This window comes from Erwinia sp. MMLR14_017 (genome assembly GCF_033657285.1).
Classification (GTDB): domain Bacteria; phylum Pseudomonadota; class Gammaproteobacteria; order Enterobacterales; family Enterobacteriaceae; genus Erwinia.
The window spans coordinates 340,913-397,908 of sequence record NZ_JAWVWP010000004.1 but is presented as its reverse complement, the minus strand read 5'-3'; the positions used below and the strand labels follow the sequence as shown (position 1 = coordinate 397,908).

General features: G+C 53.3%; 57 protein-coding genes and 7 tRNA genes (2 of these 64 running past the window's edge). 48 read left to right on the top strand and 16 right to left on the bottom strand.

The annotated features are described in order from the left end of the window. On the bottom strand, positions 1-759 hold the start of the coding sequence (gene pgm, locus SD961_RS09555) for a phosphoglucomutase (alpha-D-glucose-1,6-bisphosphate-dependent) (RefSeq protein ID WP_318790130.1). 882 nt of this gene lie to the left of the window's left edge; only the first 759 of its 1,641 coding nucleotides appear in the window; the start codon lies at positions 757-759; its stop codon lies off the left edge, out of view. Between the two features lie 30 nt (positions 760-789). Then, positions 790-1,338: a replication initiation negative regulator SeqA gene (gene seqA, locus SD961_RS09550; protein ID WP_318790129.1), complete on the bottom strand. Its 549-nt coding sequence runs from the start codon at positions 1,336-1,338 to the stop codon at positions 790-792. Positions 1,339-1,585: 247 nt separating this feature from the next. Between seqA and ybfF the strand changes: the two genes are divergently transcribed. The 4 genes from ybfF (at position 1,586) to fur (ending at position 4,251) form a co-directional block, all read left to right on the top strand. Then, the gene (ybfF, locus tag SD961_RS09545) at positions 1,586-2,347 is read left to right on the top strand and encodes an esterase (RefSeq protein WP_318790128.1); all 762 of its coding nucleotides are present in this window, start codon (positions 1,586-1,588) and stop codon (positions 2,345-2,347) included. Positions 2,348-2,494: 147 nt separating this feature from the next. Further along, the gene (gene ybfE / locus SD961_RS09540; RefSeq protein ID WP_306206974.1) at positions 2,495-2,776 is read left to right on the top strand and encodes a LexA regulated protein; all 282 of its coding nucleotides are present in this window, start codon (positions 2,495-2,497) and stop codon (positions 2,774-2,776) included. Positions 2,777-2,937: 161 nt separating this feature from the next. Further along, positions 2,938-3,468, top strand: coding sequence for a flavodoxin FldA (gene fldA / locus SD961_RS09535; RefSeq protein ID WP_318790127.1), 531 nt, complete (start codon positions 2,938-2,940; stop codon positions 3,466-3,468). 339 nt (positions 3,469-3,807) lie between these two features. Next, complete coding sequence (gene fur, locus SD961_RS09530) at positions 3,808-4,251, top strand: ferric iron uptake transcriptional regulator (RefSeq protein WP_318790126.1); 444 nt, start codon at positions 3,808-3,810, stop codon at positions 4,249-4,251. A gap of 289 nt (positions 4,252-4,540) precedes the next feature. Here the strand turns inward: fur and glnS are convergent, their stop codons facing one another. After that, complete coding sequence (glnS, locus tag SD961_RS09525) at positions 4,541-6,208, bottom strand: glutamine--tRNA ligase (protein ID WP_318790125.1); 1,668 nt, start codon at positions 6,206-6,208, stop codon at positions 4,541-4,543. Between the two features lie 152 nt (positions 6,209-6,360). Then, a complete protein-coding gene (gene nagE / locus SD961_RS09520; protein WP_318790124.1) occupies positions 6,361-8,385 on the bottom strand; it encodes an N-acetylglucosamine-specific PTS transporter subunit IIBC in 2,025 nt (674 codons plus the stop codon). A 336-nt stretch (positions 8,386-8,721) separates the two neighbouring features. On the opposite strand from nagE, the gene nagB reads away from it, so the two are divergent. The 12 genes from nagB (at position 8,722) to SD961_RS09460 (ending at position 15,568) form a co-directional block, all read left to right on the top strand. Next, entirely contained in the window at positions 8,722-9,522 is an 801-nt protein-coding gene (nagB, locus tag SD961_RS09515; protein WP_318790123.1) for a glucosamine-6-phosphate deaminase, read from the top strand. Between the two features lie 29 nt (positions 9,523-9,551). Continuing rightward, entirely contained in the window at positions 9,552-10,700 is a 1,149-nt protein-coding gene (gene nagA, locus SD961_RS09510) for an N-acetylglucosamine-6-phosphate deacetylase (protein WP_318790122.1), read from the top strand. A 7-nt stretch (positions 10,701-10,707) separates the two neighbouring features. Beyond that, entirely contained in the window at positions 10,708-11,928 is a 1,221-nt protein-coding gene (nagC, locus tag SD961_RS09505) for a DNA-binding transcriptional regulator NagC (protein ID WP_318790121.1), read from the top strand. After that, positions 11,928-12,713, top strand: a complete 786-nt coding sequence (locus SD961_RS09500) for an HAD-IIA family hydrolase (protein WP_318790120.1) — start codon at positions 11,928-11,930, stop codon at positions 12,711-12,713. Before nagC ends, SD961_RS09500 begins: the two co-directional genes overlap by 1 nt. A 276-nt stretch (positions 12,714-12,989) precedes the next feature. After that, positions 12,990-14,657 carry an asparagine synthase B gene (gene asnB / locus SD961_RS09495; RefSeq protein WP_318790119.1) on the top strand — a complete coding sequence of 556 codons (1,668 nt, stop codon included), beginning with the start codon at positions 12,990-12,992 and terminating at the stop codon, positions 14,655-14,657. Between the two features lie 218 nt (positions 14,658-14,875). After that, positions 14,876-14,952, top strand: a tRNA-Met gene (locus SD961_RS09490). 8 nt (positions 14,953-14,960) lie between these two features. Next, positions 14,961-15,045, top strand: a tRNA-Leu gene (locus SD961_RS09485). 24 nt (positions 15,046-15,069) lie between these two features. Next, positions 15,070-15,144: transfer RNA gene (locus SD961_RS09480), tRNA-Gln, on the top strand. 37 nt (positions 15,145-15,181) lie between these two features. Next, a tRNA-Gln gene (locus SD961_RS09475) sits at positions 15,182-15,256 on the top strand. 38 nt (positions 15,257-15,294) lie between these two features. Further along, positions 15,295-15,371 (top strand) — tRNA-Met (locus SD961_RS09470). 7 nt (positions 15,372-15,378) lie between these two features. Next, positions 15,379-15,453, top strand: a tRNA-Gln gene (locus SD961_RS09465). A gap of 40 nt (positions 15,454-15,493) precedes the next feature. Further along, positions 15,494-15,568, top strand: a tRNA-Gln gene (locus SD961_RS09460). A gap of 232 nt (positions 15,569-15,800) precedes the next feature. Here the strand turns inward: SD961_RS09460 and ubiF are convergent. After that, positions 15,801-16,979: a 3-demethoxyubiquinol 3-hydroxylase gene (ubiF, locus tag SD961_RS09455; RefSeq protein ID WP_318790118.1), complete on the bottom strand. Its 1,179-nt coding sequence runs from the start codon at positions 16,977-16,979 to the stop codon at positions 15,801-15,803. 197 nt (positions 16,980-17,176) lie between these two features. Here ubiF and miaB point away from each other — a divergent pair, with 197 nt between their 5' ends. The 9 genes from miaB (at position 17,177) to SD961_RS09410 (ending at position 26,524) form a co-directional block, all read left to right on the top strand. Beyond that, a complete protein-coding gene (miaB, locus tag SD961_RS09450; protein WP_318790117.1) occupies positions 17,177-18,601 on the top strand; it encodes a tRNA (N6-isopentenyl adenosine(37)-C2)-methylthiotransferase MiaB in 1,425 nt (474 codons plus the stop codon). A 210-nt stretch (positions 18,602-18,811) separates the two neighbouring features. Next, a complete protein-coding gene (locus SD961_RS09445; RefSeq protein WP_318790116.1) occupies positions 18,812-19,873 on the top strand; it encodes a PhoH family protein in 1,062 nt (353 codons plus the stop codon). Beyond that, positions 19,870-20,343, top strand: coding sequence for an rRNA maturation RNase YbeY (ybeY, locus tag SD961_RS09440; RefSeq protein ID WP_318790115.1), 474 nt, complete (start codon positions 19,870-19,872; stop codon positions 20,341-20,343). Before SD961_RS09445 ends, ybeY begins: the two co-directional genes overlap by 4 nt. 87 nt (positions 20,344-20,430) lie before the next feature. Next, positions 20,431-21,309 carry a CNNM family magnesium/cobalt transport protein CorC gene (gene corC / locus SD961_RS09435; protein WP_306207003.1) on the top strand — a complete coding sequence of 293 codons (879 nt, stop codon included), beginning with the start codon at positions 20,431-20,433 and terminating at the stop codon, positions 21,307-21,309. A gap of 6 nt (positions 21,310-21,315) precedes the next feature. Continuing rightward, positions 21,316-22,851 (top strand): apolipoprotein N-acyltransferase, encoded by a 1,536-nt coding sequence (gene lnt / locus SD961_RS09430; RefSeq protein ID WP_318790114.1) that lies wholly within the window; start codon positions 21,316-21,318, stop codon positions 22,849-22,851. 431 nt (positions 22,852-23,282) lie between these two features. Then, positions 23,283-24,185 (top strand): amino acid ABC transporter substrate-binding protein, encoded by a 903-nt coding sequence (locus tag SD961_RS09425; RefSeq protein WP_318790113.1) that lies wholly within the window; start codon positions 23,283-23,285, stop codon positions 24,183-24,185. A gap of 195 nt (positions 24,186-24,380) precedes the next feature. Then, a complete protein-coding gene (locus SD961_RS09420; RefSeq protein WP_318790112.1) occupies positions 24,381-25,121 on the top strand; it encodes an amino acid ABC transporter permease in 741 nt (246 codons plus the stop codon). After that, positions 25,121-25,798 (top strand): glutamate/aspartate ABC transporter permease GltK, encoded by a 678-nt coding sequence (gltK, locus tag SD961_RS09415; RefSeq protein ID WP_306207011.1) that lies wholly within the window; start codon positions 25,121-25,123, stop codon positions 25,796-25,798. The genes SD961_RS09420 and gltK overlap by 1 nt, the downstream gene beginning before the upstream one ends. Next, positions 25,799-26,524, top strand: a complete 726-nt coding sequence (locus SD961_RS09410; protein WP_318790111.1) for an amino acid ABC transporter ATP-binding protein — start codon at positions 25,799-25,801, stop codon at positions 26,522-26,524. A gap of 35 nt (positions 26,525-26,559) precedes the next feature. On the opposite strand, the gene SD961_RS09405 is transcribed toward SD961_RS09410, so the two are convergent. Then, entirely contained in the window at positions 26,560-27,042 is a 483-nt protein-coding gene (locus SD961_RS09405) for a zinc ribbon-containing protein (RefSeq protein WP_318790110.1), read from the bottom strand. 213 nt (positions 27,043-27,255) lie between these two features. Here SD961_RS09405 and leuS point away from each other — a divergent pair, with 213 nt between their 5' ends. From leuS to lipA, 13 genes are all read left to right on the top strand, one after another. Continuing rightward, complete coding sequence (leuS, locus tag SD961_RS09400) at positions 27,256-29,838, top strand: leucine--tRNA ligase (RefSeq protein WP_318790109.1); 2,583 nt, start codon at positions 27,256-27,258, stop codon at positions 29,836-29,838. A gap of 14 nt (positions 29,839-29,852) precedes the next feature. After that, positions 29,853-30,449, top strand: a complete 597-nt coding sequence (lptE, locus tag SD961_RS09395) for an LPS assembly lipoprotein LptE (RefSeq protein WP_318790108.1) — start codon at positions 29,853-29,855, stop codon at positions 30,447-30,449. Next, entirely contained in the window at positions 30,446-31,477 is a 1,032-nt protein-coding gene (holA, locus tag SD961_RS09390) for a DNA polymerase III subunit delta (RefSeq protein ID WP_318790107.1), read from the top strand. Before lptE ends, holA begins: the two co-directional genes overlap by 4 nt. Continuing rightward, positions 31,470-32,126: a nicotinate-nucleotide adenylyltransferase gene (gene nadD, locus SD961_RS09385; protein ID WP_318790106.1), complete on the top strand. Its 657-nt coding sequence runs from the start codon at positions 31,470-31,472 to the stop codon at positions 32,124-32,126. The genes holA and nadD overlap by 8 nt, the downstream gene beginning before the upstream one ends. A gap of 116 nt (positions 32,127-32,242) precedes the next feature. Continuing rightward, positions 32,243-32,560 carry a ribosome silencing factor gene (gene rsfS / locus SD961_RS09380; RefSeq protein ID WP_318790105.1) on the top strand — a complete coding sequence of 106 codons (318 nt, stop codon included), beginning with the start codon at positions 32,243-32,245 and terminating at the stop codon, positions 32,558-32,560. A 3-nt stretch (positions 32,561-32,563) separates the two neighbouring features. Further along, positions 32,564-33,034, top strand: coding sequence for a 23S rRNA (pseudouridine(1915)-N(3))-methyltransferase RlmH (gene rlmH / locus SD961_RS09375; RefSeq protein WP_318790104.1), 471 nt, complete (start codon positions 32,564-32,566; stop codon positions 33,032-33,034). A 34-nt stretch (positions 33,035-33,068) separates the two neighbouring features. Further along, the gene (gene mrdA / locus SD961_RS09370; protein WP_318790103.1) at positions 33,069-34,973 is read left to right on the top strand and encodes a peptidoglycan DD-transpeptidase MrdA; all 1,905 of its coding nucleotides are present in this window, start codon (positions 33,069-33,071) and stop codon (positions 34,971-34,973) included. Positions 34,974-34,975: 2 nt separating this feature from the next. Then, positions 34,976-36,088, top strand: a complete 1,113-nt coding sequence (gene mrdB / locus SD961_RS09365; RefSeq protein ID WP_318790102.1) for a peptidoglycan glycosyltransferase MrdB — start codon at positions 34,976-34,978, stop codon at positions 36,086-36,088. Between the two features lie 11 nt (positions 36,089-36,099). Then, positions 36,100-37,230 (top strand): endolytic peptidoglycan transglycosylase RlpA, encoded by a 1,131-nt coding sequence (gene rlpA / locus SD961_RS09360; protein WP_318790101.1) that lies wholly within the window; start codon positions 36,100-36,102, stop codon positions 37,228-37,230. A gap of 129 nt (positions 37,231-37,359) precedes the next feature. Continuing rightward, positions 37,360-38,568, top strand: coding sequence for a D-alanyl-D-alanine carboxypeptidase DacA (gene dacA, locus SD961_RS09355; RefSeq protein WP_318790100.1), 1,209 nt, complete (start codon positions 37,360-37,362; stop codon positions 38,566-38,568). A gap of 129 nt (positions 38,569-38,697) precedes the next feature. After that, the gene (ybeD, locus tag SD961_RS09350) at positions 38,698-38,961 is read left to right on the top strand and encodes a DUF493 family protein YbeD (RefSeq protein WP_013201269.1); all 264 of its coding nucleotides are present in this window, start codon (positions 38,698-38,700) and stop codon (positions 38,959-38,961) included. 78 nt (positions 38,962-39,039) lie between these two features. After that, on the top strand, positions 39,040-39,699 hold the full coding sequence (gene lipB, locus SD961_RS09345) for a lipoyl(octanoyl) transferase LipB (protein WP_318790099.1): 660 nt from the start codon (positions 39,040-39,042) through the stop codon (positions 39,697-39,699). Between the two features lie 159 nt (positions 39,700-39,858). Continuing rightward, positions 39,859-40,824, top strand: coding sequence for a lipoyl synthase (gene lipA / locus SD961_RS09340; protein ID WP_318790098.1), 966 nt, complete (start codon positions 39,859-39,861; stop codon positions 40,822-40,824). A gap of 101 nt (positions 40,825-40,925) precedes the next feature. On the opposite strand, the gene tatE is transcribed toward lipA, so the two are convergent. From tatE to SD961_RS09310, 6 genes are all read right to left on the bottom strand, one after another. Further along, complete coding sequence (gene tatE, locus SD961_RS09335) at positions 40,926-41,132, bottom strand: twin-arginine translocase subunit TatE (RefSeq protein WP_318790097.1); 207 nt, start codon at positions 41,130-41,132, stop codon at positions 40,926-40,928. A 120-nt stretch (positions 41,133-41,252) separates the two neighbouring features. Beyond that, positions 41,253-42,023 carry an amino acid ABC transporter ATP-binding protein gene (locus SD961_RS09330; protein WP_318790096.1) on the bottom strand — a complete coding sequence of 257 codons (771 nt, stop codon included), beginning with the start codon at positions 42,021-42,023 and terminating at the stop codon, positions 41,253-41,255. Then, positions 42,020-42,991 (bottom strand): amino acid ABC transporter permease, encoded by a 972-nt coding sequence (locus tag SD961_RS09325; protein ID WP_318790095.1) that lies wholly within the window; start codon positions 42,989-42,991, stop codon positions 42,020-42,022. Before SD961_RS09325 ends, SD961_RS09330 begins: the two co-directional genes overlap by 4 nt. After that, a complete protein-coding gene (locus SD961_RS09320; protein WP_318790094.1) occupies positions 42,988-43,875 on the bottom strand; it encodes an ABC transporter substrate-binding protein in 888 nt (295 codons plus the stop codon). Before SD961_RS09320 ends, SD961_RS09325 begins: the two co-directional genes overlap by 4 nt. A gap of 26 nt (positions 43,876-43,901) precedes the next feature. Further along, the gene (locus tag SD961_RS09315; protein WP_318790093.1) at positions 43,902-44,690 is read right to left on the bottom strand and encodes a deaminated glutathione amidase; all 789 of its coding nucleotides are present in this window, start codon (positions 44,688-44,690) and stop codon (positions 43,902-43,904) included. 2 nt (positions 44,691-44,692) lie between these two features. After that, positions 44,693-45,649: a nitrate ABC transporter substrate-binding protein gene (locus SD961_RS09310; protein ID WP_318790092.1), complete on the bottom strand. Its 957-nt coding sequence runs from the start codon at positions 45,647-45,649 to the stop codon at positions 44,693-44,695. A 136-nt stretch (positions 45,650-45,785) separates the two neighbouring features. On the opposite strand from SD961_RS09310, the gene SD961_RS09305 reads away from it, so the two are divergent. Further along, positions 45,786-47,144 carry a PLP-dependent aminotransferase family protein gene (locus tag SD961_RS09305; RefSeq protein ID WP_318790091.1) on the top strand — a complete coding sequence of 453 codons (1,359 nt, stop codon included), beginning with the start codon at positions 45,786-45,788 and terminating at the stop codon, positions 47,142-47,144. Here the strand turns inward: SD961_RS09305 and SD961_RS09300 are convergent. The 3 genes from SD961_RS09300 to pagP all read right to left on the bottom strand — a co-directional run bounded on the left by SD961_RS09300 (position 47,125) and on the right by pagP (position 48,897). After that, entirely contained in the window at positions 47,125-47,553 is a 429-nt protein-coding gene (locus SD961_RS09300; RefSeq protein WP_318790090.1) for a GNAT family N-acetyltransferase, read from the bottom strand. The genes SD961_RS09305 and SD961_RS09300 overlap by 20 nt on opposite strands. A gap of 410 nt (positions 47,554-47,963) precedes the next feature. Further along, positions 47,964-48,173 (bottom strand): transcription antiterminator/RNA stability regulator CspE, encoded by a 210-nt coding sequence (gene cspE / locus SD961_RS09295; RefSeq protein ID WP_004156612.1) that lies wholly within the window; start codon positions 48,171-48,173, stop codon positions 47,964-47,966. 151 nt (positions 48,174-48,324) lie between these two features. Beyond that, positions 48,325-48,897 carry a lipid IV(A) palmitoyltransferase PagP gene (gene pagP / locus SD961_RS09290; RefSeq protein WP_412916667.1) on the bottom strand — a complete coding sequence of 191 codons (573 nt, stop codon included), beginning with the start codon at positions 48,895-48,897 and terminating at the stop codon, positions 48,325-48,327. Positions 48,898-49,975: 1,078 nt separating this feature from the next. Here pagP and SD961_RS09285 point away from each other — a divergent pair. Then, positions 49,976-50,221 carry a hypothetical protein gene (locus SD961_RS09285; RefSeq protein ID WP_318790089.1) on the top strand — a complete coding sequence of 82 codons (246 nt, stop codon included), beginning with the start codon at positions 49,976-49,978 and terminating at the stop codon, positions 50,219-50,221. Between the two features lie 137 nt (positions 50,222-50,358). Here the strand turns inward: SD961_RS09285 and SD961_RS09280 are convergent, their stop codons facing one another. Then, positions 50,359-51,189 carry a hypothetical protein gene (locus tag SD961_RS09280; protein WP_318790088.1) on the bottom strand — a complete coding sequence of 277 codons (831 nt, stop codon included), beginning with the start codon at positions 51,187-51,189 and terminating at the stop codon, positions 50,359-50,361. A 435-nt stretch (positions 51,190-51,624) separates the two neighbouring features. On the opposite strand from SD961_RS09280, the gene SD961_RS09275 reads away from it, so the two are divergent. From SD961_RS09275 to sctC, 8 genes are all read left to right on the top strand, one after another. Next, positions 51,625-52,545, top strand: a complete 921-nt coding sequence (locus SD961_RS09275) for a sigma 54-interacting transcriptional regulator (RefSeq protein ID WP_318790087.1) — start codon at positions 51,625-51,627, stop codon at positions 52,543-52,545. Positions 52,546-52,756: 211 nt separating this feature from the next. Next, positions 52,757-53,128 carry an EscI/YscI/HrpB family type III secretion system inner rod protein gene (locus SD961_RS09270; RefSeq protein ID WP_318790086.1) on the top strand — a complete coding sequence of 124 codons (372 nt, stop codon included), beginning with the start codon at positions 52,757-52,759 and terminating at the stop codon, positions 53,126-53,128. A gap of 5 nt (positions 53,129-53,133) precedes the next feature. Further along, positions 53,134-53,919: a type III secretion system inner membrane ring lipoprotein SctJ gene (gene sctJ / locus SD961_RS09265; RefSeq protein WP_318790085.1), complete on the top strand. Its 786-nt coding sequence runs from the start codon at positions 53,134-53,136 to the stop codon at positions 53,917-53,919. Positions 53,920-53,922: 3 nt separating this feature from the next. Continuing rightward, the gene (locus SD961_RS09260) at positions 53,923-54,531 is read left to right on the top strand and encodes a hypothetical protein (protein WP_318790084.1); all 609 of its coding nucleotides are present in this window, start codon (positions 53,923-53,925) and stop codon (positions 54,529-54,531) included. Continuing rightward, positions 54,497-55,114 carry a type III secretion system stator protein SctL gene (gene sctL / locus SD961_RS09255; RefSeq protein WP_318790083.1) on the top strand — a complete coding sequence of 206 codons (618 nt, stop codon included), beginning with the start codon at positions 54,497-54,499 and terminating at the stop codon, positions 55,112-55,114. Before SD961_RS09260 ends, sctL begins: the two co-directional genes overlap by 35 nt. Positions 55,115-55,219: 105 nt before the next feature. Beyond that, the gene (locus SD961_RS09250; RefSeq protein WP_318790082.1) at positions 55,220-55,447 is read left to right on the top strand and encodes an HrpF protein; all 228 of its coding nucleotides are present in this window, start codon (positions 55,220-55,222) and stop codon (positions 55,445-55,447) included. Further along, positions 55,434-55,829, top strand: a complete 396-nt coding sequence (locus SD961_RS09245) for a type III secretion system chaperone (protein ID WP_318790081.1) — start codon at positions 55,434-55,436, stop codon at positions 55,827-55,829. The genes SD961_RS09250 and SD961_RS09245 overlap by 14 nt, the downstream gene beginning before the upstream one ends. A gap of 70 nt (positions 55,830-55,899) precedes the next feature. After that, positions 55,900-56,996, top strand: the 5' portion of a protein-coding gene (gene sctC / locus SD961_RS09240) for a type III secretion system outer membrane ring subunit SctC (RefSeq protein WP_412916672.1). Its footprint extends 967 nt past the window's final position; only the first 1,097 of its 2,064 coding nucleotides appear in the window; it begins with the start codon at positions 55,900-55,902; its stop codon lies beyond the right edge, outside the window.

Genomic DNA, 56,996 nt, shown 5'->3' with positions numbered 1-56,996 from the left:
CAGGTTATAAAACTCAGCGATACGTTGCCAGTAGGCAATACCGGAGCCGCCCAGCGGATCCACACCGATTTTCAGACCTGCTTTCTGAATGGCAGGAATATCAACAATCTGTGCCAGGCCTTCAATGTAGGGCTGGATCAAATCCTTTTCCTGCAGATGGCCACTTTCCCAGGCTTTGTCCAGCGCGATGCGCTTAACACCTTTCAGGCCATCCTGAATCAACGCATTAGCACGGTCTTCCACCACTTTCGTGACGTTGGTATCGGCCGGTCCACCGTTTGGCGGATTGTATTTGATACCACCATCTTCCGGGGGATTATGTGAAGGGGTGATGACAATCCCGTCGGCCTGCGCGCCACCCGCTTTGTTGTGCTCAAGAATAGCGTTTGAAATCGCAGGGGTCGGCGTATAGCCGTTGTCCAACTGTACGATGACATCCACGCCGTTAGCGGCCAGCACTTCCAGTACGGAAATAATGGCTGGCTCAGAGAGCGCGTGGGTATCTTTGCCTACGTAGCAAGGACCGGTGATGCCGTTCTTTTTGCGCTCTTCAGCAATTGCCTGAGCAATGGCCAGAATGTGCGTCTCGTTGAAGCTCTGACGCCCTGCACTGCCGCGATGGCCAGATGTGCCGAATTTCACCGCATGCTCTGCATTACCCAGATCGGGCTGCAGGACATAATATTGTGACGTTAATTGTGCAACGTTAATCAAATCACTCTGCTGGGCTGGTTGCCCGGCACGGGGGTGATTGGCCATTGGCGATTCTCCCTGACGCTTCTTAATCAGTTAGAGGGTACCGCAAACCTTGTCAGCGAGTTCCGCAGGGAACTGCATTGACTGCATGATATGTTCAATCATGCTCCGTTTGCGATCTGTGTTGGTGTTGGTTATCACCCAATACGGCGTGCCGGGAATATGTTGCGGCTTGGTATGGGTGCCATTCTGTACCAGCGTTTGTTGATTGCCTGCAAAGTAGACGCGCGTCCGGCCAAGTAAAGACTCGGTTGCGGCGGCAAATGCTTTGGGATCCAGATTATATAAAGTCGACAGAATCAGCATAAACCGGTTAACCGCTTTCTTCTGTTCTGCATATTCATCAGACAGCAGCAGCTCACGCACAGCGCGAACGCGATCCTGTGGGCGAGAATCCGCTTTCACTGACGCGGTCTCTTTCGTCCCCTCCACAGCGGCAGGCGCTACGGGTGCTGCAGGAGCACTCTGACCGGCAGTAAATTTAAGCATACGGCGCAAAATGTCAGAGGCGCTTTCACCAATATGCTGAGTGTGGCTGGCGATATAACGGTAGAGCTCTTCGTCGACTTCAATAGTTTTCATCTTGATCCAGTACAATTATTGCTGATAAGAGCCGGTTTGCACGGTATGAAAAAAGCCCTGCATGACCATCCAGCTCTAACACGAGGATTATAAAGTTAAATCCTGCCGGGGAGTAGCGCCAGCCCCTGATAGCGGTAAAAGTCAGAATATGCCGCAAAAACTCTGGCGGGCGGCATCTGGCCGTCACGGCAGGAAAAAGTAAATCTATGATACCCTAACCCTTGGTTTCAACAGTAAGAACTTTGTTATGAAATTGAATATCCGCTTGCAATCTGAACAATCCGCCCGGTCAGCATCGCCGGTGGTGTTGATCCATGGTCTGTTTGGCAGTCTTGATAATCTTGCAGTATTGGCAAGAGCGCTAAGGGATGAGCATCCGCTGGTTCAGCTTGATTTACGTAACCACGGCTTATCGGGGCGAGACAGCGAAATGACTTATCAGGCTATGGCAGAGGATGTGCTGGAAACCCTGGATGCCGAAGGGATCGATCGCTTTATCGTTATCGGCCATTCAATGGGCGGCAAGGTGGCGATGCTGCTGACTGCGCTCGCGCCTGAGCGGGTTGAAAAGCTGGTGGTGATTGATATGGCGCCCGTAGCCTATCCTGACCGGCATCATGACGCCATTTTTGCCGCACTCATGGCCGTCACCGCCGCCAACCTCACCTCCCGTTCAGATGCTGCCGCGCTTATGCGAGAGACAATAGAAGAAGGCGTTATTCAGTTTCTGCTAAAATCTTTCCATCAGGGAGAGTGGCGGTTCAACCTTCCGGTTCTCTGGAAGAACTACGATCGGATTATTGGCTGGCAGCCGCTGCCGCCATGGTCACATCCGGCGTTGTTTATTCGGGGTGAGCTTTCCCCCTACCTGGCTGATGCGCATCGTGAAGCACTGCTGGCGCAATTTCCTGACGCGCGGGCGCATGTTGTTGCCGGCGCTGGTCACTGGGTGCATGCTGAGAAACCTGATGCCGTTTTACGCGCAATCCGTCGTTTTCTTGCGCGGTGAAAACAAATCTATCCCGTTGAGCCTAAATCATTGTCGTCATGACTTTTACTGGGGTATGATGGCGCGCTTAAATTTTGTCGCAGCACGAATTTCAGCCGTCATCAGGCCTGAACCATCAGAACTCCAGCCTTTCAGTATCACGATTCTATGGCAAAAGAAAACACGGACCGCACCACGATCGATCTGTTCGCAGATGACCGTCGTCCGGGGCGACCAAAAACAAATCCGCTGACGCGTGATGAGCAACTGCGTATCAATAAACGCAATCAGCTCAAGCGGGATAAAGTGCGCGGGTTAAAGCGTGTGGAGCTGAAAATGAACAGCGACGCCGTGGATGCCCTGAACCAGCTTGCCGAGCAGCGAAATATCAGCCGCGGCGAACTGATAGAAGAGATGGTGATGGCGATGTTAGCCAGCCAGAAGCGTTGAAAAAGGGGTAAATCCGGCTCTTCAACCTCTTGCTGATGAAGCACAAAGCGACAAAAGCTGGCGGATTACTCATTTATCCCCCCTGTGCTGTCTGCTATCATTGCCATTAACTGCAGTAAAGTCGTTACCCTAAAATTTAGTTTCAAGAGGTTATTAAGCGCATGGCACTCGTAGGCATTTTCTTTGGCAGCGATACGGGCAATACGGAAAATATTGCAAAAATGATCCAAAAGCAGCTCGGTAACGAGGTGGCTGAGGTTCATGATATCGCTAAAAGCAGCAAAGAAGACCTTGAAGCCTTTGATATCTTGCTGCTGGGTATCCCAACCTGGTACTACGGCGAAGCCCAGTGCGACTGGGATGACTTCTTCCCTACCCTGGAAGAGATCGATTTCAATGGCAAACTGGTTGCGCTTTTTGGCTGTGGCGATCAGGAAGATTACGCAGAGTATTTCTGCGATGCGATGGGCACCATTCGCGATATCATTGAACCGAAAGGCGCCGTTATCGTGGGTCACTGGCCAACTGAAGGTTATCATTTTGAAGCGTCTAAAGGGCTTGCTGATGATACGCATTTCCTGGGCCTGGCTATTGATGAAGATCGTCAGCCGGAACTGACCCGCGAACGCACTGAAAAATGGGTAAAACAGATTTACGATGAGCTCCAGCTGCAGGAAATTCTGGAAGCTTAAGGAGAACGGCCTGATGTGGGAGTTAACTCACATCAGGCCTGTAATTTTTCCTATAGAAGTAATAGGCACAATTTCGTAACTTTCATCTGCAAAACTGTAGAATATCGCCATCGGTCACCCCGCTTACTGCGTGTTTATTAAAAACATGGCAAAGCGAAATGTAAACCCAGTGCCTGCTTTCCGGACGTAAAGACATCTTCATTACCTCCCTTTACAGATTCGCAACGCCCGAGGTGTTCATTTCGAAGCGTGAGTACTATAATGAGGCGTTTTGCGTCGACCGATGTTCAGGGCTTTTCAGCCGCACAGTGACAAGCAAAGTAACAGGACAATATCCGCATGACTGACAATAACACCGCATTAAAGAAGGCCGGCCTGAAAGTCACGCTTCCGCGACTGAAAATTCTGGAAGTGCTTCAGGAACCTGAAGGCCATCACGTCAGTGCGGAAGATTTGTACAAGCGCCTGATTGATATGGGCGAAGAGATTGGTCTGGCGACGGTTTACCGCGTTCTGAACCAGTTTGATGACGCGGGGATCGTTACCCGTCACAATTTCGAGGGTGGCAAATCCGTTTTCGAACTGACTCAGCAACATCACCACGACCACCTTATCTGCCTGGACTGTGGCAAAGTGATCGAATTCAGAGATGAATCGATCGAGTCCCGCCAGCGTGATATCGCCACGCGCCACGGTATTAAGCTCAGTAACCACAGTTTGTACCTTTATGGTCACTGTTCTACTGGCGACTGCCGCGAAGACGAAACGCTGCACGACAAATAATCTGCATTCCTGAAAAAACCGGTGATTTTCACCGGTTTTTTTTTGCCTGAAACAGTAAAACTGCCCTTGTGAAAAGGCTGGATCAGTCAGAGCGATTTTGCACGACTAAAGCCTTTGCCAGCGGAAAATTTCGTCCGCATCATGGATTTCCCGGCTGTTGACTGGCGCCAGCTTTCGCTGATTCCCCCTGATTTATTACACCGACTGCTAATAAAGAGTGTTAAACCCCTGATAAAGCGCAAAAAAAACGCAGCCCTGAGGCTGCGTCGATTTCAGAAAACCGGAAGCGCTACTCTCCCGCTTTCGTCCAGGTGTCACGCAGGCCAACCGTGCGGTTAAACACCAGGTTAGCAGCAGATGAGTATCGGCTGTCAGCACAGAAGTAACCTTCGCGCTCAAACTGATACGGGCTGCTGGCTGCTGCCTGCTGCAATCCTGGCTCCACAAAGCCCTGACGAATAACCAGCGATTCAGGGTTGATAGTTGTCAGGAAATCTTCTGCCGCACCCGGATTTGGCACGCTGAACAGACGGTCATAGAGGCGAAACTCTGCCGGTAAGGCATGAACAGCAGAGACCCAGTGAATGACCCCTTTCACTTTACGGCCATCGGCCGGATCTTTACTCAACGTCTCTGTATCGCAGGTGCAGAACAGGCAGGTAATATTACCCTCTTCATCCTTCGCCACGCGTTCCGCTTTGATCACGTAGGCGTTACGCAGACGCACTTCTTTACCCAGCACCAGACGCTTGTACTGCTTATTCGCTTCCTCGCGGAAGTCAGCACGATCGATATAAATTTCACGGCTGAACGGCACTTCACGCGTCCCCATCTCCGGCTTGTTCGGATGATTAGGCATGGTGATGATCTCTTCATGATTAGCGGGCAGATTTTCAATCACCAGCTTCACCGGATCCATCACCGCCATCGCGCGCGGGGCGTTCTCGTTCAGATCGTCACGAATACAGGACTCCAGAGAGGCCATTTCCACGATGTTATCCTGTTTGGTCACGCCAATACGGCGGCAGAACTCGCGAATGGAACCGGCTGTGTAACCGCGACGACGCAGGCCGGAAACGGTCAGCATACGTGGATCGTCCCACCCCTCTACAACCTTCTCTGTTACCAGCAGGTTCAGCTTACGCTTGGACATAATGGCGTATTCAAGATTCAGACGGGAAAATTCGTACTGACGCGGATGGGTTGGAATGGTGATGTTATCAAGCACCCAGTCATACAGACGGCGGTTATCCTGGAACTCCAGGGTACAGAGTGAGTGGGTGATCCCTTCCAGCGCATCGGAAATGCAGTGGGTAAAATCATACATCGGATAGATGCACCACTTGTTGCCGGTCTGATGATGCTCAGCAAACTTGATGCGGTAGAGAACCGGATCGCGCATGACGATAAAGCTGGAGGCCATATCGATCTTTGCACGCAGGCAGGCGGTGCCTTCAGCAAAGCCACCGCTGCGCATTTTTTCAAACAGCGCCAGGTTCTCTTCTACTGAACGGTCGCGGAAAGGACTGTTTTTGCCCGGCGCTGTAAGGGTGCCGCGATATTCACGGATCTGCTCAGGACTCAGCTCGTCAACATAGGCCAGGCCCTTGTTGATCAGCTCAACCGCATAGTGATGTAGCTGATCGAAATAATCAGAGGAGTAACGAACGTTGCCCGTCCACTCAAAGCCCAGCCACTGCACGTCATGCTTGATAGACTCTACATATTCCAGATCTTCTTTGACCGGGTTAGTGTCATCAAAACGCAGGTTGCACTGCCCCTGATAGTCTTGTGCAATACCAAAGTTGAGGCAGATAGATTTGGCGTGGCCAATGTGCAGATAACCATTTGGTTCCGGCGGGAAGCGGGTATGCACGCTGTCATGCTTGCCGGTCGCCAGATCTTCGTCGATGATCTGACGAATAAAGTTAGTTGGGCGGGCTTCTGCCTCACTCATCTTAATTTCCTCAGTAATGCTATCAAATTAGTACGTGAAATAACGGAGTATGATCCACAAAGCCGGGAAGGGAAACAACCGTTTGTTGGGGGAATACGATAAAAAAAGGGTGGGAATTGCTTCCCACCCTGTCATTGTAACGCAATCAGAGGTTAGCCGTTAATTTCATACAGTCGGCTTTCGCCAGCAACAACCGTTTCACCTGCTACCAGCGTGATGCCGGTATAATCTTCAATGTTGCTGACCACAACAGGGCTGATCATTGAGCGGGCGTTAGCATTCAGGAAGGCCAGATCCATTTCCAGAACCGGTTGTCCGACAGTAACCTTTGTCCCCTCTTCCACAAGACGGGTGAAGCCTTTACCGCCCAGCGCCACGGTATCCAGTCCCATGTGCACCACCACTTCAACGCCTTTCTCTGTTTCCAGACAGAAAGCGTGATTAGTGTTGAAGATTTTCACCACGGTTCCCGCCGCAGGAGAGACCACCGTACTGCTCGAAGGTTTGATCGCCAGGCCATCACCTACTGCTTTACTGGCAAAAGCTTCATCCGGAACCTGCTCCAGCGCCACCACTTCACCACTTACTGGCGCAACCAGCGTCGCAATAATCCCTTTAGCCACAGCAGGCACCGCCTGAGGCGCAACGGGTGCGACCGGCGCAGCAGAGGTACTTGCCGCAGCGACAGCGCCTTTGCTCAACACCGTTTTCATGGCTGAAGCAATGGTCTCAGCGCGGGTGCCGACAATAATCTGTACGCTCTGCTTGTTCAGACGGATCACGCCTGATGCGCCCAGTCGTTTGGCTACAGATTCGTTGACCGCGCTGCTGTCTTTTACGTTAAGACGGAGACGCGTAATACAGGCATCAATGTGGGTCAGGTTCTCTGAACCGCCAATAGCGCCAATATAACGACGGGCCAGCGATTCGGTTTCCGTTTCTTTGTTTCCGGAGTGATCAACGTTAACGTCGTAGCCATCAGATTCATCCCCGTCCACCGACAGCTCGCGGCCCGGCGTCATCAGGTTGAATTTTTTGATGGTAAAACGGAACACCACGTAATAGATAGCAAAGAACACAACACCCTGCGGGATCAACATATACCAGTGAGTTGCCAGCGGATTTCGCGTTGACAGCACCATATCCACCAGCCCGGCGCTAAAGCCAAATCCGGCAATCCAGTGCATGCTTGCGGCAATAAAGACCGAGACGCCGGTTAAAGCAGCATGGATCACATACAGCACTGGAGCCACGAACATAAAGGAGAACTCAAGCGGTTCAGTGATCCCGGTAAAGAAGGAAGCAAAAGCAGCAGCCAACATAATACCGCCCACTTTAGCGCGGTTTTCCGGACGCGCGCAGTGGAAGATAGCCAGCGCCGCACCCGGCAGACCAAACATCATAATCGGAAAGAAGCCAGCCTGGTAACGGCCGGTGATACCCACAATACCCTTACCGTTCTGGATAGACTCTGCGCCGCCCAGGAAATTAGGAATATCGTTGATACCCGCGACGTCAAACCAGAACACGGAATTCAGCGCGTGATGCAGACCCACAGGGATCAGTAAGCGGTTAAAGAAGGCGTAAACACCAGCGCCCGCAGATCCCAGCTTCTGAATACTTTCACCAAAGCTCACCAGTCCGCCGAAAATCAGAGGCCAGATGTACATCAGAATAAAGGCAATCAGGATCATCAGGAACGAAACCAGGATAGGCACCAGGCGACGACCACTGAAGAAGGAGAGCGCTTTAGGCAGCTCAACATGACTGAAGCGGTTATAGACTTCGGCTGAGATTATCCCCACCAGAATGCCCACAAACTGATTGTTGATCTTCCCGAAGGCAGCCGGCACCTGGTCGACGGGAATTTTCTGAATCATCGAGACCGCGGCTGGCGAACAGAGCGTGGTTACCACCAGGAAGCCCACAAAGCCGGTCAGCGCTGCTGCGCCGTCTTTGTCTTTTGACATGCCGTAGGCCACACCAATGGCGAAAAGCACCGACATATTTTCGATAATTGCCGAGCCGGACTTAATAAACAGGGCGGCCAATGCATTACCGGCGCCCCATGCATCAGGGTCCAGCCAATAACCGATCCCCATCAAAATGGCGGCGGCGGGCAGCGTTGCTACCGGCACCATCAGCGCCCTACCTACTTTTTGTAAATAACTTAACATTACCTTTCCCCCTATGAGACCCGTTATGGCGCCAGTAGTCGTTTTCTGTTTTTATCACGACTGGTTGGTTTCGAATGACAGTAAAACCACGCACGGAGTGTAAAAAGAAATTAATTCGCTTCGCAAATTAAAACCCTCCTGTTTGTGACTTTTATCACCAAAATAGCGACTATTGTTCGCCTGCTGCTGGCTATCAACGCAAACTTATTTTATGATCCGAATTATCAACACGGATTTATCCCTCGCGGATAGCGGTCCTGACGCGTTACGCTTTAGTAAATTAACGCCACAGAGACCGTGGAACTCCTTTTTAACTTTGCTTATATGAGGTGATACATGAGACTGATTCCCCTGGCTACGCCGACCCAAGTCGGAAAATGGGCCGCCCGCCATATCGTCAACCGCATTAACGCCTTTAACCCTACCGCCGATCGTCCCTTTGTTCTTGGCTTGCCCACCGGTGGCACGCCACTGGAAGCTTACAAGCACCTTATCGATATGCATAAAGCAGGCCAGGTTAGCTTCAAACATGTGGTCACTTTTAACATGGACGAATATGTCGGGCTGCCAAAAGAGCATCCGGAAAGTTACCACAGTTTTATGTACCGTAATTTTTTCAATCACGTTGATATTCAAACTGAAAATATCAATCTTCTGAATGGCAACGCCCCGGATATTGACGCAGAATGTCGCCAGTATGAAGAGAAGATTCGCTCTTACGGCAAAATTCATCTGTTTATGGGAGGCGTAGGCAACGATGGGCATATCGCCTTTAACGAACCCGCTTCTTCGCTGGCTTCCCGTACCCGCATTAAAACCCTGACTCATGATACCCGCGTGGCAAATTCCCGCTTCTTTGATGGCGATGTGGATCAGGTGCCGAAATATGCGCTGACCGTCGGTGTGGGCACTCTGCTTGATGCTGAAGAGGTGATGATTCTGGTGACGGGTCATGTGAAAGCACAGGCTTTACAGGCCGCCGTAGAAGGCAATGTGAATCATATGTGGACCATCAGCTGTCTGCAGCTTCATGCCAAATCCGTCGTGGTCTGTGACGAACCCGCCACCATGGAACTGAAGGTCAAAACTGTTAAATATTTCCGCGAGATGGAAGCGGAAAACATGAAAAATCTGTAAGCCATATCGGTAACAGCCGGGAGAAATTTATGTACGCTTTAACCCACGGCCGCATCTACACCGGCCACGAAGTTCTTGATAATCATGCTGTGGTCATTGCTGACGGCCTGATTGAGCGCGTCTGCGCCCTGAGCGATCTTCCTGCCGGCGTCACTACACGTGACGTGGGTGGCGCACTCATTGCTCCCGGATTCATTGACCTACAGCTTAACGGCTGCGGCGGTGTGCAGTTCAACGACGATATTGCGGCGCTGAGCGTAGAGACGCTGAATACCATGCAGCACGCCAATGAGAAATCGGGCTGTACCAGCTTCCTGCCGACGCTTATCACCAGCACCGATGAGATGATGCACCGCGCCGTAGAGGTGATGCGCGCTTATCTGGCGCAAAATGCCAATACCGCCTTAGGGCTGCACCTTGAAGGCCCGTGGTTAAGCCCCCGTAAGCCTGGTACCCATAATCCGGCCTTAATTCGTACCCCGGATCAGGCGCTGGTTGATTTTCTCTGCGAGAATGCGGATGTCATTGCAAAAATCACCCTTGCTCCTGAGCAGGTGGATGCCGCTGTGATTCGTCAGTTGAGCGATGCGGGCATTATCATTTCTGCCGGCCATTCTCATGCCACCCATGATGAAGCCCGCCGGGGTATTGCGGCTGGCGTAAGCTTTGCTACGCATTTATACAATGCGATGCCGACTATCACCGGACGTGAGCCTGGCCTGATTGGTGCGCTGTTTGATTCGCCAGAAGTTTACTGCGGCATCATTGCTGACGGCTTACATGTTCACTACGCTAACATCCGCAATGCCAAACGCATTAAAGGTGAAAAGCTGATTCTGGTAACGGATGCCACCGCCCCTGCGGGCGCCCAGATTGACCAGTTCATTTTCGCAGGAAAAACAATATACTATCGCGATGGGCTCTGCGTTGATGAGAAGGGTACGCTCAGTGGTTCGGCACTGACTATGATTGAAGCTGTGGCAAACAGTGTTGAACATGTTGGTATCTCACTGGATGAATCGCTTCGCATGGCAACGCTTTACCCCGCGCGGGCTATGGGTGTAGAGAAAAAGTTAGGTTCTGTCGAAGCGGGTAAAGTGGCAAACCTGACGCTATTCACCCGTGGCTATAAAATAATCCAGACTATCGTTAATGGTGACGAAGTCTTAAGCGAGTAGAATCTGAATGACCACTGGCGGCCAGGCTCAAATAGGAAATGTCGATTTAGTTAAGCAACTCAACAGCGCAGCCGTTTACCGGCTTATTGACCAGCAAGGTCCAATTTCGCGCATACAGATTGCAGAACACAGCCAGCTAGCCCCCGCCAGCGTTACCAAGATTACTCGTCAGCTGATTGAACGCGGCCTGATCAAAGAAGTGGATCAGCAGGCCTCTACCGGAGGCCGCCGCGCTATCTCTATCGTCACCGAAACCCGCGGTTTTCATACTATCGGCGTGCGTCTCGGGCGCAGCGATGCCACATTAACGCTGTTCGATTTAAGCGGAAAGTCGCTTGCCCAGGAAGATTACGCCCTGCCTGAACGCACCCAGGAAACCCTGGAAAACGCCCTGTTTAACGCCATTGCCAGCTTTAGCGAACTGCATCAGCGCAAGGTGCGGGAGCTGATTGCCATCTCGGTGATCCTGCCCGGTCTGGTTGACCCGAATAGTGGCATCATCCGCTATATGCCCCATATTCATGTGCACCACTGGCCATTGGTCGCCAACCTGGAAAAACGTTTCAACGTGACCAGTTTTGTTGGACACGATATTCGCAGCCTGGCGCTTGCAGAGCACTATTTCGGTGCATCGCGCGACTGCGCAGATTCCATTCTGGTGCGCGTACACCGGGGTACCGGCGCAGGCATCATCGCCAACGGCCATATTTTCCTCGGCAGTAACGGCAACGTGGGTGAGCTGGGGCATATTCAGGTCGACCCTTTGGGTGAGCGCTGCCACTGCGGCAACTTTGGCTGCCTGGAAACCATCGCCGCAAACGGCGCTATCGAGAACCGGGTTCGCCATCTCCTTACGCAGGGCTACCCCAGCTCGCTGACCCTTGATGAGTGCCATATGCATCAGATCTGCAAAGCGGCTAATCGCGGCGATGCGCTGGCAGTGGAAGTCATTGATTACGTCGGCCGCCATCTGGGCAAGGCCGTTGCCATTGCCATCAACCTTTTTAATCCGCAAAAAGTTGTCATTGCCGGTGAGATCACCGAAGCGGATAAAGTATTACTGGCTGCCATAGAGGGCTGTATCAATACTCAGGTTCTGAAAGCTTTCCGCAAAAATCTCCCGGTGGTACGCTCAGAAATCGATCATCGTTCTGCAATTGGTGCTTTCGCACTGGCGAAACGTGCCATGCTTAACGGCATTTTATTACAACATTTACTGGAAGGTTAATGAGCGCTTTGACCCTGACGGACAGTGAAACTGCCACAATCAAGAATGTAATTTGCGATATTGATGGCGTATTGATGCATGACAATACCGCCGTACCGGGTGCTAATGAGTTCCTGCAGCGTATCCTTGAAAAAGGGATGCCGCTGGTGCTTCTCACCAACTACCCTTCTCAAACCTCGCTCGATCTTGCCAACCGTTTTGCTTCAGCAGGAATTGATCTCCCCGACAGCGTGTTTTATACCTCGGCGATGGCGACAGCGGATTTTCTGCGCCGTCAGGAAGGGAAAAAGGCCTACGTGGTGGGCGAAGGCGCGCTGATCCATGAGCTCTATAAAGCTGGCTTTACCATCACGGATATCAATCCGGACTTCGTTATCGTGGGCGAAACCCGCTCCTTTAACTGGGACATGATGCATAAAGCGGCCTTCTTTGTGGCGAATGGCGCGCGCTTTATTGCCACCAACCCTGACACACATGCCAGGGGTTTTGTTCCCGCCTGTGGTGCGCTCTGTGCCGGCATAGAGAAAATTTCTGGCCGCCAGCCCTTTTACGTGGGCAAGCCCAGTCCGTGGATTATGCGTGCTGCGCTGAACAAAATGCAGGCTCATTCCGAAGAGACGGTGATTGTGGGGGATAACCTGCGTACCGATATTCTGGCCGGCTTCCAGGCAGGCCTGGAAACCATTCTGGTCTTATCTGGCGTCTCCACGCTCAGCGATGTGGATGCTATGCCGTTCCGGCCAAGCTGGATCTACCCCTCTGTAGCCGACATCGATATCATCTGACTGAGTGACCCGACCTTAGCGTCGGGTTTTTATTATCTGCATTCTGCTCATAATTTAACCGATTTTAGCGCAATATTATCGATTCGCTAATAATCACCCTGTCCTTTTGAATATCCATCAAAGATTGACGCGCAGCAACAGACTATTTTTCAGAGAAAGGCTAAAATGCTTGCTCATCGCCTCTGGATAGAGCATTTTCTTATGTATCGGGCGCACGGTCGCCCTCCTTATTAACAAAGATCATCACTGTTCAGGGATGTTGTAGGAGAGTTAGCTATGTGTTCTATTTTTGGCGTTTTGGATCTCAAAAGCGATGCTGTCGAACTGCGTAAGAAAGCGCTGGAGCTTTCCCGTCTGATGCGTCACCGCGGCCCGGACTGGTCTGGCGTCTATGCCGATGACCATGCAATCCTGTCGCACGAGCGTCTCTCCATCGTTGACGTGAACAACGGCGCACAGCCTCTCTACAACGCAGACCATACGCATGTTTTAGCGGTGAACGGCGAAATCTATAATCACCAGGCGCTACGTGCAGAGTTAAGCGATCGTTACGCATTTCAGACCGAATCAGACTGTGAAGTGATCCTGGCGCTCTATCAGGAAAAAGGGGTCGATTTTCTCGACGACCTGCAGGGTATGTTTGCCTTTATCCTCTATGACAGCGTGAAGAAAAGCTGGCTGATTGGTCGTGACCATATTGGTATTATTCCCCTCTATATGGGCAACGATGAGCATGGCAACCTGTTTGTCGCTTCAGAAATGAAAGCGCTGGTGCCGGTGTGCAAATCGATTAAAGAGTTCCCTCCGGGAAGCTACATGTCCAGCACCGATGGTGAAATCCACCGTTACTGGCAGCGTGACTGGTTCAGCTATGAGGCCGTTGAGCATAACAAAACGGATGCCGTAGCCCTGAAAGATGCGCTGGAAGAGGCGGTGAAAAGCCACCTGATGTCCGATGTACCTTATGGCGTTCTGCTCTCCGGCGGCCTGGATTCCTCTATTATTTCTGCCGTGACCAAAAAATATGCCGCCAAACGTATTGAAGATCAGGACAAGAGCGAGGCGTGGTGGCCACAGCTGCACTCGTTTGCGGTAGGTCTGGAAGGGTCACCTGATTTGAAGGCAGCGAAATCCGTTGCTGAGCACCTGGGCACCGTGCACCACGAGATCCATTTCACCGTGCAGGAAGGTCTGGATGCTATCCGTGACGTTATCTATCACATTGAGACTTACGATGTGACGACCATTCGCGCTTCCACGCCGATGTACCTGATGTCACGCAAGATCAAAGCGATGGGCATTAAAATGGTGCTCTCAGGCGAAGGCGCTGATGAAGTCTTTGGCGGTTACCTCTACTTCCATAAAGCACCTGACGCGAAAGAGTTCCACGAAGAAAACGTGCGTAAGCTGCTGGCCCTGCATATGTTTGACTGTGCACGTGCTAATAAAGCGATGTCAGCCTGGGGCGTTGAAGCTCGCGTCCCCTTCCTGGATAAAAAATTCCTCGACGTGGCGATGCGCATCAACCCGGCAGACAAAATGTGCGGCAGCAACGGCAAAATGGAAAAACATATCCTGCGTGAATGTTTCTCCTCCTACCTGCCGGAAAGCGTGGCATGGCGTCAGAAAGAGCAATTCTCTGACGGCGTGGGCTACAGCTGGATTGATACGCTGAAAGAGGTGGCGGCGAAGCAGGTCACTGACCAGCAGCTGCAAACGGCTCATTTCCGCTTCCCGTATAACACCCCAGGTTCGAAAGAGGGATACCTCTACCGCGAAATCTTTGAAGAGCTGTTCCCGCTGCCAAGCGCGGCAGAATGCGTACCTGGCGGCCCTTCCGTGGCTTGCTCTTCGGCAAAAGCTATCGAATGGGACGAAGCGTTCAAAACCATGGACGACCCTTCCGGACGCGCGGTAGGCGTTCACCAGTCTGCCTATAAGTAATCCGTACCTTCAGGTAAATAAACGGGCCTTTACTGGCCCGTCATTATGTTGAAATTTGTGGATTACCTTCAGGATTTGTTGCTTTATTCGCCAGGCTGGTTATAAGCCAGACAAACAAAACGTTTCAGGTCAAAAACGGGAAAAAACTTGTTGACGCTTCCAGGTCAACTCCGCATAATGCGCCCCGCAACGCCGATGAAGGTAACGCGCAAAAAGATGGCTACGTAGCTCAGCTGGTTAGAGCACAGCACTCATAATGCTGGGGTCACAGGTTCGATTCCCGTCGTAGCCACCATCTTTTTTGCGGGAGTGGCGAAATTGGTAGACGCACCAGATTTAGGTTCTGGCGCCGCAAGGTGTGCGAGTTCAAGTCTCGCCTCCCGCACCATTTCCGTAAACGGCTTTGCACGGATGGGGTATCGCCAAGCGGTAAGGCACCGGTTTTTGATACCGGCATTCCCTGGTTCGAATCCAGGTACCCCAGCCAGTTTTTTCTGATGGTTATTGTGCTTTGAAACGGACATTGGGATATCGCCAAGCGGTAAGGCACCGGTTTTTGATACCGGCATTCCCTGGTTCGAATCCAGGTATCCCAGCCAGTCAGGGAAAGGTTTTAACGTTGTAAGCAGTAAAATTAGGCTACTTAGCTCAGCTGGTTAGAGCACAGCACTCATAATGCTGGGGTCACAGGTTCGATTCCCGTAGTAGCCACCAATTTTATTGGGGTGTCGCCAAGCGGTAAGGCACTGGTTTCTGATACCAGCATTCCGGGGTTCGAATCCCTGCACCCCAGCCATAAAAAAGACGATTTGCAGCGCAGATCGCAACACCATAATTGGGGTGTCGCCAAGCGGTAAGGCACTGGTTTCTGATACCAGCATTCCGGGGTTCGAATCCCTGCACCCCAGCCAATAAGTAAAGAAGCCCGCTTTTGCGGGCTTTTTTGCGTCTGGCGTCTGGCGTCTGGCGTGTTGCTGCTTCATGCGGGCCTGCCGTCGCTGACTTCCTGCTTCTGGCGGCGTTGCTGCGGCTGGCTAGCCTGCTGTACTGACTTGCTGCCTCTCTCCGTCTACTGCGGCCCGCTATGACCTTTTTTGTCAGATTACTGGTACTTTCTCTGCTGAAGCAGAACTTACTCCGGGACTACAAGCCCAACGCGTATTTCAACGCCTGGCGTTTTAACACGCCGGATCGCTCTGCCACCATCAGCCCAAGATTACGTATAATCCGTAACGGTTTTACCGGCGTACTGAAGGCAAAGTAGAACAGATCCATGCCGCTTTGCATCAGCAGGTTATCCTTCAGCCGTTTGCGCTGATAGCGCTTCAGTACGCCTTCAGAGGCCCACTCTTCCGCCCGATCGCGTGAGGCCACGAGTGTATCAATCAGAGCATCCACGTCACGGTAGCCCAGATTGACGCCCTGCCCTGCCAGAGGATTAATGGTGTGCGCCGCATCGCCCACCAGCGCCAGACCCGGCAACACATAGCGAGTGGCATGACGGCGCACCAGCGGGAAGGAGCCGGCTGACACCGGGGTGACATGCCCCAGCCTCGCGGGGAAATGTGCTGAAATTTCCTGACTGAGCTGCGTCATGGACATCCCCTGAAGCTGGCGAATGCGGGATGGGCTGTCATACCAGACCAGCGAGGCCCAGCGATCGAAAAGCGGGAGAAATGCCCTTGGGCCATCCGGCGTAAATTGCTGCCAGGTGCAGTCGCCCGCCTCCTGTTCACAACGCACGCTAATCAACATACAGGATTGGGCGTAGTTCCAGCCGCGGATCCCCATTCCTGCCAGTTGCCGTACTTTAGAATTCGCGCCATCGGCCCCTACCACCAGCCTCGCCGTATGGCTGTCGCCATTGTTCAGTGTCAGCTGCCAGCCCCCATTGCAGGACGACAGCGTTTCGAGCGAGGCAGGAGAAAGTAACGTCACCTTCTGCTGCTGAAGACGTTGCCAGAGTGCGCGCTGTAGCACGCTGTTCTCAACCATATAACCCAGTTCAGGCAAGCCAAGCGACTGCGCATCAAAACCAACCTGAGCACTACGCCACTCCCAGGTTTCCAGCTTACGGTAAGGCGTGCTGCGCATAGCCTGTACCAGCGGCCACACCTCTAACTGCTTCAACAACGCTACCGAAGCGGCGCCGATGGCGGAGATCCTGATATCAGGATTGCTGGCCGGGTCAAATTCAACGGGTTCCTGCTGCTCTAACACTGCAACGTTGAATCCCTGCGTAGTAAGGCCGCTGGCGAGCGCCGCGCCTACCATTCCGCCGCCTACAATAACGACATCCCATTTTTGCGTTGTGCTGGTCATTAAATTTTTCCTGTCCTGAAAGCGATCCGGGCGCCCTACACCTACCCTTGTCAGGGCTAATTCTGTTACCCTTAGTGTACCGGATTTTTGGGGGCCGATTGGCATAACCAGCAGAAAAGCCAGCGCGTTGTTCACAACGCCCGCCCAGCCTGACGATATGCCCCCGCACACCCTCCAGTATGATTAATGGCAAGCAGATGACAAAAAAACTCCTGATCAAAACCTGGGGCTGCCAGATGAATGAGTATGACTCATCCAAAATGGCGGACCTGTTAAACAGCACCCACGGCTATACCCTGACTGAGATTGCTGAAGAGGCAGACGTGCTGCTGCTCAACACCTGTTCAATCCGAGAAAAAGCTCAGGAAAAAGTGTTCAGTCAGCTTGGCCGCTGGAAAGTGCTGAAAGCCAAAAATCCCGATATCATTATTGGCGTGGGCGGCTGCGTGGCGTCACAAGAAGGGGAGCTTATTCGCCAGCGTGCGCCCTGCGTGGATATTGTTTTCGGGCCACAAACCCTGCACCGCCTTCCGGAGATGATCAACAGCGTGCGGGGATCAAAAAGCCCGGTAGTAGATATCAGCTTCCCGGAAATTGAGAAGTTTGACCGCCTGCCGGAACCGCGTGCCGATGGCCCGACCGCGTTTGTCTCTATCATGGAGGGCTGCAACAAATACTGTACGTTCTGCGTGGTACCCTACACCCGTGGCGAAGAGATCAGTCGGCCAAGTGATGATATCCTGTTTGAGATTGCGCAACTGGCCTCTCAGGGCGTACGTGAAGTTAATCTGCTGGGCCAGAACGTTAATGCCTGGCGTGGCGAAACCTATGAAGGCGGCATCGGCTCCTTTGCCGAGCTGCTTCGCCTGGTGGCCGCCATTGACGGCATTGACCGCATCCGCTTTACCACCAGTCATCCCATTGAATTTACTGACGATATTATTGATGTCTATCGGGATACGCCTGAACTGGTCAGTTTCCTGCACTTACCGATTCAAAGCGGTTCCGACCGCATCCTGACGATGATGAAGCGTGCCCATACGGCACTTGAATATAAAGCGATTATTCGTAAGCTGCTGGCCGCAAGACCCACTATGCAGATGAGTTCAGACTTTATCATCGGTTTCCCTGGCGAAACGCAGCACGATTTTGAACAAACCATGAAGCTGATTGGCGAAGTCAATTACGACACCAGCTTCAGCTTTATCTATTCTGCCCGCCCTGGTACACCCGCAGCCGATCTGCCGGATGATGTCAGCGATGAAGAGAAGAAACAGCGTTTGTGGATCCTGCAGGATCGCATCAATCAGCAGGTGATGGCCTGGAGCCGAAGCAAACTGGGCACCGTACAGCGTATTCTCGTCGAGGGTACATCGCGTAAAAATGTGATGGAGCTGACGGGACGTACAGAGTGTAACCGCGTGGTCAATTTTGAAGGCACGCCAGAGATGATTGGTAAATTCGTCGATGTTGAAATCGTCGATGTCTACACTAACTCGCTGCGCGGCGTTGTGGTACGGACAGAAGAGCAGATGGCGCTTCGTGCGGCAGAGACGCCAGCCTCGGTGATTGCGCGCACCCGCAAAGAGAATGAGTCTGGCGTGGGTATTTTCCAACCCTGAACCCCCGAATAATTGCGGCGCGTCTCGCAAAAGCGCCGCCTCAAACATTGGGTTACCCTTGCTTTCTGGAAAGGGTGCCCAAATATTTCCTTCAGCGCTTGCGCCTTTGGCCTGCGCCATAAATACTTTGCTTATGGTTCGCCTGCAAAGGCCGCCCACAATCTCTGAATTGCCATCCTCAACTGGCCCCGAGCGACCCAAAGGATTAGTTTGAATATTGAAACACGCGAAATCACGTTAGAGCCTACTGACAACACTCGTCTGTTGAGCCTTTGCGGCCCCTTTGATGACAACATCAAGCAGCTGGAGCGCCGCCTGGGAATAGAGATCAACCGACGCGATAACGCTTTCAAGCTGGTAGGGAAAGCGCTGATAGTGGATGCGGCCGCCCGCATCCTGCGGGATCTGTATGTGGATACTGCGCCCGTGCGCGGACATATTCCGGACATCGATCCCGAGCAGATTCATCTGGCCATAAAAGAGAGCCGCGTGCTGGAGCAGAGTGCAGACAGCGTGCCGGAGTATGGTAAAGCGGTAAATATCAAAACCAAGCGGGGCGTCATTAAACCCCGTACGCCGAATCAGGCACAATATGTCGCTAACGTGCTCGACCACGACATCACCTTTGGCGTCGGGCCTGCTGGTACGGGTAAAACTTACCTTGCCGTCGCCGCTGCTGTCGATGCGCTGGAGCGTCAGGAAGTTCGTCGTATTTTACTGACGCGCCCGGCGGTTGAAGCCGGTGAAAAACTAGGCTTCCTGCCAGGGGATCTGAGTCAGAAAGTCGACCCTTATCTGCGCCCCTTGTATGACGCGCTGTTTGAGATGCTGGGCTTTGAGCGCGTGGAAAAGCTTATCGAGCGCAACGTGATTGAGGTGGCGCCGCTCGCTTATATGCGTGGTCGCACCCTGAATGATGCCTTTATCATTCTGGATGAGAGCCAGAACACCACCATCGAGCAGATGAAGATGTTTCTGACCCGTATTGGCTTTAACTCCAAGGCGGTGATTACGGGCGACGTCACGCAGATTGACCTTCCCCGCAATCTGAAATCTGGCCTGCGTCATGCCATTGAAGTGCTCTCTGACGTAGAAGAGATCAGCTTTAACTTCTTCCACAGCGAAGATGTTGTCCGTCATCCGGTGGTGGCGCGCGTCGTCATCGCTTATGAAGCGTGGGAGGCGGCCGATCAAAAACGGCGTGATGCTCAGGCTGAAGAACGTAAACGTGAAGCGTTGGCCCTGCAACAGGCCGCGCAGGAGCAAAAATGAGCACCGTGATCCTGGATTTACAACTCGCCTGCGAAAAAACAGAGGGCTTACCGGCAGAATCTGATTTTCGTCGCTGGCTGGAAGCGGTGCTGCCGCAGTTCCAGGAAGAGAGTGAAGTCACTGTCCGCGTGGTGGATGAAGCTGAAAGCCATGAGCTGAACCATACCTATCGCGGCAAAGATAAACCCACCAACGTGCTCTCTTTTCCGTTCGAAGCCCCGCCGGGCATCGAGCTTCCACTGCTGGGCGACCTGATTATCTGTCGCCAGGTAGTAGAGAAAGAGGCCGCAGAGCAGGAGAAGCCCCTGCTGGCCCACTGGGCGCATATGGTGGTGCATGGCAGCCTGCATTTGCTGGGCTATGACCATATCGAAGATGACGAAGCCGAAGAGATGGAATCGATCGAGACCGAGATAATGCTTGCTCTTGGTTATGACGACCCGTACATTTCGGAGAAAGAGTTACCGTAAGCGGGCCGCTGGCCTGACATTTCCCTGGCTGCGTAACCGCAGGCAGGGATCCCTTCACACAACAAGAGTGACAGAAACAAAAACGCCATGAGCGATGACCATTCACAAAACAATGACAGTCCCAGTAGTAAAAAGGGATTTTTCACCCTTATCCTCAACCAGCTGTTTCACGGTGAGCCTAAAAACCGCGACGACCTGCTGGAACTGATCCGCGATTCTGAACAAAACGATCTGATTGACCCGGATACCCGCGACATGCTTGAAGGGGTGATGGATATCGCCGAGCAGCGCGTGCGTGACATCATGATCCCCCGTTCGCAGATGATCACCCTGAAGCGTAACCAGTCACTGGAAGAGTGCCTGGACGTCATCATTGAGTCTGCCCACTCCCGTTATCCGGTTATCAGCGAAGATAAAGACCATGTTGAAGGCATTCTGATGGCTAAAGATCTGCTGCCCTTTATGAGCAGCGGATCTTCACCCTTTAGTATGGAAAAAGTGCTGCGTCCGGCGGTAGTGGTACCGGAAAGCAAGCGCGTTGACCGTATGCTGAAAGAGTTCCGCTCACAGCGCTATCATATGGCCATTGTGATCGATGAATTTGGCGGGGTCTCAGGCCTGGTCACCATTGAAGATATTCTGGAGCTGATTGTTGGCGAAATAGAAGATGAATATGACGATGAAGAAGATCGTGATATCCGCCAGCTGAGCCGTCACACCTATACTATTCGCGCCCTTACCCCGATTGAGGACTTTAATGAGGTCTTTGAAACCAACTTCAGCGATGAAGAGGTTGATACTATCGGCGGTCTGGTGATGCAGGCGTTTGGTCATCTGCCTGCACGTGGTGAGAGCATTGAGATTGAGGGCTATCAGTTCAAGGTCGCCATGGCCGACAGCCGTCGAATCATTCAGGTTCACGTCAGAATTCCGGAAAACTCGCCGCAACCGATTTTGGAAGAATAATTCGCAATGGCTATTGCCTCATTATACCAGCGTCAGCGGGTTCGCCTGCTTTTAGCGCTGATAACGGGTGCCCTTGGCACCCTTTCGTTTTCCCCTTACGACTTCTGGCCCGCCGCCCTGGTTTCTCTGGCAGGTTTGCTGTCGCTGACGCTTGATCGTTCCACCCGCCAGGCAACCGCTATTGGTTTTGTCTGGGGTATGGGGCTGTTTGGCAGCGGCATCAACTGGGTTTATGTCAGCATCGCAACCTTTGGCGGCATGCCTGGGCCGGTTAACGTCCTGCTGGTGGTACTGCTTGCCGCCTGGCTCTCCTTGTTTACCCTGCTGTTTGCCGCGCTGCTTAATCGGCTTTTCCCCGCAACCTCGCTGGTAAGACTGGTGATCGCCGCGCCTGTGCTGTGGCAAATCACCGAATTTCTGCGCGGCTGGGTCCTGACCGGCTTCCCCTGGTTACAGTTTGGCTACAGCCAGATTGATGGGCCGCTTAAAGGGCTGGGTCCGCTGGCTGGCGTGGAGGGGATCACCTTTGTGCTGATGATGGTGGCTGGGCTGGCTGTCTATGCGGCGATCAAACGTCACTGGGTGGCCGGGATTGTTGCGCTGGCCCTGCTGCTGCTGCCGTGGCCGCTGCGCCAGTTAAGCTGGTATCAGGCGATGCCGGACCGCGAGGTGAACGTTGCGATGGTGCAGGGAAATATTCCCCAGTCGCTGAAGTGGGACCCCGAACAGTTAATCAACACGCTGAAGACCTATACCTCTCTCAGCCGTCCTTACGTTGGCAAAGCGCCGATCATTATCTGGCCGGAATCCGCTATTCCCGATCTTGAGTCTAATCAGCAGCCCTTCCTGAAATCGATTGATGCAGAACTGCGCGCCAGTGGCAGCAGCCTGATTACCGGAATTGTCGACTCGCGGCTGGAAGATAACCGCTACCATGATTACAACTCGATTATCGTGCTCGGTGGCGAAAAGCCTTATGACTACAGCAGCTCAAACCGTTACCAGAAAAACCATCTGGTTCCGTTTGGCGAGTTCGTACCTTTGGAAACTCTGCTGCGCCCGCTGGCACCCTTCTTCGATTTACCGATGTCATCCTTCAGTCGTGGCGCCTATATCCAGCCGCAGCTGACAGTGGCGGGCTATAATCTTACGGCTGCGATTTGCTATGAAATTGTGCTGGGCCAGCAGGTGCGGGACAATTTCCGTCCGGACACAGATTTCCTGCTGACCATCTCTAACGACGCCTGGTTTGGTCATTCTATCGGCCCGTGGCAGCACTTTCAGATGGCACGGATGCGAGCGCTGGAGCTGGGCAGACCGTTGCTGCGTGATACTAATAACGGTGTAACCGCAGTGATCAATGCCGATGGCGATGCTGAAGAGATGATCCCCCAGTTCGTGGCTGGCGTGCTCTCCACTAAAATGACGCCTACGCAGGGGCTTACGCCTTATGCCCGCTTCGGCAACTGGCCAGTCTGGATCATTACCCTGCTGTTTGGGCTGGCGGCGGTGATAATGACGCTCCGTTTGCGGCGTAAATAGTGCCGTTATCTGTAAATATCTCGCGCTGAACCCTTCCGGTTCAGCGTTTTTTTTGGAACCCTTTCCCTGCCAACCGCCACTAAGCACATCTTCCCTCTAAGCTTTATCAAACGCTTTATCGAAAATTTTTGGCACGATGATTGCAAAAGATTACGGCGAAATCGCTGAACAGTTTACACCGCGCCACGGATAAAGCGCCTTCGCACCATTGAGGCACAATCAACGCCCCAGGGCGGAGCATTGTTTAAAAATTGCCTCTCTTTGGTGCGGCATGCTTCGCAGAATAGAAACTTTCTTGTTTCATTGCGTTAACATTCGGCTATGTTAGGGCTGTTCAGAGTGCGATGACGTCTCAGGATAATAAAGAAAAGCAGCAGGACAAAACTACAACCGGCGCAACAAATTGACGCCACTCAACGAAGGAGTTGGAGATGAAATTACGGAAATTGGGGCTGTGCCTGGCACTGGCTGGTCTTGCATCCGGTATCGCCCACGCAGAAGATGCACCACAATCATCCACGTTGGACAAAATTGCTAAGAATGGCGTTATTGTCGTGGGGCATCGTGAGTCTTCTGTTCCTTTCTCTTACTACGATAATCAGCAAAAAGTAGTCGGCTATTCTCAGGACTATTCCAATGCCATTGTGGCTGCGATCAAAGCCAAACTGAATAAGCCCGATCTGCAGGTCAAAATGCTGCCGATCACCTCGCAGAACCGTATTCCGCTGCTGCAGAACGGCACCTACGATTTTGAGTGTGGCTCCACGACTAATAATCTGGAACGTCAGAAGCAGGCTGCCTTCTCCGACACCATTTTTGTTATCGGCACTCGTTTGCTGGTGAAAAAAGGCAGCCCAATTAAAGATTTTGCGGATCTGAAAGGCAAAACCGTGGTGGTAACCTCAGGCACCACCTCTGAAATCCTGCTGAATAAGCTGAACGACGACAAGAAAATGGAGATGCGTATCATCAGCGCCAAAGATCACGGTGACTCCTTCCGTACGCTGGAAAGCGGTCGCGCCGTGGCCTTTATGATGGACGATGCTCTGCTGGCTGGTGAACGAGCCAAAGCGAAAAAGCCAGCTAACTGGGAAATCGTCGGTACGCCGCAGTCGAAAGAAGCGTATGGCTGTATGTTGCGTAAAGACGATGCCGGCTTCAAGCAGCTGATGGATGAGACCATTGCTAAAGCCCAGACTTCGGGCGAAGCGGAGAAATGGTTTGGTAAGTGGTTCAGCCAGCCTATTCCACCTAAAAACCTCAACATGAACTTTGCGCTGTCGGACGACATGAAAGCAACATTCAAGACGCCAAATGATAAGGCACTGAACTAATAATGAAAATAAGGGCAACCCCCGGTTGCCCTCTGATTGTTGAAATCAGGCCCGGACAGACAACAGCCTGACTTATCCCGCGTAAAGCGGGAAGGCGGCGAAGGTGCGAAGTGGTCGTTCCCCATAACGCACGGCAGGGCCTCTCATCAATCTTCAGGGTAGCGTCGCTACCCTTTTTTTCTCCCGGAGTGATTTATGTCAATCGATTGGAACTGGGGCATTTTTCTGCAAGAAGCCCCTTTCGGAAACACCACCTATCTGGGTTGGCTGTGGTCTGGCTTTCAGGTCACCATCGCCGTATCCGTGTGCGCGTGGATTATCGCCCTTTTAGTCGGATCGCTGTTTGGTATTCTGCGCACCGTCCCCAACCGTCTGCTCTCCACCCTGGGTACCTGTTACGTCGAGCTGTTTCGTAACGTACCGCTGATTGTGCAGTTCTTTATCTGGTATCTGGTGGTGCCGGAATTGCTGCCGGAAAATGTTGGCATGTGGTTTAAATCTGAGCTGGACCCCAATATTCAGTTCTTTACCTGCTCGGTACTCTGTCTGGGTCTGTTTACCGCCGCACGCGTTTGCGAACAGGTGCGCGCCGCGATTCAGTCGCTGCCCTCAGGCCAGAAGAATGCGGGACTTGCAATGGGCCTGACGCTGCCGCAGACCTACCGCTATGTGCTGCTGCCAAACGCCTATCGCGTGATTGTGCCGCCGATGACTTCAGAGATGCTGAACCTGGTCAAGAACTCAGCTATCGCCTCCACTATTGGTCTGGTCGATATGGCCGCACAGGCCGGGAAGCTGCTGGACTACTCTGCTCACGCCTACGAATCATTTACCGCCATCACCGTCGCCTATATCGGCATCAACATCGTCATTATGCTGTTGATGAGTCTGGTGGAGCGTAAAGTGCGCCTGCCCGGCGGCATGGGAGGAAAATAATGTACGAATTTGACTGGAGCACCATAGCTCCCAACCTTCCCTACTTGCTCAACGGCATGGTGGTCACCCTTAAAATCACCATCACAGCGATTGTGTTTGGCATTATCTGGGGAACCCTGCTGGCGGTGATGCGCCTGTCGAGCTTTAAGCCCATCAGCTGGTTTGCCAGACTCTACGTCAACCTGTTCCGCTCTGTGCCGCTGGTGATGGTACTGTTGTGGTTCTATCTGGTGGTACCGAGCTTTTTGCAGCAGGTGCTTGGTCTGTCGCCTAAAACCGATATTCGCCTGATTTCTGCCATGGTGGCATTCTCCCTGTTTGAAGCAGCCTATTATTCCGAAATCATCCGTGCCGGCATCCTGAGTATCGCTCGTGGGCAGGGTAACGCCGCGCTGGCGCTGGGCATGACCCACTGGCAGTCAATGAAACTTATCATTCTGCCTCAGGCCTTCCGCGCCATGGTGCCGCTTTTGCTGACGCAGGGTATTGTTCTGTTCCAGGATACCTCATTGGTTTACGTACTCAGCCTTGCTGACTTCTTCCGTACCGCCGACACTATCGGCATCAACAACGGTACCGAAATTGAAATGGTGCTGTTTGCCGGTGCGGTTTACTTTGTTATCAGCCTTAGCGCTTCGCTGTTGGTCAGCTATTTAAAAAGAAAAAGGACGGCTTAAATGATTACCCTGAAAAACGTTTCTAAGTGGTATGGTCACTTTCAGGTGCTGACCGACTGCACAACCGAAGTAAAGAAAGGCGAAGTGGTGGTGGTGTGCGGCCCTTCCGGGTCGGGCAAGTCGACATTGATCAAAACCGTTAACGGGCTGGAGCCGATCCAGGAAGGCAAAATTGAAGTGAACGGCACCGGCGTGAACGATAAAGGCACTAACCTGGCTCAGCTGCGTTCGAAAGTCGGCATGGTATTCCAGCACTTTGAGCTGTTCCCACATCTGACTATTGTCGAAAACCTGACCATTGCGCAGGTGAAAGTACTGAAGCGAAATAAAGAAGAAGCGCGTCAGAAAGGCCTGAAGCTGCTGGAGCGCGTGGGTCTGTCTGCCCATGCCAATAAACATCCCGGCCAGCTCTCCGGCGGCCAGCAGCAGCGTGTGGCGATTGCCCGAGCGCTCTGCATGGACCCGATAGCCATGCTGTTTGATGAGCCAACCTCAGCCCTTGATCCGGAAATGATCAACGAAGTGCTGGACGTAATGGTGGAACTGGCCAATGAAGGCATGACCATGATGGTAGTGACGCACGAGATGGGCTTTGCCCGTAAAGTGGCTAACCGGGTTATCTTTATGGATGAGGGGAAAATTGTGGAAGATTCAGCAAAAGATGACTTCTTCAACAATCCGCAGTCCGACCGCGCAAAAGATTTTCTCGCCAAAATTCTGCATTAAACCCTGTTTCGGGGCGGAAACCTCCGCCCCGGCTTTTACGGTTCAAAAGGCTGTCGCTGGAACTGATCGTTGCCGCACTTTGGACAGCGCGTCAGCGTTTCCGGCGTATAGATTGCTCGCGTAAATTGACACTGCTCGCAGACCAGATTGCCCAGCCCTACTACTTCCCCACTCTGGTAGACGCCGTGGTGATTGAGATCCTGAAACACTTCGCGCCATTCAAGCTGGCTTTTATCAGTGATATCGGCCAACTCCTTCCAGACGCTTTCGCGGATGACCCGCATAAACACGCTGTCGTTGGTATCATCCTGATTTTCCGTATAGCTGCGGGCAAACTCTTCCAAATCTCTGCGTACCGCGCGGGTGACGTCATCAATCTGACTGCGGGTCAGCTCGCCCCGATTATTCATTCGTTGCCTGGCACTCTCTACCAGCGCATCGATATCATGCTCCCCCCGATTGATCCTCTCCGTCAGTGAAGAAACCAGTTCACGATAGTACTGAGCAACCTTGTTCATTTTTTCTCCTGAACGTACCAATATGTTACGTCTCTAAGTCTAGCCTCATTCCTCTTTTTGCCACCAGGCGTTGGCGAAATTTGCCTGTGATATTCCAGCTTACAGAGAAATGGTGCTTGTCAGGGCGGTTACTGTTGTTGCGCCGGGGCCGAATCAGCTATGCTATGCGGATCTGAACGAACTCATAAAGTTTACAAAGGACCACTGGCTGCCATGCAAGAGCAATACCGCCCGGAAGAGATAGAATCCCATGTTCAACAGCACTGGGATGAGAAGCAAACGTTCAAAGTGACCGAAGAGGAAGGTAAAGAGAAGTACTACTGCCTCTCCATGCTGCCCTATCCTTCTGGCCGCCTACATATGGGCCACGTTCGTAACTACACCATCGGTGATGTGATTTCCCGCTACCAGCGTATGCTGGGCAAAAACGTTCTTCAGCCTATCGGCTGGGATGCCTTTGGCCTGCCGGCTGAAGGCGCGGCGGTGAAAAACAACACCGCGCCTGCGCCATGGACCTACGACAACATTGCCTATATGAAGAACCAGCTCAAATTGCTGGGCTTCGGCTATGACTGGAGCCGGGAACTGGCGACCTGTCAGCCTGAGTACTATCGCTGGGAACAGTGGTTCTTCACCAAACTGTATGAGAAAGGCCTGGTCTATAAAAAGACGTCGGCGGTGAACTGGTGCCCGAACGATCAGACCGTGCTGGCAAACGAGCAGGTTATTGATGGCTGCTGCTGGCGCTGCGACACCAAAGTCGAACGCAAAGAGATCCCACAGTGGTTCGTTAAAATCACCGCTTACGCCGATGAGCTGCTCAACGATCTGGACACGCTGGAGAGCTGGCCTGAGCAGGTTAAAACCATGCAGCGTAACTGGATTGGCCGTTCAGAAGGGGTAGAGATCACCTTCGACGTGGCGGAGAGCAGCGAAAAGCTCAGCGTCTATACCACCCGTCCCGATACCTTTATGGGCGTGACTTACCTGGCCGTGGCAGCGGGTCATCCGCTGGCGGCTCAGGCGTCGGCCTCCAACCCTGCGCTGGCAGACTTTATTGCCGAATGCCGTAATACCAAAGTTGCTGAAGCAGAAATGGCGACAATGGAGAAGAAAGGCATGGCGACCGGCATGTTTGCCATTCACCCTCTCTCTGGTGAAAAGCTGCCGGTGTGGGTGGCCAACTTTGTGTTGATGGAATATGGCACCGGCGCGGTTATGGCCGTGCCTGGTCACGACCAACGCGACTGGGAATTCGCCACCAAATACAATCTCGCCATCAAGCCGGTGATCCTCAACGCAGACGGCAGCGAGCCGGTGCTGAGCGAATCTGCGATGACCGAAAAAGGCACTCTGTTTAACTCTGGCGAGTTTGACGGCCTCTCTTTTGAAGAGGGCTTTAATGCCATTGCGGAGCGCCTGGCCGCTAAAGGCGTTGGCGAGCGTAAGGTCAACTATCGTTTGCGCGACTGGGGCGTTTCCCGCCAGCGTTACTGGGGTGCGCCTATCCCGATGGTGACGCTGGAAGATGGCACCGTGATGCCTACGCCAGAAGATCAGCTGCCGGTTATCCTGCCGGAAGATGTGGTGATGGATGGCATCACCAGTCCGATTAAAGCCGATCCCGAATGGGCGAAAACGACCGTTAACGGTCAGCCAGCCCTGCGTGAAACGGATACTTTTGACACCTTTATGGAGTCTTCCTGGTATTACGCGCGTTACACCTGCCCGGATTACGATAAAGGCATGCTGGACCCGGCGGCAGCCAACTACTGGCTGCCGGTAGATCAGTATGTGGGCGGCATCGAACACGCCATCATGCACCTGCTCTACTTCCGCTTCTTCCATAAGCTGCTGCGCGATGCTGGTCTGGTTAACTCTGATGAGCCAGCTAAACGCCTGCTGTGTCAGGGCATGGTGCTGGCCGATGCGTTCTACTATCTGGGCGTTAACGGCGAACGCAACTGGGTCTCGCCGGTTGATGTCACCGTTGAGCGCGACGAGAAAGGCCGCATTGTTAAAGCCACCGACGCAGCGGGACACGAGCTGGTTTACGCGGGCATGAGCAAAATGTCGAAGTCGAAAAACAACGGCATCGACCCGCAGGTCATGGTGGAGCGCTACGGTGCGGATACCGTGCGTCTGTTTATGATGTTTGCTTCGCCTGCTGAAATGACGCTGGAGTGGCAGGAGTCGGGCGTGGAAGGGGCCAACCGCTTCCTGAAACGCGTCTGGAGACTCGCCTTCGAGCACAGCGAGAAAGGGCCGACAGCCCCACTGGATATCGCCAGCCTGAACGACGAGCAGAAATCGCTGCGTCGTGAGCTGCACAAAACCATCGCCAAAGTCTCCGATGATATCGGCCGCCGTCAGACCTTCAACACCGCCATCGCGGCGATTATGGAGCTGATGAACAAGCTGGCCCGTGCGCCGCAGGAGAGCGAGCAGGATCGCGCGCTGATGCAGGAAGCGCTGCTGGCTGTGGTCCGCCTGCTTTATCCGTTCACCCCGCATGCCTGCTTCACCCTGTGGCAGGCGCTGAAGGGTGAAGGCGATGTGGACAACGCGCCGTGGCCGCAGGCTGATGAAGCAGCGATGGTGGAAGATTCTCTGCTGGTGGTGGTGCAGGTTAATGGTAAAGTACGTGGCAAAATTACCGTTCCGGCTGATGCCACGCAGGAACAGGTTCAGGCTCGTGCCGCGCAGGAGCATCTGGTCGCCAAGTATCTTAATGGCGTCACCATTCGTAAAGTGATTTACGTACCGGGCAAATTGCTTAACCTGGTCGTGGGTTGATGTCAGGAGGAATTGTGCGACATCCGATTTTGTCTGTGATGCTGGGTCTTGCGGTGTTAATCACCGCAGGTTGTGGTTTCCACCTGCGCGGTACCACCTCGGTGCCGGCAGAAATGAAAACCATGGTGCTGGATACGTCTGATCCCTACGGCCCGCTGACGCGTGCCGTGCGTGAAGAGCTGCGCCTGAATAACGTCACCGTGCTGGACGATCCCGGTCTGCGGACAGATATTCCTTCACTCCGCCTGCAGGGAGCGACTCAGGGCCGTGATACCGCCTCTATTTTCCAGGATGGTAAAACGGCAGAGTATTCTCTGATGATGACGGTTCGTGCGCAGGTACTGATCCCAAATAAAGGGATCTATCCAATCAGCGCAACGGTCTACCGTTCGTTCTTTGACAACCCGCTGGCCGCGCTGGCGAAAGACTCAGAGCAGAACATCATTTACAGCGAAATGCGTACTCAGGCTGCGCAGCAACTGGTGCGTAAGCTTCTGACCGTGCACGCCGCAGAGAAAGACGCTTCCATCAACACGCTGGACAGCGCACCGGCAGCCATCGAGCAGACCTCGCCAGACTCAATGCTGCCAGACGACTCTTACAGCAGATGATCAGGATCTATCCTGAGCAATTAAGCGCGCAGCTCCATGAGGGGCTGCGCGCTTGTTATATTCTGGCGGGTAACGAACCTCTGTTACTACAGGAATCGCAGGATGCGGTGCGTGCTGCTGCCCAGCAGCAGGGCTTTACCGAACATTTCAGCGTGGCTGTGGATGCCCAAACGGACTGGGACGCTATCTATTCAACCTGTCAGGCGTTGAGCCTGTTTGCCAGCCGTCAGACTTTGCTGCTGACGCTGCCAGATAATGGCCCCAATGCCGCCATGGCTGAACACCTTGTCACTCTCTCATCCCTGCTTCATGCGGATATTTTGCTGCTGCTGCGCGTGGCGAAACTCACTAAAGCCCAGGAAAACAGCGCCTGGTTTAAGGCGCTGAGCACCCATGCCGTGCTGGTGCCATGCCAGACGCCTGAACAGGCTCAGCTGCCCCGTTGGGTCGCTACTCGGGCAAAAATTCTTAAGCTGAACGTGGATGATGCCGCCATTCAGCTGCTCTGTTACTGCTATGAAGGGAATCTGCTGGCGCTGGCTCAGGCGCTGGAACGCCTTTCCCTGCTCTGGCCGGATGGCAAGCTGACGCTGCCGCGCGTTGAACAGGCCGTCAACGAGGCGGCCCACTTCACGCCGTTTCACTGGGTTGACGCCCTGCTGGCGGGAAAAAGCAAGCGGGCGCAGCATATCCTTCGCCAGATGCAGGCGGAAGAAGGCGAACCGGTCATTCTGTTACGGACGGTGCAAAGAGAGTTAATGCTGCTGCTGACACTGCAGCGGCAGATGGCAGCCACGCCAATACGCACGCTGTTTGATCAGCATCGCGTCTGGCAAAATCGCCGGCCGCTGTTCACCGAAGCGCTACAGCGCCTCTCCGCCAGGCAGCTCACGCAGGCCATTCATTTACTGACGCGTATTGAACTCACCCTGAAACAGGATTATGGTCAGTCAGTCTGGTCAGAGCTTGAGACGCTCTCATTAGTGCTCTGTCAGCGCGGCTTCCCGGAGACCTTTTGCGATGTCTGAAAATCAGCAGCTACAGGCGCTGTTTGGCGGGACGTTTGACCCGATTCATTATGGTCATTTAAAGCCGGTTGAAGCGCTTGCCGGTCAGGTTGGCCTGAAAAAAGTCACGTTGTTACCGAATAACGTGCCGCCCCACCGACCTCAGCCTGAAGCCAGCCCTGAACAGCGCGTTGAAATGGTCAGACTGGCGATAGCGGGCAACGCTCTTTTTGATCTTGATCGACGAGAGATGCAGCGCGATACGCCCTCCTGGACGATTGAGACGCTGGCGGAACTCCGCGCCGAACGAGGCGCTGAGCAGCCTCTGGCATTTATTATCGGCCAGGACTCGCTGCTCTCTCTGTATAAGTGGCACCGTTGGGAAGAGATTTTGACGTTATGCCACCTGCTGGTATGCCGCCGTCCAGGGTATGCCATTAATATGGAGACGCCAGATTTACAGCGCTGGCTGGACGAGCATCAGGCGGTCTCTGCTACATCGCTGCATCAGAAGCCCTGCGGAGAGATTTTTCTGGCAGAGACACCGCTGATTTCTCTCTCTGCTACTGAGATCCGCTCCCGCCTTCATCAGGGGCTATCCTGCGACGATCTTCTGCCTTCTGCTGTTTCAGCCTATATCTCTGACGCGGGTTTATATCGCAAGCTCTGACCACGTGGTATACTTCGCCGCTCATTTTTTCCAGTAAATCTGGAGAGACCTTATTTTGGTTGTCGTCGCCCCAGGTGAACGATAACCGCTCCGACTAAAACCCAAGGGGGAACCTTTTGCAAGGTCAAGCACTCCAAGACTTCGTCATTGATAAAATCGACGATTTAAAAGGCCAGGATATTGTTGCTGTCGATGTTCAGGGCAAATCCAGTATTACCGACTGCATGATTATCTGCACCGGTACTTCAACGCGTCACGTAGCATCGATAGCCGATCACGTGGTACAGGAAACCCGTGCAGCAGGAATGAAGCCGTCAGGCATCTCCGGCAAAGCGACCGCAGACTGGGTGGTTGTGGATCTGGGCGATGTGATTGTCCACGTGATGCAGGAAGAGAGCCGCGAACTCTACGAACTCGAAAAGCTCTGGAGCTAAGCGGTGAAATTGCAGCTGGTCGCCGTCGGCACCAAAATGCCGGATTGGGTGCAAACCGGATTTCTCGAATACCTGCGTCGCTTTCCTAAAGATATGCCGCTGGAACTGACGGAGGTTCCTGCGGGCAAGCGTGGCAAAAATGCCGATATCAAACGCATTCTTGAAAAAGAGGGCGAGCTGATGCTGGCCGCAACCGGCAAAGGCAATCGTATCGTTACGCTGGATATTCCGGGTCAGCCCTGGGAAACGCCGCAGCTTGCCACCCAGCTTGAACGCTGGAAGCAGGATGGCCGCGACGTCAGCCTGCTGATTGGTGGGCCGGAAGGGCTTTCACCCGCCTGTAAGGCGGCAGCCGAGCAGAGCTGGTCTCTCTCCTCGCTGACCCTGCCCCATCCGCTGGTTCGCGTGTTGGTTGCGGAGAGCCTGTATCGCGCATGGAGCATTACGGCAAATCATCCTTATCATCGGGAATAGGCAATAAGATCAACCGGATACACAAAAGCAGCGGATGAAATTACAACGTAACTCTTTTCGTGACTACACCGCCGAACAGACACTCTTTGTTCGCCGTGCGCTGATCGCTTTTTTTGGCATAATTGTGCTTTCCGGTATCCTGGTGGTTAATCTCTATCACCTGCAGATCGTTCGCTACACCGATTACAGCACCCGTTCTAATGAAAACCGCATAAAACTGGTGCCCGTTGCGCCCAGCCGCGGCATTATTTTTGATCGTAACGGTCTTCCGCTGGCTCTTAACAGAACCATTTACCAGATTGAGCTGGTGCCGGAAAAAGTCGATAACCTGGAACAAACCCTGCAGGCGCTGCGCCCCATTGTCGATTTAAGTGATGAAGACCTTGTCGCCTTTGAAAAAGAGCGTAAACGCTCGCGCCGCTTTACCTCTATTCCCGTTAAGACCGGCCTGAACGATGTGCAGGTCGCCCGTTTCGCGGTTAATCAATATGCTTTCCCCGGCGTGGAAGTCAAAGGCTATCAACGCCGCTACTATCCCTATAACTCTGCGCTGACGCACGTGCTGGGCTACGTTTCTAAAATCAACGATCGTGACGTAGAACGCCTCGATAAAGAGGGGAAATGGCCCAACTATGCGGCAACCCATGATATTGGCAAGCTGGGCATCGAGCGCTATTACGAAGATATGCTGCATGGCAAAACCGGGTACGAAGAAGTTGAGGTCAACAACCGTGGCCGCGTGATCCGTCAACTGCATGAACAGTCTCCACAGGCTGGTCAGGACATCTATCTGACCATCGACCTCAAGCTGCAGCAATATATTGAAACGCTGCTGGCGGGCAGCCGCGCTGCGGTGGTGGTTACCGACCCGCGCAACGGCGATATTCTGGCAATGGTGTCGATGCCCAGCTATGACCCCAATCTGTTCGTCGATGGTATCAGCAGCAAAGATTACAATATGCTGCTGAACGATCCGAACCGTCCGTTAATAAACCGTGCCACACAGGGCGCCTACCCTCCCGCCTCGACGGTTAAGCCTTACATTGCCGTCTCTGCCCTGACGGCTGGGGTCATTAATAAAAATACCAGCCTGTTCGATCCGGGTTGGTGGCAACTGCCAGGTTCTGAAAAGCGCTTTCGCGACTGGAAGCACTGGGGCCATGGCCGCCTGAACGTCACTAAATCGCTGGAAGAGTCTGCGGACACCTTTTTCTATCAGGTCGCCTATGACATGGGCATCGACCGCCTGGGCGAATGGATGAACAAGTTCGGCTATGGCCATCTGTCGGGCATTGACCTGGTGGAAGAGACGCCGGGCAATATGCCAACCCGTGAATGGAAAATGAAGCGCTTTAAAAAACCCTGGTATCAGGGTGACACCATACCGGTGGGTATCGGGCAGGGCTACTGGACGGCTACGCCGGTACAGATGAACAAAGCGATGATGACGCTGATTAATGACGGCGTGGTAAAAACGCCGCACCTGATGCAGTCCAGCACCGTGAACAATGTTCGCGTGCCCTACCGTCAACCAGAGAACCCGCCGATTGCGGATATTCATTCCGGCTTCTGGGAGATCGCTAAAGATGGCATGTATGGCGTGGCAAACCGCCCTAACGGTACGGCGAGGAAAAGCTTCTCCGACGCGCCCTACAAAATTGCCGCCAAATCCGGTACGGCACAGGTTTACGGCCTGAAAGCCAACGAGACCTACAATGCGCATAAAATCGCTGAACATCTGCGGGATCACAAGTTAATGACCGCCTTTGCGCCTTATGACAAGCCTCGCGTGGCTGTCACCATGATTCTGGAAAACGGCGGCGCTGGTCCGGCCGTCGGCACCATCATGCGTCAGATCCTCGACCATATTATGCTTGGGGATAACAATACCAACCTGCCTGACGCCGCGCCTGTGCCGTCAGGTTATGAGGGTGAATAGTCGTGAACGATCGTCACCAAAAACGCACCATCTGGACGCGGATCCACGTTGATCCCACCTTCTTTATTCTGATTTTTGCCCTGCTGGTCTACAGCGCGCTGGTTATCTGGAGCGCCAGTGGCCAGGACCCTGGCATGATGGAGCGCAAAATCGGGCAGATTGCGATGGGTATCGTTATCATGCTGGTGATGGCGCAGATCCCGCCTCGCGTTTATGAAGGCTGGGCGCCCTATCTCTATATCCTCTGTGTGATCCTGCTGATTGCCGTGGATGCCTTCGGCCATATCAGTAAGGGGGCGCAGCGCTGGCTCGACCTGGGCGTTGTCCGCTTCCAGCCCTCGGAGATTGCCAAAATTGCGGTGCCATTAATGGTGGCGCGATTTATCAACCGTGATGTCTGTCCGCCAACGCTGAAAAACACTGCAATTGCCCTGGTGCTGATCTTTATGCCGACGCTGCTGGTTGCGGCGCAGCCAGACCTGGGAACCTCTATCCTGATTGCCGCCTCCGGCCTGTTTGTGCTGTTCCTCTCCGGTATGAGCTGGAAGCTGATAGGCGTTGCCGTGCTGATGGTCGCCGCCTTCGTGCCGATCCTCTGGTTCTTCCTGATGCATGATTACCAGCGCGACCGCGTGATGATGCTGCTCGATCCTGAAAGCGATCCGCTGGGCGCGGGCTACCACATTATCCAGTCTAAAATTGCTATCGGCTCGGGCGGACTGCGGGGTAAAGGATGGCTGCATGGCACCCAGTCTCAGCTGGAGTTTCTTCCCGAGCGTCACACCGACTTTATTTTTGCGGTACTGGCTGAAGAGTTGGGATTAGTCGGCGTACTGGTACTACTGGTGCTCTATATTCTGGTGATTATGCGGGGCCTGATGATGGCCGCCCGTGCGCAAACCACCTTTGGTCGCGTTATGGCCGGTGGCCTGATGCTGATCTTCTTTGTGTATGTTTTCGTTAATATTGGTATGGTAAGTGGCATTCTGCCGGTAGTAGGGGTTCCGCTGCCGCTGGTCAGCTATGGCGGCTCGGCTCTGATAGTCCTGATGGCCGGATTTGGCATCATTATGTCTATTCACACCCACCGAAAACTGTTGTCGAAAAGCGTTTAAGAGGCGTAAACATGCGTAAGGATTGGCTTTGGATTGCTCTGGCATCGGCACTGCTGGCTGCCTGTACCACTACCGAACAACAGGCACCCGTGCCACAGCAACCGGCCTATAATGGCCCGGTGGTGGAGATTGGTGGCGTGGAGCCGCGTTATGAGCCACAGAATCCCGGCACCAGCCAGGACTATACGGTGAACGGCAAGACTTACCGTATCATTAAAGATCCGGCTAATTTTAGCGAAACCGGGCTGGCAAGCTGGTATGGAGAAGAAGCGGGCAGCAATCGCACGGCGACTGGCGAACAGTATGACCCTGACGCGCTGACGGCCGCGCACCCCACCCTGCCATTGCCCGCTTACGTGCGCGTCACCAACCTCGCCAATGGTCGGCAAATTGTGGTGCGGGTAAATGATCGTGGTCCTTACACGCCGGGACGCATTATCGATCTCTCCCGCGCGGCAGGCGACCGCCTGAATATCTCCAATAATACCCGGGTGAAAGTGGACTATATCAAGGTCGCGCCGGATGGCTCTCTCTCTGGCCCCGGCACAATTGGCACGACGGTGGCGAAACAGAGTTACGCCCTGCCGCCTCGCCCTGATATTGGGGGCGGCATGACCATAATGGGTGATGGTGCCGCTAACAGCGCCCCTGCTGAACCGGTTGCCAGCCAGCCGGCAGAGACCCATGCAATTGATAATGCCACCCTGAACAGCGATGGTCTGGGCGCGCCTGTGCGCAGCAGCGGCTTTTTAGGTGCCGCTCAGCCACTTCGCTCCGGCGTGCTGGAAGGCAGTGAACCTGCCGTGCCCGTAGCAGCAGCGGCGGCGGCATCCACCGCCAGCAGCCCGCCTTCTGCAGTTGCCGCTGCCCCCGCTTCTGCGGCTGCAAACGGCTCTTCCACTACAGCCGGAACCTATGTGGTTCAGGTTGGCGCGCTGAGCGATCCGGTTCGCGCCAAGCAATGGATGAATACGCTAAGCAAGCAGTTTGGCGTGCCGGGCACGGTTGCAAGTAGCGGGAACGTGTATCGGGTTCAGCTTGGCCGTTTCACCTCTCGTCAGCAGGCTGCTGCCCTACAGCAACGTCTGACCAGTGAAGCGCAGCAATCCTCTTTTATCACGGTCGCACCTGACAAAATGTAATACTGTTCCGGCATGCGTTGCCCGTAAATCCTGTGAATTTTCGCAGGTAAAGACGGATGCCGGGCAGGACTGCTTTTGCTATAGTGAGTCACTTTTTTAACTTAGCCGATGGATGTTGTAGTCCTTAACATGAACAATCTGACCTCTCCCCTGATCAAACGCCTGACGGCAGGTACGCTGATTGCCCTCAGTCTGACCGCCTTCGCCCACGCCGACGACGTGAATATTAAAACGATGATCCCAGGCGTGCCGGATATTGATGCAGAAGCGTACGTGCTCATCGATGCTAATTCAGGCAAAGTGCTGGCAGAAAAAAATGCGGATGCCCGTCGCGATCCTGCCAGCCTGACAAAAATGATGACCAGCTATGTCATTGGACAGGCGGTGAAAGCTGGAAAAATCAAGCAGGATGATGTGGTAACCGTGGGCAAAGATGCCTGGGCTACCGGCAACCCGGTGTTTAAGGGTTCTTCTCTGATGTTCCTGAAGCCTGGCGATCGTGTTCCTGTTTCTGAACTGACGCGCGGTATCGTGCTGCAATCTGGCAACGACGCCTGTGTGGCCATGGCCGATTATGTTGCTGGCAGCCAGGACGCGTTTGTTGGTCTGATGAACAACTATGTCAAAGCGCTGGGCCTGCAAAATACCCATTTCCAGACCGTGCATGGCCTGGACGCGGAGGGACAGTACAGCTCCGCGCGTGATATGGCGCTGATTGGCCGCGCGCTGGTCCGCGATGTGCCGGACGAATACGCCGTTTATAAAGAGAAAGAGTTCACCTTTAACAATATTCGTCAGATGAACCGTAACGGCCTGTTGTGGGATACCAGCCTGCACGTTGATGGCATTAAAACCGGTCATACTGAAGCCGCAGGCTACAACCTGGTCGCTTCCGCAACCGAAGGCCAGATGCGTTTGATCTCCGCCGTAATGGGTGGGCACACCTATAAAGGTCGCGAAACCGAAAGTAAAAAACTGCTGACCTGGGGCTTCCGTTTCTTTGAAACCGTCGCACCACTGAAAGCGGGTAAAGAGTTCGCTTCTGAGCCGGTCTGGTTTGGTAACAACGATCGCGTCCAGTTGGGCGTGGAAAAAGACGTTTATCTGACCATTCCCCGTGGCCGTATGAAAGATCTGAAGGCGAGCTACACGCTGAGCAATACAGAACTGCATGCGCCGCTGGCGAAAAACCAGGTAGTAGGAACCATTAATTTCCAGCTTGATGGCAAGACCATTGAACAGCATCCGCTGGTAGTGCTGAACGAAATGCCAGAGGGCGGTTTCTTTGGCCGCATCGTCGACTACATTAAGCTGATGTTCCATCACTGGTTTGGCTAAGTTTCACTGGCTCTTAAGCCCTGGGTTCTGAACTGCCTCTTGATTTCGGCATGAATGCACCCCATATTTGAGGTATCACCAGACTCCCGCAGCGTCGGGAGTCTTTGTTTTAGCGTTACCGGAGCCATTATGAAAACCAATCTTAAAGAACTGCTGGAATTTCCAACCCCCTTTACCTACAAAGTAATGGGTCTGGCGCAGCCGGAGCTGGTTGATCAGGTAGTTGAAGTGGTTCAGCGCCATGCGCCGGGCGACTACTCTCCGGACGTCAAGCCAAGCAGCAAAGGCAATTACCATTCTGTCTCCATCACCATTACCGCGACCCACATTGAACAAGTGGAAACGCTCTATGATGAGCTGGGCAAAATCGAAATTGTCCGTATGGTTCTGTAGCCTTAACTGACAAAGAGCGTGGGTTTGCTCTTTGTCAGCGTTATACTCCCCTTTCTGTTTCCAACCGGACGACGCGTTTTGTCTCAGAACACCTTAATTATCCGCCAGCTGGGTTTACAGCCCTGGGCACCCATCTCTCAGGCTATGCATGACTTCACTGACCAGCGCGGAGAAACCTCTGCTGACGAAATCTGGCTGGTGGAACATCTGCCGGTATTTACTCAGGGTCAGGCCGGGAAAGCGGAACATTTGCTGGGGCCGGGGGAGATCCCGGTGATGCAGAGCGACCGGGGCGGACAGGTAACCTATCATGGTCCGGGTCAGCAGGTGATGTACGTTCTGATAAATCTCAAACGCCGGAAAATTGGGGTTCGGCAGTTGGTCACTGCCCTTGAAGAGACGGTTATCGCCACGCTGGGACACTTTGGTATTCAGGCTGCGGCAAAAGCCGATGCGCCGGGCGTCTATGTGCAGGATAAAAAGATCTGTTCACTGGGACTGCGCATCCGTAACGGCTGCTCTTTTCATGGTCTGGCTCTGAATGTCGATATGGATCTGACCCCGTTTTTACGTATCAATCCCTGTGGCTATGCCGGTATGGAGATGACGCAGCTCAGCGCGCTGAAGCCGGGCGTTACGCTTGCCGATGTCCAGCCGCAGCTGATCGGCCATTTTGCCAGAATATTGGGCATTACCGCAGTAAGCTGGGAAACGGCAGAAGCCCTGGCGGAAAAGTAACCTTGCGTGCGGATTTACAATTCCGTCACATTTTATCGCCCTGGCTGGCTGAAACTGCGTCGTCAGGATGATATAATTTTTGCGCTTTTATCAGAAAAGTTGAAAACAAGCACAACTCCTTGAGTTTTATGCGCTCGCCAACCTGGAACTTGCAAGATTATGAGTAAACCCATTCAGATGGAACGCGGTGTTAAATACCGTGACGCAGACAAAATGGCCCTGATCCCGGTAAAAACCGTGGTGACCGAGCGCACGGAGATTTTACGTAAGCCAGAGTGGATGAAAATCAAACTCCCTGCGGATTCCAGCCGCATTCAGGGTATTAAAGCCGCCATGCGTAAAAATGGCCTGCACTCCGTCTGTGAAGAGGCTTCCTGCCCTAACCTTGCAGAATGTTTTAACCACGGCACCGCGACCTTTATGATCCTTGGGGCTATCTGCACCCGTCGCTGTCCTTTCTGCGATGTGGCGCACGGTCGTCCGGTAGCGCCAGATGGTAATGAGCCGCTTAAGCTGGCTCAGACTATCGCCGATATGGCCCTGCGCTATGTGGTGATCACTTCCGTTGACCGTGATGATTTGCGCGACGGGGGAGCTCAGCACTTTGCAGACTGCATCACCGCCATCCGTGAAAAAAGCCCCACCATCAAAATTGAGACGCTGGTTCCCGATTTCCGTGGTCGTATGGATCGCGCGCTGGAGATCCTCAACGCTACGCCGCCGGATGTCTTCAACCATAATCTGGAGAACGTGCCGCGTGTCTACCGTCAGGTTCGCCCTGGCGCCAACTATGAGTGGTCATTAAAACTGCTGGAACGCTTTAAAGAAGCGCACCCGGAAGTGCCGACGAAATCGGGTCTGATGGTAGGGTTAGGTGAAACTAACGCTGAAATCGTGGAAGTGATGCGCGATCTGCGCCGCCACGGCGTGACCATGCTGACGCTGGGCCAGTATTTGCAGCCAAGCCGCCATCACCTTCCGGTGCAACGCTACGTCAGCCCGGCAGAATTTGATGAGATGAAAGAAGCGGCGATGGATATGGGCTTCACCCATGCGGCCTGCGGCCCGTTTGTCCGTTCTTCCTATCATGCAGACATGCAGGCAAAAGGACTGGAAGTGAAATAGTGCCGCTGGAGCGCTAACGCCGGTCACACTCCTTTACACTTTTCATTACAAACAAAAAACGGATGACCAGGTCATCCGTTTTTTTATTCACCTGCTGGCAATTACTCTTTATGAACGACCTGCGCGGCAGGTGTTTCTTCAGCAACCGGTGCTTTTTTGGCGGCAGTGTCGTCGTCACTCATAGCCTTTTTAAAGCCTTTGATCGCCGATCCCAGATCGCCACCGAGAGAACGTAACTTATTGGTTCCGAACAGCAATACGATCAGAGCACCAATAATCAGCAGTTTTGCAATACTGATACCTTCCATACTTACCTTCTTATTTAACCTGACCAGAAACAGGGTCAATGACGTAATGAATATTAACGCGCAGATTGCGGATGTTTACAACCGCAATCTGTAACAGAGTACGCTCAGGCCGGGTTAATATCAGATAAAGCGGCTCAGAAAAGCCTGGAAACGAGGGTGCTGAGGGTTTACCAGCACCTCATCCGGCGGCCCCTGCTCTACCACCACACCCCCATCCATAAAGACCACGCGGTCAGCGGCCTCACGGGCAAAGCCTATTTCATGCGTCACCACCACCATGGTTAACCCCTGATCCGCCAGCGTGCGCATCGTTGCCAACACTTCGCCCACCAGCTCTGGATCCAGCGCTGAGGTTGGCTCATCAAACAGCATCAGCCGGGGACGAATAGCAAGTGCGCGCGCAATAGCAACACGCTGCTGCTGCCCGCCGGAAAGATGGCGAGGCCAGGCATCCGCTTTGTCGCTAAGCCCTACCGTTGCCAGCAGCTCCGTGGCGTGGCGCGTAGCCGCTTCACGCGACTCTTTATGTACCCCAATCGGCGCTTCAATAATGTTTTGCAGCACGGTCATATGGGGGTAGAGGTTGAACTGCTGAAATACCATGCCGATTTCCTGGCGCTGGCGGGCTATTTTACGTGCCGACAGGCGCTGCAAAAGTCCCCTTTTCAGCTCGTAGCCAATCTGCTGCTCGCCCACCATGATGGAACCCGCATTCATATCTTCCAGATGGTTAATGCAGCGCAGAAAGGTTGATTTACCCGAGCCGGAAGGGCCAAGGATCACCACTACCTCACCCGGCATCACATCAAGATCGATCCCCTTCAATACTTCATTATCGCCGTAACTCTTCTGCACGTTACGTGCCCGAACCAGAGGCTGAACACTACTCATAGATCCTCCTTACGAACCAGCGGGCGATTAATTATTGGCGTCGTTTTACTGTCGGGCGGCGCGCGGCGCCTGGCAACAGTGACGGTTCGCCGCACGCCGCGTGAGTAGTAACGTTCTATAGCAGACTGCCCTACATTGAGAATAGAGGTGATAAACAGATACCAGATTACCGCCACCATCAGCATGGGGATCACCTCAAAAGTGCGGTTATAGATGGACTGCACCGAGTAGAGCAGATCGCCCATGGCGATAACACTTACCAGCGAGGTCGCTTTGATCATGCTGATAAGCTGATTACCCGTCGGCGGAATAATTGAACGCATCGCCTGTGGAATAATGATGCGGCGCAGCGCACGGGCGCGGCTCATGCCGAAGGCCTGAGTCGTCTCCACCTGGCCGCTATCTACCGATTGCAATCCGGCGCGGATAATCTCCGCCATATAGGCCGCTTCATTCAGCGCCAGCCCGGCAATAGCGGCCGTTAATGGCGTGATCAGATCATTAGTATTCCAGCTGGCGAAGAGCGGGCCACCGAACGGGATGCCAAGCGTGATGTTGGGAAACAACGTAGACATGTTGTACCAAAAAATCAGCTGTACCAGCAGCGGCGTGCCGCGGAAAAACCAGATATAGAGACCCGAAAGCCCCCGCAATAAACGATTATCTGACAGACGAGCCACGGCCAGCAGCAATCCCAAAAGCGTGCCGAGGATCATCGAGACTACCGTCAGACCGAGCGTGACCTGCAACCCCTTCAGCACCGATCCTTCCGTAAACCATTCCAGCACCACATGCCACTCAAAATTGGGATTGGTGGCCACCAGCCAGCTCAGGTTGGCGGCAATCACCAGTACCACAATCCATGAAACCAGGCGTCCATAACGCGGTGCGCTGCGGGCAGAAGCCACGTCACGCTGCTGCACCTCTGCCCTCTCCCTGGCTCGTGAATCAGTGGTACTTTTTGTCATTTCGCTGCCCCTTTCGCCAGATTAACCCCCGGCTCCGCGATTTTATTGCCGTCCAGCTTCCATTTCTTCATGATGGCGGCGTAAGTGCCGTTAGCGAACAGCTCCTTATAGCCATCCAGCACCACTTTACCCAGCTCTGAATCCTTGGGTACCACGGTTCCCTGGAAGATATCGCCAAAACCGTTTTTCTTGCCCAGGCCAGTCAGTTCAAGCTGGCCGTGAGACTGATCGACAAAATAAACCAGCGGTGCCTGTGAAGAGAAGAAAGCGTCCGAGCGTTTGGAGCGCACCGCCAGAATTGATGAGGGCTGGTCGGTGAACGACTGCACGGTGACCGCCGGTTTTCCGGCATCGGTACAGGCTTGAGACTGTTTGCGGATCACCTGTTCAGCAGAGCCGGCGGCCATAACGGCAATACGCTTGCCACAGGTATCATCCAGTCCGTTTATGTTGGAGGGATTGCCTTTCTGCACGGCAAACACCACAAACTCCTGCACGAAATCGATAAAGTCATTTTTCGCCTGCCGATCCGGGTAATCCCCTATCGGACCAATCGCCAGCTGATAGCGGCCAGATTTAATGCCGGCCAGCACGCCGGAAAGGCCGCTCACCGTGGCATGCTCAATTTTAATCCCTAACAGCTGCGCCAGCGCCCCGGTCAAATCGGCAGACGCCCCGCTCATAGAGGTTGGCCCTTCTACAATCTCATAAGGTGGGAAAGAGCCGTTATTAACGGAGGTCATTTTCCCCGCAGATTTAATCTCCGCTGGCAAACGGTCATGCAGGGCCTGATTAACTTTCTGCACGGGAATGGCGTCTGCAGCCTGGGCCAGTCCGGTAGTCACGCCCAGAACCAGTGCAATGGCGGTGGCGATTTTTTTCATTATCATCTTCCCCGATGTTGTCATTATTATTTCAGTTCAGGACGTGCAAAACGGCGATTTTCCAGTACCGGCAGAACGTTTCGCGCATGGGCAATCCGGGCCGGGTCCAACTCAGCAAAGAGCAACGCCGGGGCTTCAGCCGCTTTGGCAATGGCCACGCCAAGCGGATCGACCACCATGCTGTTGCCGATATTGCGTGGACCGCATTCGCCTACTGCCACCAGATAACAGGTATTTTCCAGCGCACGGGCGGTGACCAGCACTTCCCAGTGCATCTCTTTCAGCGGGCCTTTGACCCAGGCAGCAGGCAATACCAGCAGATCGGCACCGTCCAGCACCAGGCGCCTGGCCTGCTCAGGAAAACGCACGTCGTAACAGGTCATCAGGCCAACTTTCATCCCGGCGACCTCAACCAGTGGCGGAACGTCATTGCCCGGCGTGACGTTGCGTGATTCCTGCATCGCAAAGGCATCATAAAGATGCAGTTTGTCGTAGCGGGCCACTATTTCCCCGTTGCGAATGGCGATAAGCACATTCAGCGCCCGGCCATCTTCGGTGGGAACATGTACGGTCATCATGGTGGTTAAATTATTCCCACGGCTGGCGGCATAGACCTCCGTCAGGAAAGGGCCATCCAGCGGCTGGGCGGCTTTCAGCACCAGATCCGGATCGGCGATATCACGTGCCAGCACTCCTTCCGGCAGCACCAGTAAATCCGCGCCGCCCGCTAAAGCCTGAGCCATCAGGCCGGTACAGGTAACGGCATTTTCCTGCCACTCGCGGCTCACCGCGAACTGTCCTAATGCAACTTTCATCGTTATGCTCCTTTCTTCACGGCCGGAAACAGATCCTCAGGCGTGAGACATTGAGAAGTAATACCCTGCGCAAAAAGTTCTTTACCAAAATCGGCAATCATCTTCTTGTTAGCGTCAAAACCGTTTGCATTCCAGTCCGCGGGTAAATCCTGCGCGGTACGTCGCAAATCATCCAGCAGCCAGGGTGTGGTGTCGGCATATTTCTCGCGTTTGTCATTCCACATTTTTGCCGACTGCTCAATCAGCTCGCTAAGCTGCTGTGGAAGTTCCGGGTGTGCTTCTGTAAAGGAAGATTTGAACGCCAGCAGGTGGTGGCCGGGGATATAGCCCACGCGGTTGAAGTACTCCAGCTCAGCCTGACGGAAATCGGTTTGCAACTGACGCAGACCAGACCCCTTAAGGAAAAAGCCCTGAGGCATAAAGGGAGTGAAAACCGCGTCCAGTTCACCCGCACGCAACAGGTCAATCAGGGGGTGTTCTCCCGGCGCGGCTTCAATACGGCCAGGGCGACCAAACCCACTCAGACGATCCACAATTGGATGATCGGCAGTCAGCCGTCCGGCATACCAGTACGCATCATCAACATTGACCCCAGCTTCACGGAGCAGCGCGCGTGTCCAGGTATTGCCGGAGTCCTGCCAGCCCGTCACCCCCACTTTTTTTCCCTTCAGCTGGTCCAGCGTAACGATCGGGTTATCTTCGCTGGTGATAATGCAGCGCTGGCGGAACCCACGCATCAGGAAATGAGGCAGCGCCAGCAGAGCCGTTTCTCCTTTCGCCCGGCCCTGCGCATAGCGGCTGAATGAGATCTCGGCTGCGTCATAGTCGCTGCTTGCGGCCAGGTCGACCAGTGTGCCTACGCGATCAATCTCCAGGGCAAACCCCTGCGGTTTGATATCGCCAAGTGCCAGCGGCGTGAAGTAATCCCAGTCTCGTACAGCCAGTCTGATGGTGATCATTCTTCTCTCTCTTTGCCCGGAACTGCGCGCCGGAACGGGGCGCATAAAATGTATGCAAAACCTGCTTGAATTCGATACTAGATCGATAATAATAGCTGTACAATAATTTCTTTGTTACTGAACAAATGGATTTCTTATGACCTCGACGCTGGATCTGCAGTGGTTTGCTGAACGTCTGACTGACGCCTCTGTAAAAGGTATTGCAGGCGTGACTGCAGGATTGATCCGTGAAGGGCAGATCCCTGTCGGGACGCATCTCCCTTCAGTACGTGATTTGGCAGAAGCTTTAGGGATCAGCCCGGCAACGGTATCAGCCGCCTGGGGACAGCTGAAAAAGCAAAAAGTGATCGCCGGGAAAGGCCGCAGCGGCGTTTGGGTTTGTGGCGACAACGTTACGCCCAGACCGGTCCGTTTCGAGAAGATCGGTAACTATGGCGATAATATCCGTGCCGATTTAGCTATGGCCTCTCCCGATCCTGCTCTGCTGCCGGATCTGCATCAGGCGATGCAGCAAGGGGTGCAGTGCCCGCAGCTCAACAGCTATCAGCGCGACCCGATATCGCAACCTCTGCTGGAGGCGGTAAAGCCAGGCTGGCCCTACTCTGCTGAAGCCTGGCTCGCTACGGATGGGGGTTTTGATGCGATGAACTGCATTATGCAGACGCTGTTTTCGCCCGGAGAGAAGGTCATTATTGAGGATCCCACCGCTACCCGTTTGCTGGATATGCTGGATAACGTGGGAGCCGAGATTATGCCGCTGGCCTGCGATGAGCAGGGGCCGCTGCCCGGGGCGCTCGAACTGCTACTGAACAAAGGCGCCACGGCGCTGATTTATCAGCCATCGACGCATTCCGCTACTGGCCATAACGTGAGTAAAGCCCGCAGTGAAGAGCTGGCCAAAGTGCTGACCGGCAGACGGACGCTGATTGTGGAAGATGATGGGATTGGCGAACTTTCAGCGCACCCGGTCTGGAGTCTGGGACGCTATTTCCCCGAGCGTACGCTCCATGTGCACTCCTACTCTAAAGCCTACGGCCCCGATCTCAGGCTTGCAGTCCTGTCGGGGCCTCTGCCGCTGATCAAGCGCATACAATCCTGGCGCAATTTTGGTGCCAGCTGGACAAGTCGTATCCTGCAGCAGGCCGTAGCCTGGATGCTGACCGATCCCGCAACCCAGCAGCAGATTCAGCAGGCGAAGCGTGTCTATGCCCAACGCCGTCGTCTGCTGCTGGATGCACTTGCCAAACGTGGGCTGTTGCTCTCTGAGCGCGACGGGCTGAGCATTTACATCCCGGTGGTATCAGAACAATTTGCGATGATTACCCTGGCAGCAAGAGGAATTGCCGTCCTGCCGGGAGAACGTTGCCGCAGCGGTGGGGGGCAATTTATCCGGGTGAGTATCGCCATGCTCGCCAGTGAACAGGTTGAGAGCATTGCCGAAGCGCTGCTATTAGCCTGCGGACACGAGGCGCGGTCTACGCTCTCAGATCTTTAATGATGTAGCGGGGTGATTCGCTGTAGCCTTCACGGGCATAGAAGGCGTTGGCTTTAATGCGGTGCTCATGGCAGTGCACTTCCATTCTGTCGCAGCCGCGCTGCTTAGCCAGGTTTTCAGCATGCTTTAAAAGCTGTTGCCCTGCCCCTTTGCTTCGCTCTCCTTCTGCTATGCAGAAGTAGCTGACGCGTGCAAAATCCCCCGCCAGCGCCAGTTGCGGAATAAAGTGTAAAGAGAGGAAACCCAGCACTGTGTTGCCGTGAACGGCCACCAGCAGCTCTTCAGTCTGATCATCCATCAGCTGAGCCAGTCGGCGTTCGATAAAGGTTTGAGTATTATCATACCCCAGCTCCGTTAACAGGGCGCTCAGGGCAAAACTGTCTTCCGCTTCCGCAAGTCGGATCTTCATCACGCATTCTCCAGATGAGCCAGCCACGCCGGGGCTCTTTCGCCTATCTATATAGCTTGCGTGGCAGGATTAGCAAGTGTTTAAGTACAGGATAGTGTGACAATGATGAGTGAAAACGCGGCGTTCCGCGGTGGAGCGTTATTAACGCCTGCTGTCACTGCATTAATGTTTCCTTAATAATATTTCGCCACACTCTTTGGTTAACTGAGCCAATGAGATAACGTCATGCATCTGATACCGAAAACAGTGAGTGAAGCTTTAGCCGTAACGATCAGTCTGCTGGCTGTGACGCTTTGGTTAACGCAGTTTTTTTGCCACTAACTGACGGCCACTTCTCCGGAAGCGGGCGGGCGGAAAAAGGCAAAAAAAAACCCGCCATTCGGCGGGTTTTTAGAATTCTGTCTGATAACTTAAATAGCGGCAACGTTAGCAGCAGATGGGCCTTTGGCGCCGTTGGTGATTTCGAACTCTACGCGCTGACCTTCAGCCAGAGTTTTGAAACCGTTGCTCTGGATGGCAGAGAAGTGTACGAATACATCTTTGCTACCATCTTCAGGAGTAATGAAACCGAATCCCTTGGACTCATTAAACCACTTAACGCTACCTTTAATCTTAGACATCTATATTACCTTTACATGAAAAATGGACACTAAACTGTGTCGGCAGTTAGTACAGCAATTGCCGAGGCTTTTGTCCAGTAGCGTCTGTCGAAAAAGTGATAAATATCGACTTTTTTGCCGATACGCTACTATTTTACCGTCTTTCCCGCAGCTAAAACTGCCAGCGAAACCAGGCAAAATAGACGTTGCCGTTGTTGTAAGTCCCTGGAATATAAGTCATCTGGAACGTCGCCTTGCGATAACCGATTGATGCAAGGGGCAGGAGTACAGGCACCGGGATATACTTCCAGTTATTACGTGCCGTTACCCCCGCCGTATAGCCCAGGCCAAGGCGAAAATCCGGGTCACTGAGCGGTCGCCAGCTCTTTTCCCAGCCATATCCGCCGATGGGTTCCCACTTATTATAAGAGTCCTTAAAGGCCATCAAATAGAGACCGTTCCAGTTTCCTTTCTCATCATAATGCGAAATGCCACCGCCTGCTCCCCAGGGACGCTCGTTGTATTTGTCCGTTTTCTTGCTGTCATAGGTCAGCCGGTTGTGCCAGGTAATTGCCGGTACGTAAAGATCGTAGCTCTCCGGATTATGCCAGGTCTCGCTGACGTTATCGCTAAAGGCCTGCCAGGTATTTGCAACTGCTGTGGCAACAGTTACCGCCTGGGCGCTGTTGGCAAAACCACAGCTGGCAAAGGTAAGAAACAGAAGAGAATATTGGATGAATTTCACAGGATATCTACCGTTCTACAAAGTGTTAGAAAGACGTTGTTTAACAGCAAGAAGTCCTTTCGTAGCGTTGTTACGTCGTTAAAGGAGATATTTTACGCTGGTGGATTAAACGTATCCTGAATGGCGCGTAAAAAAGCAGTTTAGCAACAAGATGAAGCAGCAGGAGACAGGGTTAATGATGGCCTGCCTTAATTATTCTTTATTTCATTTCCCCGGCAAAATACCTGAGTCTCAGCAGAGACTACACCGATTTACCGCATAAAATAGTGTCATTTTTAGTTAAGTCATAAGAAAAATCTCTAATCGTCGTCGTACTAACAAACCCGCTTATTACCTAATGCTATCCTTTGAAATCAGCTTGTTGCAGGTGAATATCACGCAAATTTATTAATTAATAGAATTTATCATTGAGGGCGATATTTTTGATAAAATCTCAGGAAACTTGTCACAGGGAGGTATTAAGCATGAGGTTTTGTTGCTGCCAATGCGGATCGCATAAAATTATCTTTACCACAAAAGGCGATCGCTTTGGTGAACATCATGGTGCACGCTGCGCAACCTGCAACAATCCTCTCTCTGTGAGAGATCTGTTTTTTATTACGCATGCCGCTATGAAGAATAAGGTGACAGTACAAAAAATAAGCCTGCCACCTGAAGGTAAATCAGAACAGAACTTTAAAGACGCCGGTGAGAGTCAGTAAGCCTACGATAAAGATAATTGCAATAATCCAGAGAATAATTTTCATTCCATTTCCTTAAGCCACAATAAAAAACGACATAGTGGCCCCAGTATAGAAGAAGAATGTTTATTATGCTTAACCCGTTGAAAATCATCCCTCACTGAACACAGCCGCTCCGTGCCTGTAATTTATTCTAAAAATTCTCTATTTTTCAGTAAGTTAAATCCATTTACCCTGAAAGCGTATGGTGCTGATTTTTTCGCGACAGGGGTCACGATCTGCACTTTCTTTACAGACAATTCTTAGATAGATCCACCCGGACTGGCTAGACTAAGGGGTGTCATTTGCTATGGACTCACTTGCTATGACGTATCCATGACGGTTAACAAGGAGATCTTATGAGCACTATTAACAGCAGTCTGGGTCGCTACAGCCTGAAAGCAAACTATACCGGCGACCACATTAAAGGTTCCATTGCCATTAACGATGAGGGTGGGTCGCAGCTAACCCTTCAGGAATTTAATGAGCATTATCTCGACGACGTGGTAAACAATGTGATTTACCCCGTCACTGGCGGTAACCGGATTATCGCCAGTGCCTTCAGAGAGGAGATGGTAAAAGCCGGTTTTGTTCAACCTCATTAACGCTTTGCGTGTCGGGCCCTCAGGGGCCCTTTTATCCCGCTCTCTCTGCTGGCAGGAGGCGATTAAAAGTGCTGCCTCTTCCTGATGAAAAATCCGGCAGGTCGCTCTGGATTAAGAGACCGCCGCCGGAGAAAAACTTATTTACTGCTCTCATTACCGCTTTGCGCGCCTGCGCCACCGCTACCCTGTATAGCAGAGAGGATCGCCCCCAGACCCAGCATCTGTAACGCACTGCCTAACTTACCAACCAGACCATCCTGACCGCCCTGGCCTTCACCGCTGCTGCTCTGCGCAGCAGGCGTGCCGCTTCCGCTACCAGTGCCAGAGCCTGAGCCGCTCGCCGAATCTGAACTCTCAGCCGACTGCCCCAGCATTTTCTTAATCATATCCATTATCTGGGTCATGATATCGCCGCTGCCGGCAGTGCCTTCAGAGCCGCTGGTCCCACTGCCGCTCTCTTTGCCAGCGCTCTCTCCCTTGTCAGTGCCGTCAGTCTGCCCCAACATTTTCTTAATCATCTCCATGAGCTGGGTCAGCATATCGCTGTTGCCAGAGGCTTCCTGAGTGTTGTTACTGCCACTTCCGCTGGCCGCATCCGTACCGCTTTTACTGCCCTCCTCACCGCCTTTGCTTTTCAGCAACTGCACGATGGCATTCAACAGTTGGGTAATGCTGTTCAGGGTGCTGTTTTGATCGCTGCTTACCCCCTGACCGCCTTCGCTACCGTTACTGGATTTTGCCTGCTGCAGAAGCGAGCTTCCTCCCTGGTTGCCAAACTCGATGCCATGATCAACAGTTTTGCTGAGCACACCGTTGCCGAAATTTAACGCGCCGTTAGATCCATTTTTCCCGGCCTGGCTGCTCCCGCCGTCAAACTTTTGCGCTACATCGGTAAATTTCGAGCCAATACCCTCCAGGCCTCCGCCCAATGCGCCATTGGCACCGCCACCTATTTTCATGCCACTCATGGAAACCTCCAGTGATTGAAATGCATATTTTTATGAGCCAGCCCTGGCTAACGACTAACCAGACAAAAGGGCTTGTTCTCATCAGATAGGTGGGGAGAGCGCGCTCCGGGTTCCATTGCGGCGTAATAAAGCCTGATTTCATGTAATTAAATTTACGAATACTTAACGTTTAGCAATCGAAATAATGATCATATTTACATTGGCTTACCTGCAAAAACGACGATTTATGTAGGGATTTCCCTACCTTGCACCACGGAGATCCCCACAACAACTTCAGAGGAAACTGATAGCCGCCGCATACCAGGCTAGTAAATAGTGAATGAAATTGAAGGTTCACAGCTGGTCAGGCCGACAGCAGCCAGGCTCTTTTTTGTCTCTAATTTCGCATCAGAAAAATGGTGTAAAAATTCCTCTAAGGGAAGACAGGAGAAAAATATGCTAACGGGTAGTGAAACAAGCGTGAAAAGTGAACTGGTAAGCGGAGATATTCATGCAAAACTGCATCCGATGGTCAATACGCTGGCCCCGCTTAAGGTCGATCTGCTGCTGGAAGGGGAAACGGGCACCGGCAAGGACACGCTGACGCGCAGAATCTATCAACTTTCCGGCGCGAAGGGGCCGCTGGTGCCGGTAAACTGTGCCGCCATTCCGGAGAACCTTGCCGAAAGCGAGCTTTTTGGCGTAATGGCCGGTGCCTACACTGGCGCAAGCCACTCGCGCGCCGGATACATTGAAACATCAGATAAGGGCATTCTGTTCCTGGATGAGATTGACAGTATGCCGCTCATTCTGCAGGCAAAACTGCTTCGTGTTTTGGAAACCCGCTCTATCCATCGGTTAGGCTCCACGCAGCCTGTTCCACTGGATTTACGCGTTATTGCCGCTTCACAAACGCCGCTGGCGGAGCTGGTTGAACAGGGGCGGTTCCGCCGGGATCTCTATTTTCGTCTCTCCACGATCAAGATCGAAACGCCTACGGTTCGATCCCATGCTGAGCTGATTATTCCCCTGTTCCGGCGTTTTACTCAGGAAGCGGCAATGCGCCTGCAACAGGCTATTCCGGCACGCTCTCTGGCGCTGGATGAGGCGCTGTTAATGCACAGCTGGCCGGGGAATATCCGTGAGCTGAAAGCAGCAGCTGAACGTCATGTTCTGCGGATGCCACCGTTATGCCACATCTCCTCTGGAGAGGGAGAGGCCACGCTGCTGAAAGACAGGTTACGCCGGATTGAACGCAGCCTGATCAAAGATTGTTTACACCGCCACGGACACAAAATTGATGATGTCGTGCATGAGTTAGGGATCCCTCGCCGGACCTTATATCACCGCATTAAGTTACTGAATATTGTCGCCTGATACCGCTGGCCCTTGGCCAGGATAAAAATAAAATAGTTTGGAACCCTTTGAATTTCTTTCCCACTTAACCTGTGAATGCGCTGGCGTCATCTCCCTTCTGAGGAGAGAAAAATAGACAGCATGATGGCTACCAGCGCAAATACAGGGCTGCGCTCTCTGCAAAAGAGACTGCGATATTCCCATTCCTCCCCTATCAGCAGAGCCAAAAACCATGAAAATAGCCTCCTCACAATCAGGGTTAGCACAAAACGACTTTGCTGAGAACTCAGCGCTGCCACAGCCCGAGCAGACCGATATCGACTTTTTCTCTGCGCAGCTGAAAGAAGAACCCCAGGTGGAAAAAATCGCCGCCCCTTCAGGGGTAACAAACTTATTTAACGGCCTGGCTAACTCGATGCAAAACAGTGAGCAGCACCGAAAAGAGACCGTTAAAGATTTGCAAACTGCGGCTCGCTCCAACAATCTGGCCGACTTCAGCCAGGCCAGCTCCGCGCTATCTGATTACTACATTGAAAATCTTATGAATGCCAAAATTGTCTCTAAAGGCGTGCAGAGCATTGATAAACTGACCAACCTACAGTAGCCACTATGATGAAAACCCTTCTACTGAAATGGTTGCCGCTCCTCTCTCTGATGCTGCTGCTGGCAGGCTGCGGTGACAAAACCGTGCTGTTCAGCGGTCTGGCTGAAAATGACGCCAACGACATAGTTGCCGAACTGAACCAGCATCAGATTGCGGCACAAAAACTGATTGAGAAAAGCGGCATTTCCGTCTCGGTGGATACGGAAAATATTGAGCGAAGCGTAAAAATTCTCGATTCTGCCGGACTGCCGCGCAAAGCGCGTACCAACCTGGGTGAAGTCTTCCAGAAGAGCGGCGTTATCTCCAGTCCCATGGAAGAGCGTGCCCGCTATATTTATGCTCTTTCGCAGGAGGTGGAATCGACGCTGGCGCAGATTGATGGCGTTGTGGTCGCCCGTGTCCATGTGGTGTTGCCTGAGCGGCTGGCGCCCGGCGAGCCGGTGCAGCCCGCTTCGGCATCGGTATTTATCAAATATCACAGCAATCTCGATCCCGACAGTATTGAACCCCGTATCCGGCAAATGGTGGCCACCAGCATTCCCGGCCTGGCCGGGAAAACCAGTAAGGATCTGGCGATTGTATTTGTCCCGGCGCAGACCTATGAAGACCGCATTGAAGTGGTACAGATGGGGCCGTTCCAGTTAACGCCGGATGAATATTCGACGGTGAAGTGGGTCTTCTCATTATTCGCCATCCTGCTGATGATCGGCTTTGCCATCATGTTCCTGAAACCCGGCAATAAGCTGAAGGTGGGCAAAGCGAAAGATGCCGCCGCCACAGTTGGCAAGTAAAGGATGAGCTGGAGCGAGGAACAGGCCGATCGCTGGCTCGAGTGGTGGCAAGTGGGATACTGGCAGCAGGCAGAGAGCAGCTGGCAGGAGAACAGTTTCTTCACCCTGCCCGTTGAGCAGCAACAGAGTCTCGCGCGGCAGTATCCGCAGGCGGTAGCCGCAGCTTTTGGCATCAGCCCTGATCTGCCACCGGAGCCTGAGCCGCGGCTGCTTGCTTTTATCGATTTACCTGCCGATGCGCGAACCAGGCTGCTTGCGCTGCTTGCCGGGAGTTGTGCGCCGCAGGCCGCGCCGGATACGCTCTCCGCCACCAGCCTTATCTGGTGTCGACGGCTGGCAAAAGCGCTGCGCTGTGAGAGTTGGTTGAGCGCTGACTGTTTTCTTCCCTGGACTACCGGCAGTCTGCTGTTGCTGCGCGGTCTCTCAGCGGCAAGCTGGCCCCGTCTGCGGCTGCTTTTTCCGCAGGAATGGGTAAAACAGGTTGATGAGTACCCCGCTGTCACTCTGCCCTTCTCCCGCCTGACTGCGCTGTGGGATGCAGCAATCTGGCAAATTCAGCAACCGGAGAATCCAACACATGTGGATCCGCAAGAAAATAACCCTGCTGAGTGATCCGCAGCTGGCACAAAGCACGGTGCTGACGCGTGAGGCGATAGCGGAACATCAGCAGGCGCTGACGGTGGTGCAGCTTGCTGAAAGGCAGGCACAACGGCGTCTGGAAGAGGCTGAACGCGAGGCGGGCCTGCTGCTTGCAGAGGCGCAACGGCGCATTGAAGAGGAGTTAAAAACTCAGGCAGAGCAGCAGCAGCACGATTTTTATCAACAGGCGCAGCAGCTGTTTGAGCAGTGGCAGGAGCAAGAACAGCAGTGGCAGCAGGCACTGATCCCCCGTGCAGAAGCGCTGCTGAGCCAGGCCATGAGCCAGCTTCTTGATCAACAGCCGGAGGCGGCCCGCCTTCAGGCGATGCTCGCGCAATTGCTTAAAGCCCAGGGAAGGCAGGCAGCAGCCATGCTGATCTGTGCTCCCGCTCACCAGGCCGCTGTTGAAGCCTGGCTTGCCGGGCGTCCACAGCTGCTATGGGAGATCAGTGCTGACGCTGCGCTGGCCTCTGACCAGCTAATTCTTACCACTGAGAAAGGAGAGCTTCACCTCAGTTGGTCACACATTCGGGATACGCTGTTACCCACGCAATAACTCCCTCTTCCGGCACCTTTCCTCGCTGTTAACATTTTTTCCGTTTACGGGAACCGGCCCTCGTTTCGCTCCACTCAACTCCAGACCCCCACAGGAGACACAACGATGAGCAATAACGATGCAATCCAACGTCGCTTAAGTAATCAGTTGACCCATGCCCGCAATGATATGTATCAGTTTGCGCAGGAAAGCCAGAATCAAACATTAAACGTGGGCGATATCTATGCCTTTCAGAATGAAATGATGCAGGTTTCCAGCGCCAACTGGGCAAGTTCGCAGTATACCCAGTTCAAGCATGGCATCCGCAAGGCAATCATTGATGCCATCAACTGATGTCGCCGCACTGATTGAGCAACAGCTGGATCAGGGCAGCGGCGAGCTGGCGCTGTGGATTGACGAGATGCCTGTCAGACTACAGCGCCAACCCGGCGGCTGGTTTTACATTATTGAAATGGCTCTGCCGGTAGTGCCTGGCGGGCAGGTACTGGAACTTGCGCTGCGCCTTACCGCCTCTGGGCTGGCCCATTTTGACCAGCAGAGCGCCGCGCTCTGCTTTAATCCACAGAACGAGACGTTAAATCTGATTTTCCGCCTGAAGAACGATCGGACTGATTATGCCGTCTCTCAACTGGAAAGCCTCTGCAACCAGTGTGAAGTCTGGCAGGAAACTCTGCAAAGTATGTTAACGCAGCAACGCGTTAAGATGCCCGTATAACAAGGAGAGAAGCGTGCACAAAACGCTGACTGCTTTACGACCATTTCGCCCGCTTTTACTGGCAGTGGCGATGGGATTATCTGTTTCACACAGCTATGCCAACACCCCTGATGAATGGAAAGATGGCGCATACGCCTACTCTGCCGATAACACGCCGCTCAGCGTAATTCTGCAGGATTTTGCCAGCAGCCACGGTGTGGATACCAACGTTACCGGCCTGCCGGATACCTTTATTACTGCCCGTCTCCGCTCCGATTCTGCGGAAGCCTTTCTCAACCGTCTGGCGCTGGAGTATCGCTTTCAATGGTTCGTTTACAACAACACCCTCTACGTCAGCCCGCAATCTGAACAGACCTCCCGCCGCCTGAAGATCAGCGCCGATGCCGCACCGGATCTCAAACAGGCGCTTGAGGGCGTGGGGCTGCTGGAACCGCGTTTCGGCTGGGGCGAGCTGCCGGACGAAGGGGTGGTGCTGGTCTCGGGGCCGCCGAAATATGTCGATCTGATTGCTGACTTCAGTAAAAAATCGGAACCAGAAGAGCCGAAAGAAGATAAACAGATGATGGCCTTCCCGCTGAAATATGCTGACGTTGCGGATCGCACAATAAAATTCCGCGACCAGACGCTGGTGGTGCCGGGCGTGGCTACCATGCTGAACGAACTGCTGGGCCAGAATTCAGGCGGATCAGCAAGCGGTATGACGCTGAGCAAAAATAGCCAGGATGAAGGCGACAGCACTTCTCAGGCGATGCAGAGTGAAAGTCGCAGCCTGCTTAACCAGATGATAGGCCGCAATACCCGGCTTGGCCGTAACAGGGATGAAGCGCGGTCTGAAGGCAGAGAGCTACAGGGTAAAGTTTCTGCCGACGTGCGTAACAACACCCTGCTGGTACGCGACAACAAGAAATTGCGCAGCGAGTATCAGCAGCTGGTGCAGATGATCGACGTCCCGCAGAAGCTGGTTGAGATAGACGCGGTGATCATCGATATCGATCGTAACGAGCTGGCGCGCCTCTCTTCTAACTGGTCAGGTCGCTTTGGCAACGTCACGGGCGGCAGCTCGATGCTGGGCGGCACCAGTACACTTTTTGTCACCGATTTTAATCGTTTCTTCGCCGACATTGAGGCGCTGGAAGGAGAAGGTACGGCGTCAATTATCGCTAATCC

Coding starts and splice junctions, on each gene's coding strand:
- SD961_RS09270 (WP_318790086.1), top strand. CDS start 52,757: ATGAAAATAGCCTCCTCACAATCAGGGTTAGCACAAAACGACTTTGCT.
- SD961_RS09410 (WP_318790111.1), top strand. CDS start 25,799: ATGATTACCCTGAAAAACGTTTCTAAGTGGTATGGTCACTTTCAGGTG.
- corC (WP_306207003.1), top strand. CDS start 20,431: ATGAGCGATGACCATTCACAAAACAATGACAGTCCCAGTAGTAAAAAG.
- SD961_RS09280 (WP_318790088.1), bottom strand. CDS start 51,189: ATGAGTGGCATGAAAATAGGTGGCGGTGCCAATGGCGCATTGGGCGGA.
- asnB (WP_318790119.1), top strand. CDS start 12,990: ATGTGTTCTATTTTTGGCGTTTTGGATCTCAAAAGCGATGCTGTCGAA.
- SD961_RS09245 (WP_318790081.1), top strand. CDS start 55,434: ATGCCATCAACTGATGTCGCCGCACTGATTGAGCAACAGCTGGATCAG.
- nagB (WP_318790123.1), top strand. CDS start 8,722: ATGAGACTGATTCCCCTGGCTACGCCGACCCAAGTCGGAAAATGGGCC.
- SD961_RS09320 (WP_318790094.1), bottom strand. CDS start 43,875: ATGAAAAAAATCGCCACCGCCATTGCACTGGTTCTGGGCGTGACTACC.
- fur (WP_318790126.1), top strand. CDS start 3,808: ATGACTGACAATAACACCGCATTAAAGAAGGCCGGCCTGAAAGTCACG.
- SD961_RS09305 (WP_318790091.1), top strand. CDS start 45,786: ATGACCTCGACGCTGGATCTGCAGTGGTTTGCTGAACGTCTGACTGAC.
- SD961_RS09405 (WP_318790110.1), bottom strand. CDS start 27,042: ATGAACAAGGTTGCTCAGTACTATCGTGAACTGGTTTCTTCACTGACG.
- SD961_RS09500 (WP_318790120.1), top strand. CDS start 11,928: ATGAGCGCTTTGACCCTGACGGACAGTGAAACTGCCACAATCAAGAAT.
- dacA (WP_318790100.1), top strand. CDS start 37,360: ATGAACAATCTGACCTCTCCCCTGATCAAACGCCTGACGGCAGGTACG.
- cspE (WP_004156612.1), bottom strand. CDS start 48,173: ATGTCTAAGATTAAAGGTAGCGTTAAGTGGTTTAATGAGTCCAAGGGA.
- ybfE (WP_306206974.1), top strand. CDS start 2,495: ATGGCAAAAGAAAACACGGACCGCACCACGATCGATCTGTTCGCAGAT.
- SD961_RS09260 (WP_318790084.1), top strand. CDS start 53,923: ATGAGCTGGAGCGAGGAACAGGCCGATCGCTGGCTCGAGTGGTGGCAA.
- SD961_RS09420 (WP_318790112.1), top strand. CDS start 24,381: ATGTCAATCGATTGGAACTGGGGCATTTTTCTGCAAGAAGCCCCTTTC.
- lipA (WP_318790098.1), top strand. CDS start 39,859: ATGAGTAAACCCATTCAGATGGAACGCGGTGTTAAATACCGTGACGCA.
- SD961_RS09315 (WP_318790093.1), bottom strand. CDS start 44,690: ATGAAAGTTGCATTAGGACAGTTCGCGGTGAGCCGCGAGTGGCAGGAA.
- glnS (WP_318790125.1), bottom strand. CDS start 6,208: ATGAGTGAGGCAGAAGCCCGCCCAACTAACTTTATTCGTCAGATCATC.
- SD961_RS09285 (WP_318790089.1), top strand. CDS start 49,976: ATGAGCACTATTAACAGCAGTCTGGGTCGCTACAGCCTGAAAGCAAAC.
- nagE (WP_318790124.1), bottom strand. CDS start 8,385: ATGTTAAGTTATTTACAAAAAGTAGGTAGGGCGCTGATGGTGCCGGTA.
- miaB (WP_318790117.1), top strand. CDS start 17,177: ATGACAAAAAAACTCCTGATCAAAACCTGGGGCTGCCAGATGAATGAG.
- SD961_RS09330 (WP_318790096.1), bottom strand. CDS start 42,023: ATGAGTAGTGTTCAGCCTCTGGTTCGGGCACGTAACGTGCAGAAGAGT.
- lnt (WP_318790114.1), top strand. CDS start 21,316: ATGGCTATTGCCTCATTATACCAGCGTCAGCGGGTTCGCCTGCTTTTA.
- nagA (WP_318790122.1), top strand. CDS start 9,552: ATGTACGCTTTAACCCACGGCCGCATCTACACCGGCCACGAAGTTCTT.
- holA (WP_318790107.1), top strand. CDS start 30,446: ATGATCAGGATCTATCCTGAGCAATTAAGCGCGCAGCTCCATGAGGGG.
- ybeD (WP_013201269.1), top strand. CDS start 38,698: ATGAAAACCAATCTTAAAGAACTGCTGGAATTTCCAACCCCCTTTACC.
- seqA (WP_318790129.1), bottom strand. CDS start 1,338: ATGAAAACTATTGAAGTCGACGAAGAGCTCTACCGTTATATCGCCAGC.
- SD961_RS09275 (WP_318790087.1), top strand. CDS start 51,625: ATGCTAACGGGTAGTGAAACAAGCGTGAAAAGTGAACTGGTAAGCGGA.
- fldA (WP_318790127.1), top strand. CDS start 2,938: ATGGCACTCGTAGGCATTTTCTTTGGCAGCGATACGGGCAATACGGAA.
- sctJ (WP_318790085.1), top strand. CDS start 53,134: ATGATGAAAACCCTTCTACTGAAATGGTTGCCGCTCCTCTCTCTGATG.
- ybfF (WP_318790128.1), top strand. CDS start 1,586: ATGAAATTGAATATCCGCTTGCAATCTGAACAATCCGCCCGGTCAGCA.
- SD961_RS09325 (WP_318790095.1), bottom strand. CDS start 42,991: ATGACAAAAAGTACCACTGATTCACGAGCCAGGGAGAGGGCAGAGGTG.
- ybeY (WP_318790115.1), top strand. CDS start 19,870: ATGAGCACCGTGATCCTGGATTTACAACTCGCCTGCGAAAAAACAGAG.
- SD961_RS09310 (WP_318790092.1), bottom strand. CDS start 45,649: ATGATCACCATCAGACTGGCTGTACGAGACTGGGATTACTTCACGCCG.
- leuS (WP_318790109.1), top strand. CDS start 27,256: ATGCAAGAGCAATACCGCCCGGAAGAGATAGAATCCCATGTTCAACAG.
- nadD (WP_318790106.1), top strand. CDS start 31,470: ATGTCTGAAAATCAGCAGCTACAGGCGCTGTTTGGCGGGACGTTTGAC.
- SD961_RS09425 (WP_318790113.1), top strand. CDS start 23,283: ATGAAATTACGGAAATTGGGGCTGTGCCTGGCACTGGCTGGTCTTGCA.
- ubiF (WP_318790118.1), bottom strand. CDS start 16,979: ATGACCAGCACAACGCAAAAATGGGATGTCGTTATTGTAGGCGGCGGA.
- nagC (WP_318790121.1), top strand. CDS start 10,708: ATGACCACTGGCGGCCAGGCTCAAATAGGAAATGTCGATTTAGTTAAG.
- gltK (WP_306207011.1), top strand. CDS start 25,121: ATGTACGAATTTGACTGGAGCACCATAGCTCCCAACCTTCCCTACTTG.
- rlpA (WP_318790101.1), top strand. CDS start 36,100: ATGCGTAAGGATTGGCTTTGGATTGCTCTGGCATCGGCACTGCTGGCT.
- SD961_RS09250 (WP_318790082.1), top strand. CDS start 55,220: ATGAGCAATAACGATGCAATCCAACGTCGCTTAAGTAATCAGTTGACC.
- sctL (WP_318790083.1), top strand. CDS start 54,497: ATGTGGATCCGCAAGAAAATAACCCTGCTGAGTGATCCGCAGCTGGCA.
- mrdA (WP_318790103.1), top strand. CDS start 33,069: ATGAAATTACAACGTAACTCTTTTCGTGACTACACCGCCGAACAGACA.
- tatE (WP_318790097.1), bottom strand. CDS start 41,132: ATGGAAGGTATCAGTATTGCAAAACTGCTGATTATTGGTGCTCTGATC.
- SD961_RS09300 (WP_318790090.1), bottom strand. CDS start 47,553: ATGAAGATCCGACTTGCGGAAGCGGAAGACAGTTTTGCCCTGAGCGCC.